The organism is Spirillospora sp. NPDC047418 (assembly GCF_040643275.1).
In the GTDB taxonomy this organism is placed as follows: domain Bacteria; phylum Actinomycetota; class Actinomycetes; order Streptosporangiales; family Streptosporangiaceae; genus Spirillospora.
This window is the reverse complement of the sequence record NZ_JBEYTW010000016.1, coordinates 57,672-114,353: the sequence shown is the minus strand read 5'-3', so window position 1 is coordinate 114,353 and position 56,682 is coordinate 57,672. Positions and strand designations below refer to the sequence as shown.

The 56,682-nt window shown below is 71.9% G+C and carries 54 protein-coding genes (2 of these 54 running past the window's edge); 31 read left to right on the top strand and 23 right to left on the bottom strand.

The genetic code is table 11. From position 1 onward, the window contains the following. Positions 1-435: the 3' portion of a MarP family serine protease gene (locus tag ABZ806_RS13370; RefSeq protein ID WP_500217262.1), read on the top strand. The gene continues 762 nt to the left of window position 1, outside the view; only the last 435 of its 1,197 coding nucleotides appear in the window; the start codon falls outside the window, past its left edge; its stop codon occupies positions 433-435. Here ABZ806_RS13370 and ABZ806_RS13365 read toward each other — a convergent pair whose 3' ends face one another. The 5 genes from ABZ806_RS13365 to acs all read right to left on the bottom strand — a co-directional run bounded on the left by ABZ806_RS13365 (position 436) and on the right by acs (position 4,727). Continuing rightward, positions 436-789: a DUF309 domain-containing protein gene (locus ABZ806_RS13365; RefSeq protein WP_500217261.1), complete on the bottom strand. Its 354-nt coding sequence runs from the start codon at positions 787-789 to the stop codon at positions 436-438. A 208-nt stretch (positions 790-997) separates the two neighbouring features. Continuing rightward, positions 998-1,921 carry an alpha/beta fold hydrolase gene (locus tag ABZ806_RS13360; RefSeq protein WP_500217259.1) on the bottom strand — a complete coding sequence of 308 codons (924 nt, stop codon included), beginning with the start codon at positions 1,919-1,921 and terminating at the stop codon, positions 998-1,000. An 8-nt stretch (positions 1,922-1,929) separates the two neighbouring features. Continuing rightward, a complete protein-coding gene (locus ABZ806_RS13355) occupies positions 1,930-2,388 on the bottom strand; it encodes a phage holin family protein (protein ID WP_500217258.1) in 459 nt (152 codons plus the stop codon). Between the two features lie 13 nt (positions 2,389-2,401). Beyond that, the gene (locus ABZ806_RS13350) at positions 2,402-2,563 is read right to left on the bottom strand and encodes a Na+/H+ antiporter NhaA (protein ID WP_500217303.1); all 162 of its coding nucleotides are present in this window, start codon (positions 2,561-2,563) and stop codon (positions 2,402-2,404) included. Between the two features lie 196 nt (positions 2,564-2,759). Further along, positions 2,760-4,727 carry an acetate--CoA ligase gene (gene acs, locus ABZ806_RS13345; RefSeq protein ID WP_500217256.1) on the bottom strand — a complete coding sequence of 656 codons (1,968 nt, stop codon included), beginning with the start codon at positions 4,725-4,727 and terminating at the stop codon, positions 2,760-2,762. Between the two features lie 245 nt (positions 4,728-4,972). On the opposite strand from acs, the gene ABZ806_RS13340 reads away from it, so the two are divergent. The 11 genes from ABZ806_RS13340 (at position 4,973) to ABZ806_RS13290 (ending at position 15,125) form a co-directional block, all read left to right on the top strand. Continuing rightward, entirely contained in the window at positions 4,973-5,764 is a 792-nt protein-coding gene (locus ABZ806_RS13340; RefSeq protein ID WP_500217254.1) for a Fic family protein, read from the top strand. Positions 5,765-5,795: 31 nt separating this feature from the next. Continuing rightward, a complete protein-coding gene (locus tag ABZ806_RS13335; protein ID WP_500217252.1) occupies positions 5,796-6,413 on the top strand; it encodes a pentapeptide repeat-containing protein in 618 nt (205 codons plus the stop codon). A 998-nt stretch (positions 6,414-7,411) separates the two neighbouring features. After that, positions 7,412-8,488 carry a septum site-determining protein Ssd gene (gene ssd / locus ABZ806_RS13330; protein WP_500217251.1) on the top strand — a complete coding sequence of 359 codons (1,077 nt, stop codon included), beginning with the start codon at positions 7,412-7,414 and terminating at the stop codon, positions 8,486-8,488. 256 nt (positions 8,489-8,744) lie between these two features. After that, positions 8,745-9,896, top strand: a complete 1,152-nt coding sequence (locus ABZ806_RS13325) for a TadA family conjugal transfer-associated ATPase (RefSeq protein ID WP_500217249.1) — start codon at positions 8,745-8,747, stop codon at positions 9,894-9,896. Continuing rightward, positions 9,893-10,588, top strand: coding sequence for a type II secretion system F family protein (locus ABZ806_RS13320; RefSeq protein ID WP_500217247.1), 696 nt, complete (start codon positions 9,893-9,895; stop codon positions 10,586-10,588). Before ABZ806_RS13325 ends, ABZ806_RS13320 begins: the two co-directional genes overlap by 4 nt. A gap of 409 nt (positions 10,589-10,997) precedes the next feature. Beyond that, positions 10,998-11,534, top strand: a complete 537-nt coding sequence (locus tag ABZ806_RS13315; RefSeq protein ID WP_500217245.1) for a type II secretion system F family protein — start codon at positions 10,998-11,000, stop codon at positions 11,532-11,534. 97 nt (positions 11,535-11,631) lie between these two features. Continuing rightward, entirely contained in the window at positions 11,632-11,817 is a 186-nt protein-coding gene (locus tag ABZ806_RS13310) for a DUF4244 domain-containing protein (protein ID WP_500217301.1), read from the top strand. Next, positions 11,814-12,206 (top strand): TadE family type IV pilus minor pilin, encoded by a 393-nt coding sequence (locus tag ABZ806_RS13305; RefSeq protein WP_500217300.1) that lies wholly within the window; start codon positions 11,814-11,816, stop codon positions 12,204-12,206. The genes ABZ806_RS13310 and ABZ806_RS13305 overlap by 4 nt, the downstream gene beginning before the upstream one ends. Before the next feature lie 113 nt (positions 12,207-12,319). After that, positions 12,320-12,685, top strand: coding sequence for an Rv3654c family TadE-like protein (locus ABZ806_RS13300; protein WP_500217243.1), 366 nt, complete (start codon positions 12,320-12,322; stop codon positions 12,683-12,685). Positions 12,686-12,956: 271 nt separating this feature from the next. Further along, complete coding sequence (locus ABZ806_RS13295; RefSeq protein ID WP_500217241.1) at positions 12,957-14,135, top strand: hypothetical protein; 1,179 nt, start codon at positions 12,957-12,959, stop codon at positions 14,133-14,135. Between the two features lie 618 nt (positions 14,136-14,753). Further along, the gene (locus tag ABZ806_RS13290) at positions 14,754-15,125 is read left to right on the top strand and encodes a hypothetical protein (protein ID WP_500217239.1); all 372 of its coding nucleotides are present in this window, start codon (positions 14,754-14,756) and stop codon (positions 15,123-15,125) included. A gap of 192 nt (positions 15,126-15,317) precedes the next feature. Here the strand turns inward: ABZ806_RS13290 and ABZ806_RS13285 are convergent, their stop codons facing one another. Beyond that, positions 15,318-17,636 carry a DEAD/DEAH box helicase gene (locus ABZ806_RS13285; protein ID WP_500217237.1) on the bottom strand — a complete coding sequence of 773 codons (2,319 nt, stop codon included), beginning with the start codon at positions 17,634-17,636 and terminating at the stop codon, positions 15,318-15,320. A gap of 248 nt (positions 17,637-17,884) precedes the next feature. Between ABZ806_RS13285 and ABZ806_RS13280 the strand changes: the two genes are divergently transcribed. The 4 genes from ABZ806_RS13280 to ABZ806_RS13265 all read left to right on the top strand — a co-directional run bounded on the left by ABZ806_RS13280 (position 17,885) and on the right by ABZ806_RS13265 (position 22,531). After that, positions 17,885-18,238: an STAS domain-containing protein gene (locus ABZ806_RS13280; protein ID WP_067628471.1), complete on the top strand. Its 354-nt coding sequence runs from the start codon at positions 17,885-17,887 to the stop codon at positions 18,236-18,238. A 16-nt stretch (positions 18,239-18,254) separates the two neighbouring features. Further along, positions 18,255-18,695, top strand: coding sequence for an ATP-binding protein (locus tag ABZ806_RS13275; RefSeq protein WP_500217235.1), 441 nt, complete (start codon positions 18,255-18,257; stop codon positions 18,693-18,695). A 594-nt stretch (positions 18,696-19,289) separates the two neighbouring features. Then, positions 19,290-21,743 (top strand): sodium-translocating pyrophosphatase, encoded by a 2,454-nt coding sequence (locus tag ABZ806_RS13270; RefSeq protein ID WP_500217233.1) that lies wholly within the window; start codon positions 19,290-19,292, stop codon positions 21,741-21,743. Positions 21,744-22,063: 320 nt separating this feature from the next. Further along, complete coding sequence (locus ABZ806_RS13265) at positions 22,064-22,531, top strand: SixA phosphatase family protein (RefSeq protein WP_500217231.1); 468 nt, start codon at positions 22,064-22,066, stop codon at positions 22,529-22,531. 4 nt (positions 22,532-22,535) lie between these two features. Here the strand turns inward: ABZ806_RS13265 and ABZ806_RS13260 are convergent, their stop codons facing one another. The 6 genes from ABZ806_RS13260 to ABZ806_RS13235 all read right to left on the bottom strand — a co-directional run bounded on the left by ABZ806_RS13260 (position 22,536) and on the right by ABZ806_RS13235 (position 31,383). Further along, positions 22,536-24,776, bottom strand: a complete 2,241-nt coding sequence (locus ABZ806_RS13260) for an FUSC family protein (RefSeq protein WP_500217230.1) — start codon at positions 24,774-24,776, stop codon at positions 22,536-22,538. 124 nt (positions 24,777-24,900) lie between these two features. Continuing rightward, positions 24,901-27,033, bottom strand: a complete 2,133-nt coding sequence (locus ABZ806_RS13255; RefSeq protein ID WP_500217228.1) for a hypothetical protein — start codon at positions 27,031-27,033, stop codon at positions 24,901-24,903. 28 nt (positions 27,034-27,061) lie between these two features. Further along, positions 27,062-28,273: a phosphoserine phosphatase SerB gene (serB, locus tag ABZ806_RS13250; RefSeq protein WP_500217226.1), complete on the bottom strand. Its 1,212-nt coding sequence runs from the start codon at positions 28,271-28,273 to the stop codon at positions 27,062-27,064. Between the two features lie 64 nt (positions 28,274-28,337). Continuing rightward, a complete protein-coding gene (locus ABZ806_RS13245) occupies positions 28,338-29,354 on the bottom strand; it encodes an S-adenosylmethionine:tRNA ribosyltransferase-isomerase (protein ID WP_500217224.1) in 1,017 nt (338 codons plus the stop codon). Further along, positions 29,351-30,631, bottom strand: a complete 1,281-nt coding sequence (locus ABZ806_RS13240; protein ID WP_500217222.1) for an MFS transporter — start codon at positions 30,629-30,631, stop codon at positions 29,351-29,353. The genes ABZ806_RS13245 and ABZ806_RS13240 overlap by 4 nt, the downstream gene beginning before the upstream one ends. Before the next feature lie 83 nt (positions 30,632-30,714). Further along, complete coding sequence (locus ABZ806_RS13235) at positions 30,715-31,383, bottom strand: SDR family NAD(P)-dependent oxidoreductase (protein WP_500217220.1); 669 nt, start codon at positions 31,381-31,383, stop codon at positions 30,715-30,717. A 158-nt stretch (positions 31,384-31,541) separates the two neighbouring features. On the opposite strand from ABZ806_RS13235, the gene ABZ806_RS13230 reads away from it, so the two are divergent. From ABZ806_RS13230 to ABZ806_RS13210, 5 genes are all read left to right on the top strand, one after another. Beyond that, positions 31,542-32,699, top strand: a complete 1,158-nt coding sequence (locus ABZ806_RS13230) for a GAF domain-containing sensor histidine kinase (RefSeq protein ID WP_500217218.1) — start codon at positions 31,542-31,544, stop codon at positions 32,697-32,699. Next, on the top strand, positions 32,696-33,382 hold the full coding sequence (locus tag ABZ806_RS13225) for a response regulator (RefSeq protein ID WP_500217216.1): 687 nt from the start codon (positions 32,696-32,698) through the stop codon (positions 33,380-33,382). The genes ABZ806_RS13230 and ABZ806_RS13225 overlap by 4 nt, the downstream gene beginning before the upstream one ends. Before the next feature lie 36 nt (positions 33,383-33,418). Further along, a complete protein-coding gene (locus ABZ806_RS13220) occupies positions 33,419-34,204 on the top strand; it encodes a PP2C family protein-serine/threonine phosphatase (protein ID WP_500217215.1) in 786 nt (261 codons plus the stop codon). A 304-nt stretch (positions 34,205-34,508) separates the two neighbouring features. Next, on the top strand, positions 34,509-34,958 hold the full coding sequence (locus ABZ806_RS13215) for a DUF2752 domain-containing protein (RefSeq protein WP_500217213.1): 450 nt from the start codon (positions 34,509-34,511) through the stop codon (positions 34,956-34,958). Positions 34,959-35,046: 88 nt separating this feature from the next. After that, positions 35,047-35,742 (top strand): RDD family protein, encoded by a 696-nt coding sequence (locus tag ABZ806_RS13210; protein ID WP_500217211.1) that lies wholly within the window; start codon positions 35,047-35,049, stop codon positions 35,740-35,742. 53 nt (positions 35,743-35,795) lie between these two features. On the opposite strand, the gene ABZ806_RS13205 is transcribed toward ABZ806_RS13210, so the two are convergent. Continuing rightward, a complete protein-coding gene (locus ABZ806_RS13205) occupies positions 35,796-36,563 on the bottom strand; it encodes an Rv1486c family protein (RefSeq protein ID WP_500217210.1) in 768 nt (255 codons plus the stop codon). A 223-nt stretch (positions 36,564-36,786) separates the two neighbouring features. Between ABZ806_RS13205 and ABZ806_RS13200 the strand changes: the two genes are divergently transcribed. The 3 genes from ABZ806_RS13200 (at position 36,787) to ABZ806_RS13190 (ending at position 38,811) form a co-directional block, all read left to right on the top strand. Further along, positions 36,787-37,575, top strand: coding sequence for an ABC transporter ATP-binding protein (locus ABZ806_RS13200; protein ID WP_500217208.1), 789 nt, complete (start codon positions 36,787-36,789; stop codon positions 37,573-37,575). 120 nt (positions 37,576-37,695) lie between these two features. Continuing rightward, positions 37,696-38,469, top strand: a complete 774-nt coding sequence (locus ABZ806_RS13195) for a sulfite exporter TauE/SafE family protein (protein WP_500217206.1) — start codon at positions 37,696-37,698, stop codon at positions 38,467-38,469. 105 nt (positions 38,470-38,574) lie between these two features. Then, the gene (locus ABZ806_RS13190) at positions 38,575-38,811 is read left to right on the top strand and encodes a DUF8836 family protein (RefSeq protein WP_131938772.1); all 237 of its coding nucleotides are present in this window, start codon (positions 38,575-38,577) and stop codon (positions 38,809-38,811) included. 35 nt (positions 38,812-38,846) lie between these two features. On the opposite strand, the gene ABZ806_RS13185 is transcribed toward ABZ806_RS13190, so the two are convergent. Then, positions 38,847-39,761, bottom strand: coding sequence for a Rieske (2Fe-2S) protein (locus ABZ806_RS13185; RefSeq protein WP_500217204.1), 915 nt, complete (start codon positions 39,759-39,761; stop codon positions 38,847-38,849). A gap of 105 nt (positions 39,762-39,866) precedes the next feature. Next, positions 39,867-42,149, bottom strand: coding sequence for a molybdopterin-dependent oxidoreductase (locus ABZ806_RS13180; RefSeq protein WP_500217202.1), 2,283 nt, complete (start codon positions 42,147-42,149; stop codon positions 39,867-39,869). A gap of 150 nt (positions 42,150-42,299) precedes the next feature. On the opposite strand from ABZ806_RS13180, the gene ABZ806_RS13175 reads away from it, so the two are divergent. Then, positions 42,300-42,746 carry an NfeD family protein gene (locus ABZ806_RS13175; protein WP_500217200.1) on the top strand — a complete coding sequence of 149 codons (447 nt, stop codon included), beginning with the start codon at positions 42,300-42,302 and terminating at the stop codon, positions 42,744-42,746. Beyond that, on the top strand, positions 42,743-43,684 hold the full coding sequence (locus tag ABZ806_RS13170; protein WP_500217197.1) for an SPFH domain-containing protein: 942 nt from the start codon (positions 42,743-42,745) through the stop codon (positions 43,682-43,684). The genes ABZ806_RS13175 and ABZ806_RS13170 overlap by 4 nt, the downstream gene beginning before the upstream one ends. Here the strand turns inward: ABZ806_RS13170 and ABZ806_RS13165 are convergent. Further along, the gene (locus tag ABZ806_RS13165; RefSeq protein ID WP_500217195.1) at positions 43,670-44,287 is read right to left on the bottom strand and encodes a Uma2 family endonuclease; all 618 of its coding nucleotides are present in this window, start codon (positions 44,285-44,287) and stop codon (positions 43,670-43,672) included. The genes ABZ806_RS13170 and ABZ806_RS13165 overlap by 15 nt on opposite strands. A 197-nt stretch (positions 44,288-44,484) precedes the next feature. Here ABZ806_RS13165 and ABZ806_RS13160 point away from each other — a divergent pair, with 197 nt between their 5' ends. Genes ABZ806_RS13160 through ABZ806_RS13145 form a run of 4 tightly spaced genes read left to right on the top strand, consistent with a single transcriptional unit; the run spans position 44,485 to position 48,726 of the window. Continuing rightward, positions 44,485-45,579 carry a CapA family protein gene (locus ABZ806_RS13160; RefSeq protein ID WP_500217193.1) on the top strand — a complete coding sequence of 365 codons (1,095 nt, stop codon included), beginning with the start codon at positions 44,485-44,487 and terminating at the stop codon, positions 45,577-45,579. A 40-nt stretch (positions 45,580-45,619) separates the two neighbouring features. Beyond that, complete coding sequence (locus ABZ806_RS13155; RefSeq protein ID WP_500217191.1) at positions 45,620-46,378, top strand: MerR family transcriptional regulator; 759 nt, start codon at positions 45,620-45,622, stop codon at positions 46,376-46,378. Beyond that, complete coding sequence (locus tag ABZ806_RS13150) at positions 46,375-46,905, top strand: GyrI-like domain-containing protein (RefSeq protein ID WP_500217188.1); 531 nt, start codon at positions 46,375-46,377, stop codon at positions 46,903-46,905. Before ABZ806_RS13155 ends, ABZ806_RS13150 begins: the two co-directional genes overlap by 4 nt. A gap of 48 nt (positions 46,906-46,953) precedes the next feature. After that, positions 46,954-48,726, top strand: a complete 1,773-nt coding sequence (locus tag ABZ806_RS13145) for an SDR family oxidoreductase (protein ID WP_500217186.1) — start codon at positions 46,954-46,956, stop codon at positions 48,724-48,726. Here ABZ806_RS13145 and ABZ806_RS13140 read toward each other — a convergent pair. The 3 genes from ABZ806_RS13140 to ABZ806_RS13130 form a co-directional block, all read right to left on the bottom strand. Then, the gene (locus ABZ806_RS13140) at positions 48,704-49,705 is read right to left on the bottom strand and encodes a helix-turn-helix transcriptional regulator (RefSeq protein ID WP_500217184.1); all 1,002 of its coding nucleotides are present in this window, start codon (positions 49,703-49,705) and stop codon (positions 48,704-48,706) included. The two genes, ABZ806_RS13145 and ABZ806_RS13140, sit on opposite strands and share 23 nt — an antisense overlap. Further along, a complete protein-coding gene (locus ABZ806_RS13135) occupies positions 49,702-50,808 on the bottom strand; it encodes an LLM class flavin-dependent oxidoreductase (RefSeq protein ID WP_500217182.1) in 1,107 nt (368 codons plus the stop codon). Before ABZ806_RS13135 ends, ABZ806_RS13140 begins: the two co-directional genes overlap by 4 nt. 107 nt (positions 50,809-50,915) lie before the next feature. Then, on the bottom strand, positions 50,916-51,119 hold the full coding sequence (locus ABZ806_RS13130; RefSeq protein ID WP_500217180.1) for a hypothetical protein: 204 nt from the start codon (positions 51,117-51,119) through the stop codon (positions 50,916-50,918). Positions 51,120-51,370: 251 nt separating this feature from the next. On the opposite strand from ABZ806_RS13130, the gene ABZ806_RS13125 reads away from it, so the two are divergent. After that, positions 51,371-52,129, top strand: a complete 759-nt coding sequence (locus tag ABZ806_RS13125; RefSeq protein ID WP_500217177.1) for an endonuclease/exonuclease/phosphatase family protein — start codon at positions 51,371-51,373, stop codon at positions 52,127-52,129. A gap of 21 nt (positions 52,130-52,150) precedes the next feature. Here ABZ806_RS13125 and ABZ806_RS13120 read toward each other — a convergent pair whose 3' ends face one another. The 4 genes from ABZ806_RS13120 to ABZ806_RS13105 form a co-directional block, all read right to left on the bottom strand. Beyond that, positions 52,151-53,617, bottom strand: a complete 1,467-nt coding sequence (locus ABZ806_RS13120; RefSeq protein WP_500217175.1) for an MFS transporter — start codon at positions 53,615-53,617, stop codon at positions 52,151-52,153. Between the two features lie 194 nt (positions 53,618-53,811). Next, complete coding sequence (arfA, locus tag ABZ806_RS13115) at positions 53,812-55,332, bottom strand: arabinosylfuranosidase ArfA (RefSeq protein WP_500217173.1); 1,521 nt, start codon at positions 55,330-55,332, stop codon at positions 53,812-53,814. Positions 55,333-55,364: 32 nt separating this feature from the next. Further along, entirely contained in the window at positions 55,365-56,282 is a 918-nt protein-coding gene (locus ABZ806_RS13110; RefSeq protein WP_500217171.1) for a carbohydrate ABC transporter permease, read from the bottom strand. Beyond that, positions 56,279-56,682: the 3' end of a carbohydrate ABC transporter permease gene (locus ABZ806_RS13105; protein ID WP_500217169.1), read on the bottom strand. 469 nt of this gene lie beyond the right edge of the window; 404 of the gene's 873 nt are visible here — the last part of the coding sequence; the start codon falls outside the window, past its right edge; the stop codon is at positions 56,279-56,281. The genes ABZ806_RS13110 and ABZ806_RS13105 overlap by 4 nt, the downstream gene beginning before the upstream one ends.

Here is a 56,682-nt window from a genome sequence, read left to right as displayed (position 1 = left end):
CGGGGACGGGTCGTCCTGTACGACCCCAAGCGCGACGTCGCCGTGCTGTACGTGCCGGGGCTGCGGGCACCGGCGCTGGAGTTCGCCACGGAGGCCCGCGTCCGCGACGACGCGATCATCGCCGGGTTCCCGAAGAACCAGCCGTTCACAGCGGGCGCCGCCCGGATCCGCGCCCGGCAGACGGCGCGCGGCCCGGACATCTACCACTCCGGGCAGGTCACCCGCGAGATCTACGCCATCCGCGGCAAGGTCGAGCCGGGCAACTCGGGCGGGCCGCTGCTGTCCACGGACGGACGCGTCTACGGCGTCATCTTCGCGGCGGCGCTCGACACCGCGTCCACCGGCTACGCGCTCACCGCCGGGGAGGTCGCCCCCGACGCGCGCACCGGCGCCCAGGCCACCACCCCGGTCTCCACCCAAACCTGCTCCGACTGACTAGAGCGTGAGGCGGAGGGTGACGGGGCCGTTCTCGGGGCTTGCGGCCAGGTCTCGGGCGCGCTGGACGACTCCGCGTACGTTGATGCCGTGCGGAGGACCGGCCTCGTACGCGGCGAGGCGTTCGGCGGCGCGGGTCAGGAGCGCCTCAGCTCCGCCGGCGTTCCCCCGGCGGAGATGGGTTATCCCCACGGCGACCTGTGCCAGGCCACGCCAGAGTTCTCGTTCGGGCTCCGGGGCAGCTTTCCACACCGCCTCCAGGACTTCGTGGGCATGGAACGGACGGTCTGCGTCCAGGAGCCTTTGCGCCTCTTGCAACGCCTCACCGGGAGGCATGTCGAGGTCGTCCGGCATGGTGGGTATGCCGGTGGCACCGTGGGGCAATGGACGTCCGTAAGCGTCCCGTGGGCGTGCGTTGCGTGGGCGTCCAGACTGGTCCCGATCCCGCATGGCTCCACCGTACGCCCGGGGATGAGCGGTCAGGCTCCGGGTCGACGCTCGGGCTCCGGAGGCGGCGGTCAGACGCCGGGGTAGGGCCCGGGATGAGCGGTCGGGCTCGGGGTCAGCGGTCGGGCTCTGGGTCGGCGAGCCAGCCGAGGAGCTGTGCGTCGAACGCGCGCGGACGCTCCTGATGCGGGAAATGACCGGCGCCCTCGATGAGCTTCCAGCGGTAAGGGGCCGACACGTACCGGCCGGAGCCCTGGGCACTCGCCGGAAGTGAGCACGTGTCGAGCGCACCGTGCAACTGGAGCGTCGGTGCCTGGATGGGGGCGCGCATACGGTGCGCGTAGCGAATACCGTCCGGACGGGCCTGCGACCGGATCAACCAGCGGTGGTACTCGAGCGCGCTGTGGGCCGCCCCGGGGATCTGCACCGCCCTCCGCATGAGCTGCTCGGTGCGCTCGTCCGGCCAGCCCGGCCCGGACCAGTCGTGCAGGAGCCTGCCCACCAGCGCGGCATCGTCGCGGACGAGCCACCGTTCGGGCCACAGCGGCACCTGGAAGCCGAACGTGTGCCGCGCCGCCCACCCCTGGCCGCGCGGGTCGCCGGCGATGGCCTGCCGCAGCCGCAGCGGATGCGGGGCGCTCACCACCGCCAGCCGCTGGACGATCTTCGGATGGTAGACGGCCGTCGTCCAGGCGAGCAGCCCGCCCCAGTCGTGCCCGACGACGATCGCGTTCGCCTCGCCCAGCGCGCGGACGAGCCCGGCGGCGTCCCCGGCCAGCGTGACCAGGTCGTAGCCGCGCGGCGGCTTGTCGCTGCCGCCGTATCCGCGCAGGTCGACGGCCACCGCCCGGTAGCCGGCCGCGGGCAGCGACACCAGTTGGTCGTGCCATGACCACCAGAACCCCGGGAAGCCGTGCAGCAGCAGGACGAGCGGCCCCTCGCCGGCCTCGGCGACGTGGAAGCGCGTCCCGCCGGCGCTGACCTGCCGGTGGATCCACGGCCCGTCGACCTCGATCAGCGACCCGTCGTGCCCGGACATGGCGTCGGTCAGTCCGTCGGCTCGGTCTTGCGGGAGCCGCCCTTGGCGTCGATCGCCTTCGAGTCGCCGCGGCGCCGCAGGGCGGTGAAGTCGTCCTTCAGCGTCTTGCGGGTCCGCTTCGCGCCCTCGATCCGCTGGAGGATCTTCTTGGCGAGCCACATCAGGAGGGCGGCGAGCCCCGCGTAGACGCCCGCGACGATCAGGAACGCGGCCCACGGCCAGATGCCCAGCTCGGCGAGCCCCAGCGCGAACGCGATGGACAGCAGGATGACGATGAGCCCGCCCATCACCGCGGCGATGGTGAGCATCACGCTGCTGAGCGCGGCCTTCTTGGCGTCGGCCTTCAGTTCCATCTTGGCCAGGCTCATCTCGGCCCTGACCAGGTCGGAAATGCTGCTGGACGCCATCGCGACCAGTTCGCCGACGGACTTGTCCTCGATGCGCTCGCCCGGTAGTGCCTCGGACATATCGCTTTACTCCTTAGTGCGGGCGGGCGCGCACACGCACCCTTCTCGGGAAGACGGCCGCCGCGGCCGCCGCGGCGAGAACGCTCGCGATCAGGACCGCAGTGGTCACTCTCTCGAATTGTGACGGGTCGGTATAGGCCAAACCGCCGATCAGCAGCGAAACGGTGAAACCCACCCCGGCGAGGAACACGACGCCCGCGATCCCATGCCGGTGCAGGTCCTCCCGAGCGTCGCCAGGCCGAGCCGTACCGCCGCCCGGGCGCCGCCCAAGACTCCCACGAACCTACCGATCACCAGGCCGGCGCCCACGCCGAGCCCCGCGCAGGGGAACGGCCCGCGTCCCTGGGGCGCGGGCCGTTCTCGCGGGTCGGTCAGCCGTCGGACTTGGCGGACGGGAGCTTCTCGGAGATCAGGTCCATGACCGTGCTGTCGGCCAGCGTCGTGACGTCGCCGATGCTGCGGTTCTCGGCCACGTCCCGGAGCAGCCGGCGCATGATCTTGCCGGAGCGGGTCTTCGGCAGCTCCGGCACCATCATGATCTGCCGCGGCTTGGCGATCGGGCCGAGCGCCTTGGAGACGTGGTCGCGCAGCTCCTTGGCGAACTCCGGGCCCTCGACCTCCTCGCCGGCGCTGCCGCGCGGGATGACGAACGCGACGATGGCCTGCCCGGTCACCGGGTCGGTCGCGCCGACGACCGCCGACTCGGCGACCTTCGGGTGCGACACCAGCGCCGACTCCACCTCCGTGGTGGAGATGTTGTGCCCGGACACGAGCATGACGTCGTCCACGCGGCCGAGCAGCCACATGTCGCCGTCCTCGTCCTTCTTGGCGCCGTCACCGGCGAAGTACAGGCCCTCGAAGCGGGACCAGTACGTCTTGATGTAGCGCTCGTCGTCGCCCCAGATCGTCCGGAGCATGGCCGGCCACGGCTCCCGGAGCACCATGAACCCGCCGCCGCCGTTCGGCACCGACTGGCCCTGGTCGTCCACGACGTCCGCGGCGATCCCCGGCAGCGGGCGCATCGCCGCGCCCGGCTTCGCCGCCGTGACACCGGGCAGCGGGCTGATCATGATGGCGCCGGTCTCCGTCTGCCACCACGTGTCGACCACCGGCGTCTTGTCGGCGCCGATGTGCTTGCGGTACCAGATGTACGCCTCGGGGTTGATCGGCTCACCGACGGACCCGAGCACGCGCAGGGACGACAGGTCGTACTGCGCGGGGATGTCGTCGCCCCACTTCATGAACGTGCGGATCGCCGTGGGCGCGGTGTAGAAGATGGACACCTTGTACTTCTGGATGATGTCCCACCAGCGTCCCTTGTCGGGCGTGTCCGGCGTGCCCTCGTAGATGACGCTGGTCGACCCGTTGGCGAGCGGCCCGTACACGATGTAGGAGTGCCCGGTCACCCAGCCGATGTCGGCCGAGCACCAGTAGACGTCCGTTTCGGGCTTGAGGTCGAACACGGCCCAGTGCGTGTAGGCGCACTGGGTCAGGTAGCCGCCGGTCGTGTGCAGGATGCCCTTGGGGTTACCCGTCGTCCCGGACGTGTACAGGATGTAGAGCGGGTGCTCCGCGTCCATGGGCTCGGCGGCGTGCTCCTCGCTCTGCCGGTCGACGACGTCGTGCCACCACAGGTCGCGGTCGTGCTCGGCCACGTCCTCGCCGGTGCGGCGCACCACGAGGACGTGCTCGATCGTCGGCGTCTGCGCGACGGCCTCGTCCACGATGCCCTTGAGGTCGGACGGCTTGCCGCGGCGGAACCCGCCGTCCGCCGTGATAACGAGCTTGGCCTGCGCGTCGTCGATGCGGGTCCGCAGGGCCGCGGACGAGAAGCCGCCGAACACGACCGAGTGCGTCGCGCCGATGCGCGCGCACGCGAGCATCGAGATCGGCAGCTCGGGAATCATCGGCAGGTAGATCGCGACCCGGTCGCCCTTGCGGACGCCCAGTTCGAGCAGGGCGTTGGCGGCCCTGTTCACCTCGCGCTGGAGGTCGGCATAGGTGATCGTGCGGGTGTCGCCGGGCTCGCCCTCCCAGTGGAACGCGACCTTGGCTCCGCGTCCGGCCTCCACGTGCCGGTCCACGCAGTTGTAGGCGACGTTCAACTCGCCGCCCACGTACCACTTGGCGAACGGCGGGTTGCTCCAGTCGAGCACGTCGTCCCACCGCTTGGTCCAGGTGAGCCGGTCCGCCTGCTCCGCCCAGAAGGCAAGGCTGTCCTCGGACGCCTGCTCGTAGGCGTCGGCCTTGACGTTGGCTTCGGCGGCGAGATCGGCGGGCGGGGCGAAACGGCGCGTCTCCTGCAGAAGGTTCGACAGTGTCTCTTGGCTCTGGCTCAACGCGAAACTCCTTGCTAGGTGATGCGGGGTCGCCCGGTATCCCCACTTCACCAGGAAGGTCCCGGTCTTCACAAGGCCGGGATCCCTGATGTGGAAGACGAACTCGACCGGCCTCCACGCTGCGGACGGTGTTGTGATCCCCGACACAGCTGGCCTTCCCAGGTTCGCTATCCGGGAACCGCCTCCGTTCTACGCTTCTGCGGGGCGTTTCGCGAGTGCTTGTGCGGACCGCATAGGGTCGGGCCGTGACCGATGCCCTTGCTGATGTAGCGAAACTGCCCGGCGTGGACGGCGCCGTGGACGACGCGCGCAAAGCCGTCGACCGGCTGCTCGGCCATCGCATCCTGCGGCGGCGCAGTGCCGAGGTGTCGACGGAGTCCGCGCTGCGCGGCGCCCGTGCGTCCGCCGTCCTGGGCGGTGCGTCGGTCACGCTGGACGAACTCCGCACCACCGACCACCCGTCCGACCCCGTCGTGCAGGGCGCACTGCGCGTGTCGGCCGAACTGGGGACGTTGACGGAGACGTGGCGGAAGGCGCCCCGGCAGGCGCTCGCCCGTCTGCACGTCCTCGCGGCGGCGGATGCGGTCGACGGCGACGATCTGGGACGTCCGCGCTCGGCCGACACCGTCGTGCAGGACGTTCTCGCCCTCGGCGAACCGGCGTCGCCGTCGGAGGTGCCGGCACGCCTCGATGCGCTCAGCGGGCTCCTGACCTCCCCGACGAAAGCGCCGGCGCTGGTGGTCTCGGCCATCGTGCACGGCGAGTTGCTGACGCTGCGTCCGTTCGGGTGGGGGGACGGGCTGGTCGCCCGTGCGGCTCAGCGGCTCACCTTGGTGTCGCGTGGGCTCGACCCCAAGTCGCTGGTCGCTCCCGAGGTCGGGCACCTCGAACTGCAGGACGAGTACGCATCGGCGCTGCGGGACTACTCGTCCGGCACGTCCGAGGGTGTCGCGCGGTGGATCGTGCACTGCTCGTCCGCCATCGCCGCCGCCGCACGGGACTCGCAGGCGATCTGCGAAGCCTTCATGCGGGGCTGATCCTGTCGGTGGGTGCGGTCATGCTGGTCGGATGGCCGAACGCATGTATGGACGTCCTGCGCCACCCACGGAGACGACGATCTCGTCGGCGAACTGGGACTCGCGTGATCTGACGGGTGAGAACCACGAGAGCGTCCTGTTCGTGGATGTCGACATGACCGAGGCCAGCGGCGTCGGTGCCGCCTTCACCGACTGCACCTTCCGCGGAGTGCGTTTCAACGCGTCCACCCACACGGATGCGGCGTTCGTGAACTGCACGTTCGTTCGCTGCGGTTTCTTCGACGCCGCCTTCACCGGATGCAAGCTCGTGGGCAGCATGTTCGACGGCTGTACCTACGACCTGGTGAAGGTGAAGGGCGGCGACTGGTCGTTCACGGGTCTGCCAGGAGCCGACCTGCGCCGGGCATCGTTCACGGACGTGCGCATGCGCGAGGTCGACCTGACCGGCGCGCGTTGCGCGGGAGCGGAGATCCGTGGAGTCGACCTGTCGGGCGCGTTCCTTCACCAGGCGGACTTCTCCGGCTGTGATCTGCGCGGCACCGACATCTCCGCGATGGACCCGGTCACCACCGGGCTGAGGGGCGCGGTGATCGACCCGTATCAGGCGATCGTCCTGGCGACGTCCCTGGGCCTGGACGTCCGCGAGTAGGGATCCACGGGCGTTCGCGGGAGGGGGCCACAGGCGTCCGGTGGGAGGGGTCCACGGGCGTCCGCGGGCCCCAAGCGAACGGCGCCCCGCGCGGGGACGCCGTCGCCAGTCACGTCAGACCGGGTTACCAAGCGTGCACCTCAAATCCGTCGGATCGGGTCAAGCCCGTCTCGACGCGCCTCCCGCGGCTGGTCGCGCGTGGGTGCCCGGCTGCCGTGCTCGGACACATGGTCCGTAGATCCTGTCTACGCCCCATTCTCCCTGTTGACAAGCCCCTCTTCGGAAAGGCCGGCCCACTGTCGGAGCGCCGCGCCGGACGGGACACGGGTGCCTGATGGGGGCTTCGGGGGATATTCCGGACTATCCGTAACTCCCATCGCGGACCTGGAATTGATCACTCACTGTGATCGTTTCTTTTTGGCCGCCGATCGCGGATGCGGCCGGAAGGATCTTTAGATCTGCTGTACGCTCCCACTTCCGTCCCGATGCACTTCGTGTGCTCGGGCTCGGGACGCCCTGCCGTGGAGGGCATGGCGCCGTACGGCGCCCCGACGGGTGCATCCTGCCTGCCAGCGGAGAAAAATCACCATCTGGCGGGCGAGTTTGCGCCTCGACGGAACTCTCGGCGATCGGGCAGCATATGTTGTAACTGCCTAGACTGGAGTCAGCGAGTTTGCCTCTGCCATAGGGCTCACTTACGCACGGCATACCCTGAACTCCAACTGAGACTTTCCTGGAAACGGATCGGCTCTACCCCCCCGGAGCCGGCCCGTCCGGCGACCCCCGCTCTCCCCCCCGGCGGGGGTCGCCCTATCTTCGGCGGCGGGCGGCGGCGGCACCCCCGCCACCGCCCGCCCCCGACACCCACCGTCGGCGGTCCGCCGCCCGCCCCCGCTTGCCCTCGGCCTGCCGAAGTTATCCACAGTTCGTGGAACCGCGTCGCCCGTTGCGTCCCGGCACGCAAGGTGGATGTCTCCGAACGTCGAAGGAGCATCCGAATGAACCTCGCGGCATTGATCGTCACCGGCGACCCCGCCCTCGCCGACGGCCTGCTCCGGCTCGCGGCCGCCGCCGACGCCCACGCGGAGGTCGCCTACGGTCCAGACGAGGCCAGACCCGCCTGGACGTGGCCCGCCCTGATCCTCGTGGGCGCCGACATGGCCGCCGACGTGGCGTCCGCCGGCCTCCAGCGCCGTCCCGGCGTCGTCCTCGTCACCTCCGAGGGCGCCACCTCAGAGGCGTACCGCCTCGCGGTCGAGGCCGGCGCGCAGGACGTCGCCGTCCTGCCCGACCACGAGGACTGGCTGATCAACGCGTTCGCCGCCGCCTGCGAACCCGAGGGCGGCTGGGCCACCACCCTCTGCGTCGTCGGCTCGCGCGGCGGCGCCGGCGCCAGCGTCCTCGCCACCGCGCTCGGCCTCGCCGCCGCCGGCCAGGGCCTGCGCACCCTCCTCATCGACGCCGACCCGTTCGGCGGCGGCATCGACCTCATGCTGGGGCTGGAGGAGCACGAGGGCGTCCGCTGGCACGACCTGGCCGAACGCCGCGGCCGCCTGAACACCGCGACACTCCGCGAGACGCTGCCCCGCGCGGGCGACCTCTCCGTCCTGTCCTGGCGGCGGGGCGAACCCGTCCCCGTCTCCGACGAGGCCGTCCGCACCCTCCTCGACGCCGCCGCCCGCGGCTTCGACCTGGTCATCGCGGACGTCCCCCGCTACCCGGGTGACGTCGGCCGCGCCGCGCTTCGCGCCGCCGACGTCACGTTCCTGCTCGTCCCCGCCGAGGTCCGCGCGACGGTCGCCGCGGACGGCCTGGCCACCGCCCTCCGCCGCGACACCGCCGACCTGCGCCTCGTCGTCCAGGGCCCGTCCCCGGGCGGCCTCACCCCCGACGCGGTGGCTCAGGCCCTGAACCTGCCATCCGCCGGCACCTTCGACCGAGACCGGCGCCTCCCCACCGCCACCGACGAGGGCGCCCTGGAACGAGCCTGCCGCCGCGGCCCCCTGACGGACTTCTGCACCAAGACCTTGGCCGACCTGGCCCTCCAGCCCTACGCCTACCGAGAAGCAGCATGACCCACACCCCACGACACAGCGCCCCCACAATGCCGCGCCGCACAGCACGACAACGACGCGGCGCCCCACGACGCAGCGCTCCCAGCGCAACTCCTCCACGCCGCGGGGCCCCATGGCGCGGTGCTCCCAACGCAGCTCCCCCACGCCGCGGCGCCCCACGGTGTCGGCGCCACACGGCACGGCGCCTCATGATGCGGGCCCATGCTGCGGTGCCTCACGGCACGGCGTCGCCACGTCGCGGCTGGAAGGGGGCTGCATGAACAGGTTGTCGGACGCGGTGCGGGATCGGCTCGCCGGAAGTGGCGGGGAGGCGACAACAGGCCGGGTCGCCGCGGCATTACGCGCGGAGGAGCGGCTGCTCGGCGACCGTGAGGTGCTGGCGCTGGCGGACGAGTTATGCGCCGAGTTCGTCGGTGCCGGGCCACTGGAGCCGTTGCTGCGCGCCCCCGATGTCACCGATGTGCTGGTGAACGGGCCGGACGAGGTCTGGGCCGACACAGGCGCCGGCCTCGTCCGCACCCCGGTGCGCTTCACCGACGAGGCGACGCTGCGGCGCCTGGCTCAGCGCCTCACCGCCGCCGCCGGCCGCCGGCTCGATGACGCGGCCCCGTACGCCGACGCCCGGCTGCCGGGCGGGGTCCGGCTCCACGCTGTCCTGCCGCCGGTGGCCGCGGGCGGCACCTGCCTGTCCCTCCGGCTGCCCCGACGCCGCGCCTTCACACTGGACGAGCTGGTCACGGCCCAGACCGTCCCGCCCGAGGGAGCCGAACTCCTCGCCGCACTCGTCGAGTCCCGCGCCGCCTTCCTGATCACGGGCGGCACTGGTTCGGGCAAGACAACCCTTCTGAGCGGTTTGCTGTCCTTGGCGAATCCCGCTGAACGGCTGCTCCTCGTCGAAGACTCCGCGGAGCTGAAACCCGACCATCCGCACGTCGTGCGGCTTGAGGCTCGCCCGCCCAACATGGAGGGCGCCGGAGGCGTGACGCTGAACGACCTCGTCCGCCAGGCACTCCGCATGCGCCCGGACCGCCTCGTGGTGGGCGAGGTACGCGGCCGCGAGGTCGTGGTTCTGCTGCAGGCGCTCAACACGGGACACGAAGGCGGCTGCGGAACCCTCCACGCCAACACGGCCGCGGACGTTCCGGCCCGGCTCGAAGCGCTGGCCTGTGCGGCGGGCCTGAGCCGGGAGGCGGTCCACAGCCAGTTGGCCGCCGCACTGGACATCGTCGTCCACCTGGTGCGCGACCCGGGCGGAGGCCGCCGCCGCGTGGCCGAGATCTGCCTCCTGCACCGCGCGCCGGACGGTCTGGTCGGCGTTGTGCCGGCGATCTCCTTCACGGCATCCGGACAAGTCGTTCCAGCCCACGGCGCCGACGCCCTGCATGCTCGCCTGCGAGGGAACCGATGATCACCACACTCGCCGCGCTCTGCTCGGCGGCCGCCGTCTGGATGCTCCTGACCCCCGCCCCCGCCCTCCGCCGCATCGACCGCCTCGTGCCCCCTCCATCCAGCGACCTCTTGAGCGTCTTCAAAACCCGGATAGAGGCACTGCGGGAACGGAGAACCCTGCCGCGGCGCCGACGGACATCCGTCATCGAACTGTGCGACGCCATGGCCGCCGAACTGTCCGCCGGCCGGACCCCCGACGAGGCGTTCACAGCGGCCGCCGTCGTCCTGGACCCGCACATATCTCGAGAACTCCTCCACACCCCTCGCCCGCCGCCCGACCATCTGGACGAACTGGCGACCCGGCCGGGAGCGGAAGGGCTGCGCCTCCTGGCGGCCTGCTGGCGCATCGGCGCGGAACGCGGCGGCACCCTCGCCACCGTCCTGGACGGCCTTGCGGGCGCGCTCCGCGACGAAGAGGCCCAGCGCCAGGACGTGGCCGTCCAGCTGGCCGGCCCCAGAGCCACGGCCCGGCTGCTGGCCCTGCTCCCCCTCCTCGGCCTGGCGATGGCCGCGGCCCTGGGTGCCCATCCGATCCCGTTCCTCTGCACCACCCTCCCGGGCCTGGCATGCCTGATCACGGGCACCACCCTCAACCTGCTCGGCCTCCACTGGACCCGTCGCCTGGCCAAATCCGCCGAATCCCCCTACTAGCCACCCACACAACCCTTCCAAGCCCAAGCTCACCCCGAGTGGTGTTCGGGGTGCCGATCTTGCGTGGTGGCGAGACGTGGACAAACGGAGAGGCGGGTGAGTGATGACAGCGTTGGCGGCCGTGCTCTGCGCGGCAACTGCGGCGTTTCTTCTCCCTCGGAGGAAGTACGCCGCGGCGAAGAGATTGAGCGGCCAGTTCCGGGGGCGCTCACCAAGCTCCGAGGAGCCGAGCGGGCGGGACCCGCAGCGCTCCAGCCGGTGCGGAGCGGCTCCTGTCGCGCGGATGGACGACGTCGCGGGGATGGACGACAGGGAGGGAGGTCCGGAGAAATGGCGCGGGCGTGACGTCCTCCTTCGGCGTGCGGCTGCGGGTGCGGCAGGGGTGCTCTGCCTGGTGACGCTGGGCGGTGTGACGGGTGGCGTTGTCGGAGTCGTCGCCGCCGTGGCCGTCTGGTTCTCGTTCGGCCGCGTTGGGGGCGCGGAGCGCCGCCGCAGGAGGGCGCGGCTTGTCGCGGACCTTCCCGTCGCTGTCGACCTCCTGGCCGCATGCCTGCGCGGCGGCGCCCCATGGCATGACGCGGTGGCCGCGGTCGCGGACGCGGTCGGAGGCCCCCTCGGGGACGAGTTGCGCGCCGTCTCCGTCCAGATCCGGCTGGGTGCCGACTTGGCGGAGGCGTGGCTCGCGCTCACGCGGGAGCCGATGCTCGCGCCGCTCGCCCGTGCGGCGGTCCGTGCGGGGTCCACCGGGTCGGCCCTGGCGCCGTCCCTCGGCCGGCTCGCGCGCGACCAGCGCCGTACGGCGCGGGCGGCGGCCGCCGCGAGAGCCCGTGCCGCGGGCATCCGGGCGCTGGCCCCGCTCGGGCTCTGCTTCCTGCCCGCGTTCGTCCTCCTCGGCGTCGTCCCGGCCGTCGCGGGGATCGCCGCGACGATCCTCCTGCCCTGGTGAGCCGAGGTTTTCCACAGAATCGCGTTCGAGTGTCGTCCGGAGCCGCGGCACAGCAGCCTTGAGAAGAACCACGAGCGAAAGGAGCCCCATGCGGGCGATGAAGATGGTGGTGCAGCGGTGTTCCAGAATGTGCGGGGACCACGGGATGTCCACCGCGGAGTACGCGGTGGGCACCATCGCCGCGGCGGCCTTCGCCGGTCTGCTGTTCAAGATCCTGACGAGCTCACAGGTGAAGTCCCTGCTCTTACAGATCATCGAGAAGGCCCTCAAGATCGCGGGCTGAGGGATCGCGGGACCGTCACGGCGGAGATCGCCGTGGCGCTCCCCGCCCTCGTGCTGATCACCGCCGTCGCGCTGTGGGGCCTGTCCGCCGTGTCCACGCAGCTCACCTGCACGGACGCCGCCCGGACCGGTGCCCGCGCGGCGGCGCGCGGCGAGTCCCTCACCGCGGTCCGCGACCTCGTGGTGAGGGCGGTTCCGAAGGGGGCGACGGTGCGCGTCCGCCGCGACGAGACGACCGTCCTGGTGGACGTGTCCGTCCCTGTCGCGCCCCCTGCGGCCGTCGGCCTTCCGCCCCTGATCGTCCATGCCCACGTGGCCGCCGCGACAGAACCCGGCGGCGTCACGTTTCCGTCCGGAGACCAGGCAGGAGGTGGAGACCCAGGGCACTGAGACGTCCCGGCGGTGGAGAAGGCCAGTTCCCGCCTCTGAGCTGGGCTGCGGCCGGGTGTTGGGGAGCGTCCAGATGGCGGCTAGAAAGGGGTGACGTCGTGCCGTGGCCACAGTTGCGCGACACGGATCGGGGGTCGGGGACGATCTGGGTGCTGGCGTTCGCGGCCGTCGTATGGGTGTCCGGGGTGGCGGCGATCGCGGTGGGCGGAGTGCGGGCGGCGAGGCACCGGGGAGATGCCGCGGCCGACATGGCGGCGCTGGCGGCAGCCGCGCACGTCGCGCACGGCGATGAGGCCGCATGCCGGCGGGCCGCGGCCATCGCGGTCGAGTCCGGTGCCCGGCTGTCCGGCTGCCGGGTGAGCGGAGACATCGCCGCGGTCTCGGTGACCGTCCCTCTGGAGGTGCCGATGGGGATCGGGAACCTGCGAGTCGTTTCCCGGGCCAGGGCTGGCCCTGTGGGGCGGGACGGCGTACCCTGACGCGACACGGCTCGTTGCACTGGATGTCAATAGAGTGGGAGGAGTCGCGGAGGATGCGAACACGTTTCTCTTCGTCATCGTCCTGTGACTTCTGCTACCCGGTGGTACGTTACGCTGCCGTAAGCCCATAGTTACCACCGGACGCGTATGCCCCCCGCAGGCCCTCGGCGGGATGAGACGAGCAGGACGCTGTCGAAGGGATTGAGGCGTGACCATCATTCGCAGGATCGGTGCAGTCGCGCTCGCGGCGCCCCTTGCGATGAGCTTTCCCGTGCTTGCCGCCGTGCCCGCGCAGGCGGCCTCGACGAGTGTGATCACCCCGGCGGACGGGGCGGTCATCACCAGCGGGTCTCAGCTGACGGCCAAGGCGCACTTCGACTTCGCTGTCACCATGCAATTGCGGGTGGACGGCCCCGGAATCGGCGACACGTTCCTCGCGGAGAAGGGCCTCTCCGGTGACATGGCGGGCACCTTCCCGATCACCCGGAACGGCAGCTACAAGGTCTTCCTGAAGGGGAAGCAGACCGGGCACATCTACGACTCCAACACGTTCACCGTGCGGATCGCGCCGGCAGCTCCCACTGGAGTGGCCGCGAACGTGTCCGGCAAAAAGCTCGTAGTGAAGTGGAACCGAGGCCTAGAGGACGACCTCATCGGTTACGCGCTCTCCGGTTCCGGCGTGAAATCCAAGTCGGGCTCGGTCGGTTCCCTGTGCCAGGGGACCAGTTGCTCCGCCACGCTGTCGCTGACCCGGTCCCTCGGCGCCGTCTCGGTGGGCGTCCGCGCGAGTCGCTCCAACGGGACGGGCGGGTCGCTGTACTCGTCCACCGCCTCGGCCACCGCCACCGTGGGCGGCACTTCCGGAACGCTTCCCGGTGGTGGCACCGCACCGTCCCTGCCGTCCAACTCCAGCGTCCCCAGCGCCAACACGCCACTGACGCCGTTCAACAACGAGTCGCCGGTCACACTCCCGTCCGTCCAGCCGGACGGCGCGACGCCCGGCTTCGCCTACCCCGCGCCGCAGATCGCCACCGACTCGCCGAAGGCCCAGAACGTCGCTGCCACCGACCGGCTCCAATGGGGCAAGAGCGTCGGCATCGCGCTGATCCTGCTGATCGTCGCCGCCCACCTGGGAACCTGGACGCGCCGCCTGCGCGTCGCTCAGGCGGGCACCAGCAGCAACGGCATGGCGGCCCGGATCGCGCGGAGCGGCACCGGCCGCAAGCGGGTCAGGAAGTCCCAGCAGCAGATCGCTCGCGCCGAGGCCATCGCCAAGACGGCCCCCGTCCTGTCCGACATGAAGCACGCGAAGCCCGCCGGCAAGTCGTCATCCAAGACCAAGCCCGCCCGCCGCCCCGCGACTCTCGGCAAGGGCTCCAGCGGAGTGAACGTCCGCCTCGCCACACCCACCCCCGAGAACAAGCCCAAGCGCAACCACCGCCGCAAGTAACCACACGCCCCGGCGCCCGAGCCCGCTGCAGCCGCGTGCCTTGGTGTTCGGGGCGCCGCGGGTAACCGCACGGTCCGGCATTCGGTTTGCCGCGAGTGACCGCGCGCTCCGGCGTCTGGGCCGCTGCGGGTGGCCGGGTGCCCTGGTGTTTGCGACGCCGTGGGTGGGTGCATGTCTGGGCGCCCGGGACGCTGCTTGTCGCGCGTGCTCTGGTGTTCGGTTTGCTGCGGGTGGCCGCGTGTGCGGGTGTTCGGGCGTCGCTGCGGGTGGTTGTTTGCCCGGCGACGCTGTGGGTGGCCGCGTGGGGTGGGGTCTGGGGTGTTGTGAGTTGGCGTGTGCGCTGGTTTTCGGGGTGTTGTGCGTCGTGGTCTTTCGGCTTTCGGGGGGCTGCGGGTGGTTGCGTGGCTTGGTGGTCGGGGCGTGGGTTTGGAAGGTGTGCGGCCGACTGGTGCGATGCGGCGTGTGTTTGCTTGCGGTGGTGTGGGAGGGCTGGCGGGGGTTTGGGTAGGGGTCTAGGCTGCGTTGCCAGTTGGCTTGCCCGGATCGTCCGGCTATGCGTCCTGTCGTCCGAGACCTCGGCCCTGTTCTGTTCGGGCCGGATGGAGAGGAGACCTCCGCATGATCTTCCTGGGGCTGATCGTTGCGCTCGCCGCCGGTGCGGTGGGTGTCGCCGTGGTGCTGGACAACTCGGGCGGCGCCCAGATGTCCGTGTTCGGCGACGGGATTCCAGGGGTCACGCAGGAGTGGCACGTCTTCATGGCCGGTGCCGTGGTGGCGATCGTGTTCATGGCCGGTGTGATGGTGGCGACGCTGGGGCTCCGGCGGGCGATCGACATGCGGCGTGAGCTGCGGGACCTGCGGGAAGAGCACGAGGAGTCCCTGCAGACGCTGGAGATGGAGCGGCGCAAGCTGCAGCAGGCGCTCGCCCAGGCACGCCGCGGGATGGACGACCGGCCTTCGGTGCCGGCCCAGCGCGTCGCGCCGAACTGACGGCAGGGCCCGGCGGGGCCCGGCGGGGCGGTGGTCGTGGGCCGGTGGCTCTGGCCGTGCCCGGGGCGATGACCTGCACTGTGGTCGGAGTGGCGGCCTGCGCGCTCTTGGAATCTGTCCGTGGTGGCGCCGCGAGTGGGCTTGCCAGTGTGCGGTGGGGGCGTGGCTGGGGTCCGCTGCAGCGCGTGCCGGTCAGGTGGTTTCGGGGGCGTGGGACAGGAGGACGGCGAGGAGGGTCAGCGCGCCCTGCTTGTCCAAGGGGTCGTTGCCGTTGCCGCATTTCGGTGACTGGATGCAGGACGGGCAGCCCGTGTCGCACTCGCAGGACTCGATGGCGTCTCGTGTCGCGTGCAGCCAGGAGGAGGCGTCCGCGTAGCCCCGTTCGGCGAAACCGGCGCCGCCCTCGTGTCCGTCGTACACGAACACGGTGAGGAGACCCGTGTCGGGGTGGACGGCCGTGGACACACCGCCGATGTCCCAGCGGTCGCATGTGGCGAACAGGGGCAGCAGGCCGATCGAGGCGTGTTCGGCGGCGTGGGCGGCGCCCGCCAGGTCGAGATCGTCGTCCAAGGAGGAGATCTGCGATTCGGAGAGCGTCCACCACACGGCGCGGGTGCGGAGGGTACGGGGAGGTAGGTCGAGGGGTTTCTCGCCCAGCATCTCGCCTGTTTGCAGGCGGCGCATCTGGTAGGCGACGACTTGGCGGGTGACTTCGACGGTTCCGAAGCAGAGTGTGGCCTCGCCCCAGGCGATCGACCGGAGCCGTTCGACGATGCTGATGTCGGTCACATCGCGAGCGGTCGTCGAGTAGTCGGGGTCGGCCGCTTCTACGAGCGCGACGGAATCGTCCAGGTCGAGTGTCTGGACGATGTAGGACTCGCCCTGGTGGATGTAGACGGCGCCCTCGTGGACGGTCGTGTGCGCTGACGCCTCGTCCACGGTGCCGAGGAGGCGTCCCGTCGACATCTCGACCACCTGGATGGGGGCCCCGCCCGCCCCGCGGATGTCGGCCAGGTCGGCGGCCTTGTCGCGGCGCGTCCAGTACCAGCCGGCCGGGCGCCGCCGGAGGAAACCGCGCCGGACGAGGTCGGGCAGGAGGTCGGCGGTCGCCGGGCCGAACAGCGGGAGGTCGTCCTCGGTGAGCGGGAGTTCGGACGCGGCGGAGCAGAGGTGCGGTTCCAGGACGTAAGGGTTGTCCGGATCGAGGACGGTCGCCTCGACCGGCGTCCCAAAGATCGCCTCGGGGTGGTGGACGAGGAACGTGTCGAGCGGGTCGTCCCGGGCCACGAGGATGGCGAGGGCGGGCTGCCCGGAGCGTCCGGCACGTCCGGCCTGCTGCCAGAGGGACGCGCGGGTGCCGGGCCAGCCGCAGACGAGGACGGCGTCGAGCCCGGAGACGTCCACGCCGAGTTCAAGGGCGTTCGTGCTCGCCAGGCCGACGATGGAGCGGGAACGCAGGGCTGCTTCGAGTGCGCGCCGTTCCTCGGGCAGATAGCCCGCGCGGTAGGCGGCGACCTGGTCGGCCAAGGCAGGAGTGACCTCGTGCAACGCGCGCTTGGCGCTGAGTGCCACCGACTCTGCCCCGCGTCTGGAACGAACGAACGCGAGCGTCTGGACGCCCTCCACGACGAGGTCCGCGAGAAGGTCGCCCGCCTCCGCCGTGGCGGAGCGACGGACGGGTGCGCCGCGCTCACCGCGCAGCTCCGTCAACGGCGGCTCCCATAGCGCGAACGTCGCGGGGCCGCGCGGCGAGGCGTCGTCGTCGACCGCGACGACGTCCAGTCCGGTGAGGCGGGACGCGGCGGACGCGGGCGAGGACGTCGTCGCCGACGCCAGGATGAACGTGGGGGACGCGTGATACCGCTTGCACACCCGGCGCAGCCGACGCAGCACCTGCGCGACGTGGGACCCGAACACGCCCCGGTATCCGTGGGCCTCGTCGATGACGACGTAGCGGAGGCGGCGCAGGAACGAGGACCACCGGGCGTGTCCGGGAAGGATCGACCGATGCAGCATGTCCGGATTCGTCATCACATAGTTCGCGTGCTGCCGGACCCACGTCCGCTCGTCATGCGGCGTGTCGCCGTCGTAGGTGGCCGCGCGCACCCGCGTGAGGTGCAGGGAGCGGAGCGCCCGGAGCTGGTCGGCCGCCAGCGCCTTGGTCGGCGACAGGTAGAGGACCGTCCCCTCCCGGTGCGGATTCTCCTCGCCGGCATAGATCGCCTCGATGCAGGGCAGCAGGTAGGCGAGGGACTTACCGGACGCGGTCCCTGTGGCGATGATCACAGACCGTCCGGCGCGGGCGTGCTCGGCGGCGGTGGCCTGGTGCTCCCACGGCGCATCGATGCCGGCCGCCGCGAGCCGCTCGATCAGCAGCGGTGGTGCCCAGGCCGGCCACCCGGCCTGGCGGCCCTGACGTGCGGGAACGCTCTCCACATGGGTGATGCGGTCGCGCCGCGACGGGTCGGCGAGGAGCCGGTCGAGGGGAGTTGAAGATCTTTGGACGCCCATCAGGTTTTCAGTTTGCCAGCCTGGGCAAAACTACGGGAACGCCCCGGCGCCGGTGGCCCGTCCTCCCCTGCCCTGTCCGGTAGATCAGCAGGTCAGACGGGACGGCGCGAACTTTCGCCCGAGTGGGCGATTACGTGCGTGTACGACGCCGGAGCGTGGTTGAATCACGGCGAAGTCTCGATGACGGGCCGCCGTCCGGCGGCCCGGGTATCGGGATCAGATAGTGCTGCACGGCGCGTGGAGGATCTGTGGACCTGAAGGTGAACGACTACACCACCGACGATGGCCTCACCGTCATCAACGTGGAGGGCGAGATCGACGTCTACACGGCGCCGAAGCTTCGCGAGAAGCTCATCGACCTGGTCAACAAGGGCAAGTTCCACCTGCTCGTGGACATGGAGAAGGTGGAGTTCCTCGACTCCACCGGCCTCGGCGTCCTCGTCGGCGGGCTCAAGCGGGTGCGCGCGCACGACGGCTCGCTGGAACTGGTGTGCACCCAGGAGCGCATCCTCAAGATCTTCCGGATCACGGGGCTGACCAAGGTCTTCGGCATCCACGACTCGATCGCCGATGCCGAGGCGAAGCGCAAGGACGCCAAGTAGGCGGCCCGTAGCTGAAATGTCGACCGTTGAACTGTCCTTCAGCGCGCTGCCCGTCCACGTACGGACCGCCCGCCTGATCGTGACCGCCGTGGCCCGCCGCAGTGGTGTCGCCGAACCGCTGCTGGACGAGGTCAGGCTCGCGGTCGGCGAGGCCTGCTCGCGCGCCGTGGAGGCACATCGCCGGCACTGCCCGGACGAGCCCGTCCGCCTCGAGCTGAGCGGCGCCGACCGCCGCTTCGAGGTGACCGTCAGCGACACCGTCCCCGGCGACGACACGCCGGGCGACCTCCAGGCGGCCGTGGACGCGGACGAGTTCGAGTACGGCTGGGGCGAGGGCGCCTCCGAGCTGGGGCTCGCCGTCATCGCCGGGCTCGCCGACGACGTGGAGATCGCCGCCACGCCCAAGGGGGTCCAGATCAGGATGAGCTGGCCGGCCGAGGCGGAGGCGACCATCTAGACGCGCGCCCGCCCCCACCACGACCCAAGGCCCCGCCACCCCCGGCGGGGCCTTAGTCGTGCGCCGCGTGCCGGTCGCAGGGGGGCTTGTCTGCTGCCCGGCGGGGCCCTGGCTGCCCGCTTGCCGGGAGCCGGGGCTCCCGGCCCCCAGGCATGGGGGTGGTGGGGGTGGTGGGGGTGATGGGGTGGGGGTTGTGAGATTCTCTTCGCGTTGATCTCGGTTCGGGCCAATTTGGGTCTGGACATATTCCGTGTTAATGCCTAGCTTGAATAGGACGCCGGTCGCCGGGCCGATGCGCCCATGGTGGTATGCGCTCGGCGGGGTAGCGGCGAGGTAAGGGTTGTCTAACCCGGGCTGACCTGGGGCGATGACGGCTGGACCGGCTTATAGGTCAATTTCCGGCGTATCGCTCGTTGCATTTCGGCGACATCTTCTTCAAGGGCCGGGCGGCCTTAACATTCGACTTGCGCGTGCGTAGACTCCCGGCACCCGCGTTGCCGTGCGAGGTGTTCGAAATCATGACTCGCGGGGTACGCGGTAAAGATCGTCTTCTTTGTGACGATCGAGTCGCAATGCCCCTGTCGAGGAGGACGGATGTCCGGGTTTTCCCTGTCAAGCCCGGCCAGCGCAGAAGTGGATCTCGGCGGCGGCGACCTCTCCCTGGTCGTCGTCGTCGCTGTGATCGCACTGTTGGCACTGGCCGTCGCCGCGGGTCTCGTCCGCGATGTCCTGGCCGCGGGCCAGGGCACCGCCAAGATGCAGGAGATCGCGCGAGCCGTGCAGGTGGGCGCCAGCGCCTACCTGAAACGCCAGTTCCGAACGGTCGCGGTCTTCGTCGTACTGATCCCGCTCGTTCTGCTGCTGCTCCCCGCCGACTCGACGAGTGAGCGGATCGGACGGTCGGTCTTCTTCGTCATCGGCGCGCTGTTCTCCGCCGTCACCGGGTTCACCGGGATGTGGCTGGCGGTGCGCGGCAACGTCCGGGTCGCCGCCGCCGCCCGCGAGGAGGGCGGCGAGAAGACGGCGATGCGGATCGCGTTCCGCACCGGCGGCGTCGCCGGCATGTTCACCGTCGGGCTCGGCCTGTTCGGCGCCGCGGTCGTCGTCCTGGCCTACCAGGGCGACGCACCGAAGGTGCTGGAGGGCTTCGGGTTCGGCGCCGCGCTGCTCGCCATGTTCATGCGTGTCGGCGGCGGCATCTTCACCAAGGCCGCGGACGTCGGCGCCGACCTCGTCGGCAAGGTCGAGCAGGGCATCCCGGAGGACGACCCGCGCAACGCGGCGACGATCGCCGACAACGTGGGCGACAACGTCGGCGACTGCGCCGGCATGGCCGCCGACCTGTTCGAGTCGTACGCGGTGATGCTGGTCGCCGCGCTCATCCTGGGGACGGCGGCGTTCGGCACCGAGGGCCTGGTGTTCCCGCTGCTCGTCCCGATGATCGGCGTGATCACCGCGGTGATCGGCATCTTCGCGGTGGCGCCCCGCGCCGGGGACCGCTCCGGCATGACGGCGATCAACCGCGGGTTCTTCATCTCGGCGGGCATCTCGGCGATCCTCGTCGCGATCGCCGCGTTCGTGTACCTGCCGTCGTCGTTCGCCGACCTGAAGGGCGTCACCGACGAGGCGATCCGCGGCCTGGACGCCGACCCGCGCTGGGTCGCGCTCGGCTCCGTGCTCATCGGCATCGTGCTGGCGAGCCTCATCCAGCTGCTCACCGGCTACTTCACCGAGACCAACCGCAAGCCGGTCAAGGAGGTCACCGACAGCGCCCGGACGGGCCCGGCGACCGTCATCCTGTCCGGCATCTCGCTCGGCCTGGAGTCGGCCGTCTACACCGCGCTGGTGATCGCCGGCGCCGTGTACGGGGCGTTCCTGCTCGGCTTCGGCAACACCACCGTCGCGCTGTTCGCGGTGGCGATGGCCGGTACCGGGCTGCTGACCACGGTCGGCGTGATCGTGTCGATGGACACCTTCGGTCCCGTCTCCGACAACGCCCAGGGCATCGCCGAGATGTCCGGGGACGTGAAGGGCGAGGCCGCGGCCGTCCTGGAGCGGCTGGACGCCGTCGGCAACACCACCAAGGCGATCACCAAGGGCATCGCGATCGCGACGGCGGTGCTCGCCGCGACCGCGCTGTTCGGCTCGTTCCGGACGACGGTGATCGCGGCGCTCGGCGACGCGTCCAGCAGCGCCAAGGACGCGATCGGCGCCGAGTTCCTCGACTTCAACCTGTCGATCGCCAGCCCGAACGTGCTGATCGGGATGATCATCGGTGCGGCCGTCGTGTTCCTGTTCTCCGGCCTGGCGATCATGGCGGTGGGCCGGGCGGCGGGCCGGGTCGTGGAGGAGGTGCGCAACCAGTTCCGCACCAAGCCCGGGATCATGGACTACACCGAGCAGCCCGACTACGACCGGGTCGTGGACATCTGCACCCGGGACGCGCAGCGCGAGCTGGCCACCCCCGGACTGCTGGCGATCATGGCTCCGATCGCGGTCGGTTTCGCGTTCGGGTACGCGCCGCTCGGCGCCTACCTGGGCGGCGCGATCGCCGCGGGCGTGCTGATGGCGGTGTTCCTGTCCAACTCCGGCGGCGCCTGGGACAACGCCAAGAAGCTCGTCGAGGAGGGGCACCTCGGCGGCAAGGGCAGCGACGCCCACGAGGCGACGATCATCGGCGACACGGTCGGCGACCCGTTCAAGGACACCGCCGGCCCGTCCATCAACCCGCTGATCAAGGTGATGAACCTGGTCGCGCTGCTGATCGCGGACGCGGTGGTGACGTACGCGGGCAACACGCTGCTGCGGGTCGTGGTGACCGTGCTGTCCGTCGGCGTCATCGTCGCGGCGATCGTGATCTCCAAGCGGCGCGCCGACCCGATCGCCGAGCCGGCCTCCGACCCGGCGTCCGGCGGCGGCAAGCCCGAGCCGGCGGCGGTGCAGGACGGCGGCGACGCCAAGGCCGTCGAGGCCCCGGAGGAGGCGGCCGTCGGCGCCGACGCCAACGGCGCCGCGACCGCCGAGGAGGAGTCCGCCAAGAACAGCTGACGGATCACGCGCAGAGGGCCGGCGGCACGGGTGCCGCCGGCCCTTCCGCATGTCCGGGGTCACGTCGTGACCATGGGGCACCGGCCGTACCCTTGAGGAGCGGGCCGGACGTTCCCGGCCCCGGACGGAGATCGGGAGGCGCTGTGGCGAGCAGCGGCGAAGGCAAGCCGGCGATGTCGGGCCCGAAGGGTTTCGCCCTCGTGATCTGCGGCATGCTCGGCATCATGCTCGTGCTGTGGGGCCTCGCGGCCCTCGTCGCCCCCTAACCGCCCGTCGAGCCCGCGGGGACCTCGGGGGTGTTGCGGCCTAGGGTGGCGGGCATGCCCACGCTCATCGTGCTCCGGCACGCCAAGGCCGTTGCCGGGTTCGGCACGGCGGACATCGACCGCGTCCTCAGCGACCGCGGGCGCGGCGACGCCGCGGCGGCCGGGGAGTGGCTGCGCGCGACCGGCCTCGTCCCCGACCACGCGCTGTGCTCACCGGCGGCCCGCACCCGCGAGACGCTCGGCCTCCTCGCGCTGGACGCCGCCGTGGACTACGAGCCGGCGATCTACGCCAACGACCCCGACGGGCTCCTCACGCTCGTCACCGAGGCACCGGACGACGCCGGGACGCTGCTGCTCGTCGGGCACAACCCGTCCGTGCACCAGCTCGTCCACGACCTGACCGGGCAGGCCCCGGACGCGTTCCCCACCTGCGCGCTCGCGGTGGTCGACCTGCCGGGCGAGTGGACGGGCGTCCGCCCCGGGCTCGGCACGCTCCGCACCGTCCGCACCCCGAAGGACTGAGCGTTCAGGAGCGCGGGGCGGCGGCGATGAGGGACGAGTCGACGACCGTCCCGGCGTCGCGGCGCAGCGACCTGATCGTGTAGCGGGTGGTCGACACCTGCAGCAGCGCCTGCCGCAGCGGGGTGACCTCGTCCCGGCCGACGCCCGACTTGATCTCGGCGCGGCGCCGCCGGGTGATCGTGGACAGGTGCGAGTCGAGGTCGGCGAGTTCCTCGTCCAGCTCCCCGACGGGCACGGCGTCCTCCGGATCGAGGTCCTCCGGGTCCTCTTCCAGCAGCGTGCCGGCCTCTTCGAACCGGTCGGCGAGCCGGTCGAGGATCTCCGGGACGGGCCCGGTGTCGACGGCCTCCGCGCGCGACAGCCGCGCGACCGCGATGAGGTGGTCGCGGGTGCGGTGCGCGGCGTCCACGGCGGTCCCCAGTTCGGCGATCAGGCCGGTGTCGGGCAGCCGCTCGTGGCCGAGCCGGGTCCGGGTCTCGGCGACGGCCTCCGCCGCCCGCTCGGCCGCGACGATCGTGTCGTGCGGCAGCCGGGTCTGCTCGCCCGCGAGGACGTCGGCCGTCGCCCGGACGAGGGCGGCGTGGGTGCCGAGCAGCCGCCCGAGCTGGCGGGGCAGCCGCTCCACGTGCCCGGCGGGCCACAGCAGCCGGACGGCGAGGTAGGACAGCGCCGTCCCGGCGATCGTGAGCGCGATCCGCTCCCCGGCGGTGGTCCAGCCGGCGGGGGTGGAGAAGTCGAGCAGCATCATCGCGAGCGGCGTCCCGAACAGCGCCCAGTAGGCGAAGTTCACCGACCGCATCGCGAACCCGGCGAGCGCGAACACGAAGGCGATCACGCCGACGGTGACCTGCCCGGGCGCGAGCGTGAGGATGACGGCGGCGGCGGCGGACCCGGCCGCGGTGCCGCCGACGCGCTGGACGAGCCGGTCGACGGTCTCGCCGTAGGTGGCGCGCAGGCTCAGCATCGCGGTGATCGTCAGCCAGTGCCCGTGCGACAGGCCGATGGCGGCGGTCCCCGCCATCGACACGACCGCCGTCACGTACACCCGCGACACCTGCCGGAACACCGGGGACCGGGTGCGGACGGCGCGCCGCATCCGCTCCAGCACCGGCATCGGGTCGAGGGTGCCGGGCATCCGCGGCGGCCCGAACCCCATCCGGACGCCGCCCGCGACGATGCGGCGGTTGGCGGCGACCTCGCCGGCGATGCGGTCGATGGAGCGGCGCACCTGGCCGATCAGCGCGACCGCGACGAGGTCCTCGTCGCCGGCCAGCCCGGCGCGGCGGATGTGCTCGGCGGCCCGTCCCATCCGCCGGACGGCCGCGGACTCCTCCCGGCCGAGCGGCGCGTCGCCCGCCGTCGCGATCGCCCCGGCGAGCAGCCGCAGCCGGGCGGCCAGCGCCGAGATGGCGGTCTGCGTCTCCAGCCGCCACTCGCGGTCGGGCGGGTAGTTCTTCGCCGCCTCCAGGACGGCCTGCAGCGTCACCGTCTCGTGCAGGACGCGCCCGAGCCCGTCGATGAGCCGTTCGGGCCGGGTGGGGTCGCTCTTGCCGCGTCCCGTCCGGTACAGGCGGTAGGTGGCGCGCGCGGCCGTCAGCGCCTCGGACGCGGCGCGCCGCTTCTTCTCCCAGTCGGGCACCCGCGTGACGGCGAGGAGATCGGGGTCGGTGAGCTCGACGGCCTCCAGGGGTTCGGGGTCGTGCGCGCCGACGTCCTCGGCGACCGCGTCGAGCGCCTCGGCGACCGCGTCCGCGCAGTCGCCGAGCGACGCCCGCAGCGGGAGCAGCCGCCGCGCGGGCCACGGCGCGAGCAGCAGCCCGGCGGTGAGCAGCCCGCCGATCAGCTCCAGCAGCCCGATGGCGAGCACGTCCGCGGACGGCGGCCGGACGGCGCTCAGCAGCACCGCGAGCCCGGCGGTGGACCCGATCCGCGGCACCGCGACGCCGAGCGCGATCAGCGGCGGCACCACGATCACGGTCGGCCATAGGTGCCCGCTGAGCAGCCCGCCGAGCGCGGACCCGACCGCGACGAACAGGACTCCGACCGTGAGGCTCCGCGCCTGCGCCCCGTACGGGCCCTCGGGGGCGCGCAGCGCCACCAGGTACGCGCCGAGCGCGATCATCGACCCCTGGGCGGCGTGCCCGGTCAGCGAGCCGGCGAGCAGCGGGACGGCCACCGCGACGGCCGCGGCCATCCCGTACATCGGCGACGCCTGCCCCTGCACCTGGGCAAACGCGTCCCGCATGCGCCGCAGCACGTCCCGCCGTTCCGCCGCCGTCACCTCGTCCGCCCGCGAAGATCGTTCCCCTGCCCCCCCACCCCCGTACCCAAACGATCACCGTCTCAGCCCACCCCGGGAGCCGGGGGGATCAGGCCGGGGGCTCCGAGGGGTCGCGGTGGTCCCGGGCGTTCAGGACCTCGGCGATGGCGGCCCGCTGCTCCCGGTCTTCGGAGATCAGCGAGCTGTAGGGGGCGAACGGGACGATGGTCCAGTCCGAGGCGACCTGCCGGCGCAGGGTGGGGATCAGCGGTTCGAGCGCGTCGCCCAGTTCGCCGGCGGCCTCGATCAGCCACCGGCCCGCGCCGTCCTGCAGCATGCGGCGGGCGACGGCCTCCAGCAGCGGACCGGGATCCCCGCTGATCCGCCGGACCGCCAGCGCGCCCTCGTACTGCTCGGACGCGCTGGAGTCCAGGTCCCGCAGCGCCGGCAGCAGCTGCGCCGCCGGCTCGCCGAGCCGCCCGGCGAGCCGGGCGGCGTCGGCCTTGGGGCACCTGCCGTCCGAGAGCACCCGCTCGGCGGCGAGCAGCGCGGTGCCGGCGTCTCCGGTCAGGTCCAGGAGCAGTTCGGCGGCGGCGAGGCGCTCCAGGTGGGCGTCCTCCGCCTCGGTCAGGGCCAGCTCGCGCAGGACGGGCGGGAACGCGTCGCCGGGCAGCCCGTGCGTCCGCGCCAGCCGCGCCGCGAGGACGGCTTCGCCTCCGTCCACGGCGGCCTGGACGAACCTGGCCACATCCTCGGTGCCGCCGGTGATGGCCGCGAGGGCCTCGGCGCACGCCGTCCGGAACTCCCAGGTGCCGTCGCCGGTGACGGACTCGCGCAGGGCGGGCACGGCGGCCGAGGCGTCCGGGCCGATGGCCGCGAGGGCGGTCGCCGCAGCGCGGCTCCCCCGGCGGACGAGGCCGGCCAGTTCGGGTGTCGCCGCGGCCGCCGGTGGCCCCCAGACCGCCAGCAGCGGAGGGATGGCCACGTCCGGCTCATGCCGCAGCAGGGTCTCCATGGCCGCCGACGCCAGGTGCGGGCGCAGGACGTCCAGCAGGGCGGGATCGTAGGGCTCGTTCCGTTCGGTGAGGAGGTCGACGGTGCCGCCGTCGAACCAGCCCGCGCTGAAGGCGCCGAGCAGCGCGGGCCGCCAGGCCGGATGGTCCGCCATGACGAGCAGGCGAAGTCCGGCGGACAGCAGCCGCCCCTCCGCGGTCTCCAGCCCCCGCATCCAGTGCGGACGGTCGCCGAGGGCGGTCTCCGGCGGTGACCGGACGTACTCCGCCAGCGCGCCGACGGCGGCCGGGACCGGCTGCCGGACCTCCACCAGGATCTCGGCGGCGGTCGCCCGCACCTCGGTGTCGGTATGGGCGACGGCCTCGGCGAGGACGTCCGCGAACGCGGTCCGGGCCGACAGCGACAGGTAGCAGCGCCGCCGCACCGAGCTCACGACCCGCCGGGCGCGGAGCCCCTCGCGCAGGAATGCCCGGACCAGCTCGACGGCGTCGCCCTCAGGGGCGCCGACGATGATGTCGCCGAGCGAGTCGTTCGCCCACACGCTGTCCCTCAGCGGGTCGTACCTCGCCCAGCATTCCCGGACGGCCGCCGCGGCCACCGGGCCGAACGACTCGCCGTACACGGCCAGCGACCAGGCGGCGGCGGCCCGCGTCAGGACGGGACGGCCCGCGCCGAGCTCCTCCTCCAGCCAGGCCGCCGCCTCCTTCGGGTGCAGCCGCCCGGCGGCGAGCAGCAGTTCGGACGCGGCCTCGCTGTCGCCCTCGGCGTCCCGCAGCTTCCGCAGCCGCGCGAAGGGCACGCTGCCGGCCGGCAGGTGGCCCACGACGTAGGAGGCCGTCCGCCGCACCTGGACGTCGGGGTCGAAGTGCAGCTTCATGAGTCGTTCGGCCCCCGCCGCGAGCGCGCTCCGCACGTCGTCGAGCACGGCCCGGGGCGCGGCCTCGCTCTCGGCGATGAGCGCGAGCTGCCGCAGCAGTTCGGGCCGCCGCCGGGTCCGCCGGGAGCAGGCCAGCCTGATCAGGGCGGGCACCGCCGCCGCCGTGGCGGAGTACAGCGTCCCCTGATGGGTGATCCGCGCCGCCAGTTCGCCCAGGGCCTGCTCAGCGGCGTCAGCGTCGCGCCCGACGGCGGCGCGCAGCAGCCGGGGCACGTCCGCCGCCGTCCCGTGGGCGTGATCGAGCGACGCCCAGTCGACATCGCCGACCCCGCCCGAACCACGAAATATCATGACCCGCGACCCTAGCGCCGCGGGAGCGCTACCGGTCGCTCGCCTGGGAATCGGCCGCGTCGGCGGCTTCCACTTCTTCTCGGGAGATGCCGAGGAGGAAGACGATCGTGTCCAGGTACGGGACGTTGACCGCCGTGTCGGCGGCCTGCCGGACGACGGGCTTGGCGTTGTAGGCGATGCCCAGGCCGGCGGCCTGGAGCATGTCCAGGTCGTTGGCGCCGTCGCCGATGGCGACGGTCTGGCTGATCGGGATGCCGGCCTCGCGGGCGAAGCGTTCGAGCGCGGCGGCCTTGCCGGCGCGGTCGATGACGCGGCCGGTCACGCGGCCGGTGAGCTTGCCGCCGGAGATCTCCAGCGTGTTGGCGGCGGAGTAGTCGATGCCGAGGTCGTCGACGAGGGCGTCGGTGACCTGGGTGAAGCCGCCGGAGACGATCGCGAACTTGTAGTCGAGGCGCTTGAGGGTGCGGACCATCGTGCGGGCGCCGGCGGCGAGGCGGAGCCTGCCGCGGACGTCGTCGATGGCGGCCGCGTCCAGCCCGGCGAGCAGGGCGACGCGTTCGCGGAGCGAGCCCTCGAAGTCGAGTTCACCGCGCATCGCGGCCTCGGTGACCTTGGCGACCTCGTCGAGGCAGCCGGCGTGCTCGGCGAGCAGCTCGATGACCTCGCCCTGGATGAGGGTGGAGTCGACGTCCATGACGATGAGGCGCTTGGCGCGGCGGCTGAGGCCGCTCTGCTGGACGGCGACGTCGACCTGCTGCCCGGCGGCCTCGGCGGTGAGGGCGGCGCGCAGCGCGTCGGGGTCGGCGCCGGAGACGTCCATCTCGATGCAGGTGACGGGGTTGGACGCGAGCCGCTCGATGCGGTCGATGTTGGCGCCGTGCGCGGAGATGCGTCCGGCGATCCCGGCCATGGCGGCGGGCTTCAGCGGCGCGCCGAGGACGGTGACGTGCAGGCGCCCGCTGCGCTTCGGCATCCGCCGGTTGCGGCCCGTGGAGAGCTCGATCTCCATGTCGAGGTCGTTCGCGACGTGCTCGGCGGCGTTCCAGACGCGGCCGATGTCGGCGCCCTCGGTGTAGTCCAGCAGGACGCCGAGGACGAGCCGGCCGCGGATCACGACCTGCTCCACGTCGGCGACCGTGAGCGGGAACTCCGAGAGCGTCCGGAAGAGACGCGATGTCACGCCGGGGCGGTCGCGTCCGGTGAGTGTGATGAGGAGTGTGCGCTTGGCTGACCCGTCCATAACTGTTTTCCACGGTACCGGCCGTGACGTGCGGCTCGTGCGGCAGGTCCGGCATGCGAGACGGCTACAAGATCAGATTGAGGTCTCCGAACTCGTGCCAGAGGTAGCGCTCGGCCAGCGCGGCGGCGTAGGTGGCGGTGAGCAGGTCGGGGCCCGCGATGGCGGTGAGCATCATCAGGTGGGACGACTTGGGCTCGTGCAGGCCGGTGAGGAGGCCGTCGACGGCCCGTACGCCGTTCTCCGGCGTCACGATGTGCTCCGTCCAGCCGGAGGACGCGGTGACGCGCCCCGAGGCGTCCACGGCGGTCTCCAGGGCGCGGACGGCCGTCGTGCCCACGGCGATCACCCGGCGGCCCTCGGACCGGACGTGCTCGACCAGCGCCGCCGTCGGCGCCGGGACGCGGTAGCGCTCCGCGTAGGGAGGCTCGTGGGCCTCCGGGGACGCGACGCCGGTGTGCAGCGTGATCGGGGCGATCAGCACGCCGTGCGACACGAGGCTCGTGACGAGTTCGGGCGTGAACGGCCGGGCGGCGCTCGGCATCTCCGCGCCGCCCGTGGACGGGTCGTGGGCGAAGGCGGTCTGGTAGGCGGCGGCCGGCCAGTCGCGGCGGACGTACCCGTACCTGATCGGCACGCCGCGGGTCAGCAGGTACGGGACGACGTCGGTGCTCAGCCGGGCCTCCCAAAGCCGCCGGGTACGCCGTCCGACGAGGGTGAGGGTGGCGCCGCCGGGCAGCGGGATCCACTCGCCGGGGGAGCCGCCCCGGTACGGCCGGCTTGCCTTTCCGGCGAGGCAGCGCAGCTCGACGAGCCAGAGCCGGTCGTCGCCGCCGGGCACCGGGGTGGAGAAGTGCACGCTGATCCGGTCGAGCCGGACGGCGGCCGGCAGCGTGGCGGAGGTGTTGACGACGAGCAGGTCGCCCGGGTCGAGCAGCGCCGGCAGGTCGCCGAACGCGTGGTGGGAGACCGTCCCGGACGCGCGCCGGGAGACCAGGAGGCGGACGCCGTCCCGGCCGCGGCCGCGCGCCTCGGGCGGCTCGTGGGCCTCCAGCGAGGCGGGCAGCGTGAACTCGACGGTCATTTGGAGACCTCCAGCCGGAGAGCGGCGATCACCCCGAGGAGGGCGACCGCGGCGAACAGCGCACCGGAGACGGCGAGGCCGGTGCCGATGCGGGCGGCCCCGAAACCGGTGACGAGCGCGCCCGCGACGCCGACCACGAGGGACGAGCCGAGCGTGTCGCTGATCTGGAGCGCGGACGAGTTGACGCCCTGCTCGTCCTCCGGGGACAGGTCGAGGAGCAGGACGGACAGGCTGCCGATCGAGAAGCCCATCCCGGCGCCGCCGATGATCCACGCCGGCGCGGCGAGCCAGCCGCCGGGCAGCTGGAGGGCGACGGCGGCGAGGGCGATCCCGGCGGTGACGAGCACGGCGCCGAGCAGCGCGTAGAACTCGCGGGGACGCTTGGACCGGCCCTGGATCTGCGACGCCGCCGACCAGCCCAGCGCGCCGACCGTGAGGACGATGCCCGCCTTGGTGGCGCTGAAGTCGTGCAGCCGCGTCAGCGCCAGCGGGATGAACACCTCGGTCCCGAAGAACGCGCCCGACAGCAGGCCGCGGACGAGGACGACGCTGGGCAGCCCGCGCCGCAGCCGCAGCGTCCCGGCGGGCACGAGCCGCGGCAGCCCGAACGCCAGGCCGGCGAGCCCCACCAGGGCGGCGGGCAGCATCGTCCAGCCGCTGCCGTCCAGGCCGTAGAGGAGGACGGCGGCGCCCGCCGCGACGGCGACCGCGGCGACGTACCGCGACCGGCCGGAACCGGCCGGGCCGCCGTCCACCGGCTTGATGCCGCGCAGCGCCGGCACCAGCATCATCGTCGGCGGGATCACCAGCGGGATCAGCCCGAGGAACACCCACCGCCAGCCGATGTGCTCGGCCACCGCGCCGCCGACCGCGGGCCCGATCAGCGACGGCAGCACCCACGCCGCCGACAGCGCCGCGAACACCCGCGACCGCAGCTCCTCCGGGTACACGCGGGCGATCACGACGTACATCGCGACGAGCGACACGCCCGTGCCGAGGCCCTGCACGGCTCGTCCGGCGACGAACATCCACATGGACGGCGCCGCGCCCGCGACCACCAGCCCGGCGACGAACGTGCCGAGCCCGAGCATGAACGGGCGGGTGGGGCCCGACCGGTCGATCCAGCCGCCCGCCAGCACCGTCGACAGCAGGCTCGTGATCAGCGTGGCGCTGAAGCCCCACGCGTAGAGCGCCAGGCCGTCCAGGTCGCTCGCGACCGCCGGCATGACGGTGCCGACGGCCATGCTCTCGAACGCCAGCAGCGTGACGACGAGCACGATCCCGAACGTTGTACCTCGAAAACCCGCAGTAAGGACCCCACGCCCCGAAACAGACACCCGCTCATGATCGAGGATCGCGGTCATCGCCCGTCCACCAGGTCGGACGCCCGGTACCGCCCGCTCGGCGGCCGGGTCTCGACGAGCCGGTGGAGCGCGGCCGCGGCCTCCGCCGGCGGCGGCGCGGCATCGGCGTCCTCCCCGGCCGCGCGGAGCATCGCGGTGTTCATCTCGCCCGGATCCGCCCACCAGACGGCGACCTCGGGCTCCTCGGCCGCCAGGACGTTCGACAGCTGCTCCAGCGCCGCCTTGGACGTCCCGTAGCCGCCCCACGTCTCGTAGTTCTCCACGGCCGCGTCCGAGGTGATGTTGAGGATCGCGCCGCGCCGCTCCCGCAGGCCGGGCAGGACGGCCTGGACGAGTGCCAGCGGTGCCAGGACGTTGGTCGCGAACGTGTCCGCGAGGTCGGCGACCGGCAGCGAGGCCAGCCGGGGCATCGGCGTCGGCCCGAGGGTGCTCGCGTTGTTGACGAGCAGGTCGAGCCCGCCGGACACGGCCGCGGCGAGCTCGGCCCGGTGCGCGGGGTCGGCGACGTCCCCGGCGATCCCCCGCACGCCGAGTTCAGAGGCCGCCGCCGCGAGCGCGACCGGGTCGCGGCCGTCGATGACGAGGTTCCAGCCGGCTGCCGCGAGTTCCCCGGCGAGCGCTCGTCCGAGCCCCCGGGAACCGCCTGTGATCAGTGCCGTTCTCATGGTTCCGACGCTAGGAACCGGGACGGTCCGCGGGCATCGGCCGACCGTTCCGCGACCGATGGGCAGATGGTCCTAGGACCCCGGTCCCGTAAGCACGGGCACCGATAGTCGTCCAGGCTGATTCGGGAAGACCCGCCCACAGAGTACGGTCTTCACCAGTGGGACGACGAGAGGCCGGGATGGAGACCGACGACGGGTGCCGCGATCAGGGCGCGACCCTGCACGCCGTCAGTTCCGCCGTGCTCGCGGTGACCCGGCACCTGTCCGTCCACGAGGTGCTCCAGGTGATCGTCCGGGCGGCGGCGCAGCTGCTGGACGCCCGGTACGCGGCTCTCGGCGTCCCCGACGACGAGGGCTCGTTCGCCGAGTTCGTCGTGGCGGGCGTCTCGGACGAGGAGTGGGAGCGGATCGGCCCGCTGCCCCGCCAGCACGGCATGCTGGCCGCGATGCTCAAGGGCGACGTGCCGAAGCGGCTCGGCGACATCCGCAGGGAGCCCGAGTTCGAGGGCTGGCCGGTCGCGCATCCCGTCCTGAAGGACTTCCTCGGCGTGCCGATCCGCGACGGCGAGGACGTGCTCGGCATCATCTTCCTCGCCAACAAGCAGACCCCCGGCGGCTTCACCCAGGACGACGAGGACCTCCTCACCCTGTTCGCCGCGCACGCCGCGATCGCGATGACGAACGCCCGCCTCTACGAGGACAACCGCGAGCTGACGGTCGTCGCCGAGCGCAACCGGATGGCCCGCGAGCTGCACGACGCCGTCGCGCAGAAGCTGTTCTCGCTGCGGCTCACCGCGCGCACCGCGGCCGCGCTGGCCGACCGCGACCCGGCGCGGACCGTCCGGGAGCTGGCGCAGGTCGAGCGGCTCGCCGCCGACGCCCTCGCCGAGCTGCGCGCGGTGATCTTCGAGCTGCGTCCCGCCGACCTCGCGGACGGCCTGGTCGCGTCGCTGCGCAAGCACGTCGAGGTCCTCGACCGGGCGCACGAGGCGAGCGTGCGCCTCGCCGCGGACGACACCGTCGTCCTGCCGGAGGAGCACGAGGCCGTCGCGTTCCGGATCACCCAGGAGGCGCTCCACAACGCGCTGCGACACGCCCGCGCCGGCACCGTCGAGGTGCGCCTCGCCACGGCCGACGCGCGGGCCGTGCTGGAGGTCGCCGACGACGGCTCCGGTTTCGACGCCTCCGACACCGAGCCGCACGGCGGGCTCGGGCTCGCCTCCATGCGCGACAGGGCGTACTCCATCGGCGGCGAGCTCACGATCGACGCCGCGCCCGGACGGGGCACGACCGTCCGGCTGGAGGTGCCGCTGTGAGCGACGCGATCAGGGTCCTCATCGCCGACGACCACCCGGTCGTCCGGCAGGGGCTGCGCACGTTCCTCGGCATCCAGGACGACATCGAGGTCGTCGGCGAGGCCGAGGACGGCGCGTCGGCCGTGACACTGGCCGAATCCCTCGATCCCGATATCGTGCTCATGGACCTCAAGATGCCGGGCGCCGACGGTCTGGCCGCGCTGACGGAGCTGCGGGCTCGTGGGGTGAAGGCACGGGTCCTGGTCCTCACCAGCGTCACGGAGGGCGGCCATGTGCTGCCGGCCGTGCGGGCGGGTGCGGCCGGGTACCTGTACAAGGACGTCGACCCGCAGGCGCTCGTCCAGGCGATCAGGGCGGTCAACGACGGGCACGTCCTGTTCGCGCCGGACGCCGCCGAGGCGATGCTGCGGGACGGATCGGCGAAGCGGGACGACGACCGCGGCCTGGCCGCGCTGACCGAACGGGAACGGGAGGTGCTCGTGCACATCGCGCGGGGCAGGTCCAACCGGGAGATCGCGCGCGCCCTCGTGGTGTCCGAGAAGACGGTCAAGACTCACGTCAGTAATCTGCTCATGAAACTGGGAGTCCAGGATCGGACGCAGGCGGCGCTCTACGCGGTCCGGCACGGTGCCGGAACGTCCGGGGCGGCCGGGGAAACCGGGGAATCCGCCGTCCGCCACTGATACAACTCCTCTGACAGGATCGTCATCGAAATTGGTATGAACGTAGCAATCAGGTACGCAGCAGGCAGCGACATCGGGTGCAACCGGGAGAACAACGAGGACTCCGGTTACGCCGGTGCGCGGTTGATCGCGGTCGCGGACGGCATGGGCGGCTATGCGGGCGGCGAGGTCGCGAGCTCGACCGTCATCGACTCGCTGCGCGCGCTGGACACCGCTGCCCCCAAGGACGATCTTGTCGAGGTGCTGGGCCGCGCCGTGGCCGAGGCCAACGAGAAGCTCCGCATCGTCCGCGAGGAACGTCCCGACCTCAGCCGGATGGGCACCACGCTCACCGCGATGCTCTGGTCCGGGGAGTCCGTGGCGTTGGCGCACGTCGGCGACTCGCGCGGCTATCTGCTGCGCGACGGCGAACTGTTCCAGATGACGCAGGACCACACGATGGACGAGTTGCTGAAGGCGGAGGCGGAGCAGGCCGGCCAGCAGGCCGACCCCGCCGAGACGTCCCGGCTCTCGCACGTCCTGTACCGCGTGCTGGACGGCCGCGAGGACCGCGAGCCCGACCTGCGGCTGCGCGAGGCCCGCCTCGGCGACCGGTACCTGCTGTGCTCGGACGGGCTGAGCGGCCCGGTCGACGCGCAGCAGATCTACGAGGTGCTGTCGGCGGAGGCCGATCCGCAGCGCGCCGTGGACCGGCTGATCGAGCTGGCCCGCGCGGGCGGCGGCCCCGACAACATCACCGCGGTCATCGCCGACGTCGTCGAGGCCGAGCACCTCCAGGGCGGCGAGGACCCCGCCGTCGTCGGAGCCGCGGGGCAGGGCTGAGCCCCGTCCCGCACGTCCGGTCGCCGGCCGCGCGGCCATATCCGGCCATATCCAGCCACGTCGGCTCCACCCGGGCTCGGGGGCGGCAGAAGCCCCCGCCAGCCGCGCCCGGGACGATTCATGAAACTCTTAGGCGGAAAGAGTGCCCCCGTAGCTGGCGATTTGTCTTACTCTTGCCCCTGGAGTGATGTCACTGCGCGCTCGGTAACGGTCCCATCGCGGATCGTCGACCGCGCTTGACCCGGCTCCGGGTGTACCCGGTATACGGGTCACTCACTCGTTTGTCATCGAGGCGGAGGATTCGTTGGGGGGAGCGCCCGGGGCGGCGGCCACCGGTGCACCGGACGGTGTGCTGGGCGGGATCGTCAGCCGGACCCTCACCGCAGCGCGGCACGGCCCCACGGGCGTGATGCTGCGCGTTGCGGCGATGGCCGTCGCGGCCATCGGCGCGTCATGGATCCACCGTGTCAACGACCCCGGCGTGCTCTGTCCCCTGCGGGCGCTCACCGGAATCCCGTGTCCCATGTGCGGGGGCACGACCGTGTTCATCGAGTTCGGCTCGGGCCGCCCGGGCCAGGCCGTCCTCGCGAACCCGGTCGCCCTGACCGGCGCGATCGCCGTCGCCGCCGCACCGCTGGGCCTGGGGCGCCGGTGGTGGGCACTCCAGCCGAAGACCCGTGCCTGGATGCTCGGCACCGCCCTCGTGGGGTCGGAACTGTGGCAGCTCGTCCGGTTGGGCATCCTCCGGGTTTGAGCCGGGGTCAATCCTCGGTCAGACTTGCGGAGCCCTCCGGGTCCGGCGGGCGTCACATAACCAAAGGGTCAATCAATAAGGAGCAAGTGTGGGTAACCCCTACGACCCGTACGGTCAGCAGCCGGGCTACGGGCAGCAGCAGCCCGGGTACGGCCAGCAGCCCCCGGCGCAGCCGGGCTACGGTCAGCCCCCGGCCCAGCCCGGCTACGGCCAGCAGCCCCCGGCGCAGCCGGGCTACGGTCAGCCCCCGGCCCAGCCCGGGTACGGCCAGCAGCCTCCCGCCCAGCCCGGCTACGGCCAGCAGCCCCCGGCGCAGCCCGGCTACGGCCAGGAGGTCCACCACCACCACTACGGCTCGACCGGCCAGCTGGCCGAGTGGGGCTCGCGCGCCGGTGGCTACATCATCGACTACCTGATCTTCGCCGGTCCGGTCTTCGTCCTCTACCTGCTCAGCCTGATGCTGACCAGCTCCGGCAGCGGCGGCGCCGCGGTGCTCGGCCTGCTGTTCATGCTGGTCGGCCTGGCCCTGTCCGTCGCGGGCGGCCTGTGGATCTGCTACCAGGAGGGCACCACCGGCCAGTCCATCGGCAAGCGGCAGATGGGCATCCGCCTCGTCAGCGCGCAGACCGGCCAGCCCATCGGCTTCGGCATGGCGTTCGTCCGCAAGATCGCCCACGTCGCCGACAGCTTCCTGTGCTACATCGGCTTCCTCTGGCCGCTGTGGGACGACCGCAAGCAGACCTTCGCCGACAAGATCTGCAACACCATCGTGGTCCGCGCCTGATCCGAGACCACCCGAACGGGGCGTCCCCTCAGGGGGCGCCCCGTTTCGCGCTGTCAGCGCTCTGTTCCGGGAACCGGGTCGAACGCGCTGTTGCACGCCGCGACGAGGGCGCGGCGGACGGCGGCGTCCAGGAGGCGCAGGGCCTCGCCGCGGCGGCTCATCTGGTCGGCGCTGAGGCCGCGGTCGTCCAGCTGCCGGGCCAGGTCCACGACGAGGGACAGCCGGCCGGCGAGCGCGGCGACGCGGTGGGCGCGCTGCGGGTAGCCGGGGGCGAGCGGGTGGCCGCCGCGGTCCGGGTCGCGCAGGTCGACGAGCGCGTCGGCGATCTCGGGCGGTACGCCGGTGAAGTCGTCCACGGTCAGCAGCACCTCGGTGGCGTCCCGCATGGCGAGGGTGAGCCGCCGGTCGGCCTCGGCCAGCGACGGGACGTCGGGCGGCCCCGCCGACGCCTCGTGCGGCGTCCAGCGGACGCCGACGTAGGACGAGCCGCGCCGGTCCACGGACGGGACGAGGCCCATCGCCCGCCCGTCCAGCACCGCGACGACGGCGGCGCCCGCCTCGATCGCCGCGCTGTTGAACGGCGGCGGCCCGGTCAGCCCGAGCGGATCGCCGGGCTCGGGCAGCGCCAGCCGCAGCGCCGACAGCCCGCCGACGCGCAGGTCGCCGAGGCCGCGGCGCAGCGTCACCTCGGCGGGCTCCCCGCCGAGGATCTGCGGCCCGGCGCTCTGCTCGACCGCGTCGACCGCCTCGTCCAGGCCGACGTGCCCCGTCAGCCACGCGTTGCCCCAGGCGACCAGCGACGTCGCTACCGCCCCGCTCATTCTGTCGGGCTCATTCTCGGACTCTCCGCAACGGGCATGCGATCCACGATAAGCGCTCAGATCCCTGGTTCCACCGGACGTAAGGGACCTATCGCGCCGGAGGAGCACCCTGGGGCCGCCGTTTCCCGCGGGGATCCGGGGAGCCGCCGCCGTCCCGGATCGCATAGGTTCTTCTCCTGAGGGCTAGATCACGGGCGACCGGGATTGGAGACGAAGGCACGCGATGGCCGGCGAGGTGCTTCAACTCCGCGGAGTCGGGGTCAGGCGCGGCGGGGCGAACCTGCTGCGCGACGTCACATGGACGGTGGACGAGGGCGACCGGTGGGTGATCGTCGGCCCGAACGGAGCGGGCAAGACGACGCTGCTCCAGATCGCCGCCGCGATGCTGCATCCGACCGAGGGCACGGCCCTGATCCTGGAGGAGGAGATCGGCCGCACCGACGTGTTCGAACTGCGTCCCCGCATCGGCCTCGCCAGCTCGTCGGTCGCGGAGAAGGTCCCGGTCGACGAGACCGTCATCGACCTGGTGCTGACCGCCTCGTACGCGATCATCGGCCGCTGGCGGGAGGAGTACGACTCGACCGACGTCGGCCGCGCCGTCGCGCTGCTGGAGGCGCTCGGCTGCGCCGACCTGATCAAGCGGACGTTCAGCACGCTGTCGGAGGGCGAGCGCAAGCGCGTCCAGATCGCCCGCGCGCTCATGCCCGACCCGGAGCTCCTGCTGCTGGACGAGCCCGCCGCCGGCCTCGACCTCGGCGGCCGCGAGGACCTCGTCGCCCGCCTCGCCGCGCTGGCCGCCGACCCGGCGGCACCGACGATGGCGGTGGTCACGCACCATGTGGAGGAGGTCCCCGAGGGCTTCACGCACGCGCTGCTGCTGCGCTCCGGCGAGATCGTCGCGCAGGGCAAGGTGGACGAGGTCTTCACCCGGGAGCACCTGTCCGACGCGTTCGGCCTCCCGCTGGCGATCGACCGCCAGAACGGCCGCTGGTACGCCCGCTCCGGCCGCTGAGCCGCCCCCGGCGGGGATCGGAGCAAACGCCCCCGAACCACCCCCGAACGGCGGCCGTGGGCCGGTGCTCCCTACGATGTGTGCGCCCCTGAGAACTCGCAGCGCTGGGATGGGACGCACGTGAACCTGCTGGACGCGATCGCGATCTTCGCGGCCGGGGTGGCCGCCGGAAGCATCAACACGGTCGTCGGGTCCGGTTCCCTGATCACCTTCCCCACGCTGCTGGCGCTCGGCTACCCGCCGGTCGTGGCGAACGTCTCCAACAACATCGGGCTCGTCCCGGGCGGCGTGACGGGCGCCTACGGCTACCGGGAGGAACTGAAGGGGCAGCGCGGACGGCTGCTGCGGCTCGCGCCCGCCTCGCTCGCCGGCGCGGTGCTCGGCGGCCTGCTGCTGCTGGGGCTGCCCGCCGAGGCGTTCAACGTCATCGTCATCGCGCTGATCGTCATCGCGCTGGTCCTGGTCGTCGTGCAGCCGCGCCTCCAGCGCCGGATGGCGCTCCGCCGCGAGGGCGAGCACCGGCCGAACGGCGGCGCGGGGCTCTGGGCGGGCGTGTTCGCCGCGGGCATGTACGGCGGCTACTTCGGCGCCGCGCAGGGCATCATCCTCATCGCCCTCCTCGGCATCCTGCTGGACGACGACCTGCAGCGCCTGAACGGGGCCAAGAACGTCCTGTCGGCCGTCGTGAACGGCACGGCCGCGATCCTGTTCACGCTCATGTGGCTGTTCGCCGGCACCGAGATCAGCTGGTGGGCGGTGCTGCTGATCGCGGCGGGCTCCACCTGCGGCGGCGTGATCGGCGCCCGGGTCGGCCGACGCATCCCGCCGCTGGTGCTGCGCGGCGTGATCGTGGTCGTCGGGGTGGCGGCGATCGTGAACCTGGTGTTCTTCTGACCAGCGTTTTCGTCCCTCGCCGGGGGATTGCCGACCGGACATTTCGGGTATAAGTCGAATATACGTTCGACTGCCGGAGGTTCGCGCGGATGAGGGGCGACGCCGATGAAGGGTGACCGGGTCGAGATCGTGGTGGACGCCGGGGGCGACGGGACGCGGACGTACGAGGTGACGGCGAGCCGCGCCGGCCGCCGCGTGGAGGTCGCGACCCGGCGTGGCGTGGTGGAGGTCACCGAGGTCACCCGGACGGGCACCCCCGTCCGGACGGCCCGGTTCATGTCCAGCCGCGTCCTGGCCCTCGTGGAGCACCCCGTCTCCACCGAGGGCGGCGAATCCGGCTAGACGGGTCCGGCCGGACAGGTCCGGCTGGACGCCGGTTAGACGGGCCGGACCTGGAGGATGCCGTCCTCGGTCACGCGGCTCTCGAAGGCCGGCTGGCGGGCCGTGGCGGGGCCGTGGACGACGGAGCCGTCGACGACGCGGAACGTGCTGCCGTGCCAGGGGCAGACGACGCAGATGTCGGCGTGGTCGTCGGTGACGATGCGGCCCTGGTGGAGCGGCCCCGCCAGGTGGCTGCAGCGGTCGGTGAGGACGTGGACGCTGTCGCCCGTCCGCAGCACGAACAGGCTGATGTACCCGAGCCGCCGGGTGACCGGCCAGCCGTCGGGGAGGTCGGCGGCGCTGCACAGGTCGTGCCAGCCCAGCGGGACGAGATGGCCGACCTTGTCGGCATGGCTGGCGCCCGCCGCCTGCCGGAAGGCGAGGTGCCCGCCGAGGTAGGTCCCGGCGAGCAGGGTGGACAGGCCGGCGAAGCCGAACGCGCGGCCGGCGCCGTCCCGTCCCTGGTAGCGGGCGACGAGCGACGCCGAGTACAGCGCGCTCGCCGTGGCCATCCCGGCGGCGTGGATCAGCCCGACGCGCTGCTGCTCGCGGTGCAGCGAGCCCCAGTCGGCGATGCCGGTGAGGACGCTCGGCAGGGCGCCGGCGAGCCCGGCGGCGACCAGGGTCTGCGCGGCGCGGCGCGTCCCCGGCACGAGGTCGAGGACGGCGGCGGACATCCACATCCCGACGGGGACGTCGGTGAGCGGCGGATGGGCGGGGTGGCCCAGCGGGACGCCGTGCAGGGCGTCCTTGACGGGCCCCGGATGCAGCGTCCGCCGCACGGCCGTGGACAGGACCTGGATGGTACGGTCCAAACCGCGCGCCTGCTCCAGCGCGTCCGTGGCGTCCGCGAGCCGTGCCGGGCTCTGGGGCTGTGACCCGCGCCGGAATATGTTCACCCGTCGGGGCATGTCCCCTCCTCCGCGGTCTGTGAGACGCCTGTTGCGACACTAGTCTTCCGCGTTCTCCTGCGGCCAGTCATACGTACCTGTGGCCGGGAGAGGTAAACCACGGCGTCAGCGGGCCCGCGCGGGGGACAGGGCCGCCAAGGTGACGGGCACTCCGTTGAAGACGGCGTTGCCGGACAGGGGGTCGATCTCCTGCTCGTCGGTGATGGCGTTGACGTTGACGCCCGCGTGCTCGCGCGCGACGCCGGTACGGGTTCCGGGACGGTCGTGGCCCCAGCCGTGCGGCAGGCTGACGACGCCGGGCATGACGGTGTCGGTGGGTTCGGCGACGGCGTCGACGGTCCCCGTCCGGGACGTGACGCGGATCAGGCCGCCCGCGGTGACGCCGAGCCGGTCGGCGTCGGCGGGGTTGAGCTGGAGGGTGCAGGTGTTGGAGCCGCGCACCAGCTCGGGGACGTTGTGCAGCCAGCTGTTGTTGGAGCGCAGCTGGCGCCGTCCGATCAGCACCATGCCGTCGTCGCGCGGGGCGCGCAGGGCGGCGTGCAGCCGGTCGACGTCGGCGGCGAACGTGGACGGGCACAGCTCGACGCGGCCGGACGTCGTGCAGAGCACCTCGTCCAGGCGCGGCTTGAGCGCGCCGAGGTCGAGCCCGTGCGGGTGCTCGGTGCGCAGCCGCGCCAGGGTCAGGCCGACATACTCGGCGCCGGAGGTGCCCCGGGGGGTGCGGGGGGTCGCCTCCCCACGAGCGGCGGGGTCGGCGCCGAAGCCGTCGCCGTAGGGGCCGAGGCGCAGCATCATGTCGAGCCGCTGCTCGGTGAGCGTGCCGCCGTCCAGCATCGTGCGCAGCTCGCCGGGGTCGCGGCCGTGCACCGGGGAGCCGGCGAGCGCGGTCGCCTTCGCCAGCGTCGCGGTGATGATCATCTCGTCGAGGGCGGCCGGGTCGCCGTCCGTGCCGGAGGCGATCATCGCGAGCCGGGCGAGGACGACGGCCTCGCTCGGGCGCCCGGCCGGCAACGGGACGACGGGCGGCGAGTAGCGCGCGTAGTCGCGGACGGCGAGCCCGGTCAGCGCGATGTCGTAGTGCGGCGTCTGCGCGGGCCGCGGCGGCGGCAGGACCACGTTCGCGTGCCGCGTCGTCTCGTTCAGGTACGGGTCGACGCTGACCATGAACTCCAGGCCGCCGAGCGCGCGGTCGAGCCGGGCGGCGTTCGGCGCCGACAGCGCCGGGTTCCCGCCGATGGTGATCAGCGCCTTGACCTGGCCCTCGCCGGCGGTCTCGATCTCGTCCACCAGCGTCGCGACCGGGAACTCGCCATTGACCTCGGGCAGTTCGCGGACGCGGCTGCGCCACCGCCCGGTCGTGAACGGCTTCCTGCGCCGGTACACGGGCGCGTGCGCGGGGCGCGGGAACATCGCGCCGCCCTCGCGGTCGAGGTTCCCGGTGAGGACGTTCAGGGCGTCCACGAGCCAGCTGTTGAGCGTCCCGAACGCCTGCGTGCAGGTCCCGATGCGGCCGTAGACGGCGGCGCGTTCGGCGGCGGCCAGTTCGCAGGCCGTCCGCCGGATCACGTCCGCCGGGATGCCCGTGGCGGACGTGACGCGCTCGGGGGCGAAGTCGACGGCGAGGGCGCGCAGGTCGTCCAGGCCGTTGACGCGTCCCGGCAGGCGGTCGGTGACGAGGTCCTCGGCGAACAGGGTGTGGACGAGCGCCATGAGGAAGAACGCGTCCGTCCCGGGACGGATGAACAGGTGCTCGTCGGCGAGGTCGGCCGTCCGCGTCCGCCGCGGGTCGACGACCGTGACCTTGCCGCCGCGCGCCTGGATCGCCTTCAGCCGTCCGGGGAAGTCGGGCGCCGACGCGAGGCTCCCGTTCGACTCCAGCGGATTGGCGCCGAGCATCAGCAGATGCCCCGTCCGGTCGAGGTCGGGCACGGGGATCGCGAGGGGATCACCGAACATGTGCCCGCAGGACACGTGCTTCGGCATCTGGTCGGCGGTGCTGGCCGTGAACAGGTTCCGGGTGCCGAGCGCCTTCACGATCGCGGCCCCGTACAGCGGCCCGGCGATCGAATGCGCGGTCGGGTTCCCGATGTAGACGGCGACCGCGTCCCGCCCGTGCCGCTCGATGACGCCCGCGAGCCCCTCCCGGACGGTGGCGAACGCCTCCTCCCACCCGGCGGCCTCGCCCTTGATCAGCGGCTCCGCCAGCCGGTCGGGATCCCCGTCGAGGCTGCCGAGCGTCGCGCCCTTGGGGCAGATGAAGCCCTTGCTGAACGGATCCTTCGCGTCGCCACGGACGCGGGTCACCGTGCCCGCGTCGTCCAGGGTCAGTTCGAGCCCGCACAGGGCTTCGCAGAGGGGACAGGTGCGGAAAGCCGTGCGGTCGCCCATCGGGACACTCCTTGTGAACGGGACCGTCTGCCTAATGATGACTTGTCGGTCGCGCCCGCACCATGACCGCCCCCCTGGGCATGGCCGTAACGGCGATTTGGGGGCTACTTTGAAGAAGAGGACTTTCGGCAGCCTCTAGGGAGCTGCTATATGGGGCCGTGGGTCGCCTGGTTGCTGGTCGCCGCGCTGCTCGGAATCGCCGAGCTGCTCACGCTCACGTTCGCACTCGGGATCCTCGCCGTCGCCGCCCTCGCCGCCGGGCTGACCGGTGCCCTCGGCCTGCCGCTCGCCGCCCAGGCCGCCGTCTTCGCCGTCGGGTCGATCGCCGGCGTCGCCGTCGTCCGCCCCCTGGCGGCCCGCCACATCAGGCGGCCGCCGCGGCTGCGGTCCGGCACCGCCGCGCTCGTCGGCCGGGAGGCGTACACGCTCACCGAGGTCACCCGCCGCGGCGGCCGCGCCCGGATCGGCGGCGAGGAGTGGACGGCCCGCCCCTACGACCCCGACCTCGTCATCCCGGCCGGCGCCACCGCCGACGTCCTCGCCATCGAAGGGGCCACCGCCCTGCTGTACCCGGTCTCGGCCGAGGAGCCACCATGACCGACATCGCCATCGCCGTCCTGATCATCGTGCTCGCCGGGGCGTTCGTCCTGGCCACCGCGGTGGTGCGGGCCGTCTGGATCATCCCGCAGGCCCGCGCCCGCAACGTCGAGCGGCTCGGCCGCTACCACCGCACCCTCGAACCCGGCATCAGCTTCGTGGTCCCGTTCGTCGACCGGGTGAAACCCCTCCTCGACCTCCGCGAGCAGGTCGTCTCCTTCAAGGCCCAGCCGGTCATCACCGAGGACAACGTGGTCGTCCACATCGACACCGTGCTGTTCTTCCAGGTCACCGACCCGCGCGCCGCCGACTACGAGATCGTGAACTACATCAAGGCGATCGAGCAGCTCACCGCGACGACCCTCCGCAACGTCATCGGCACCCTCGACCTCGAGGCCACCCTGACGTCCCGCGACCGGATCAACACGGCGCTGCGCGGCGTGCTGGACGACGCGTCCGGCAAATGGGGCATCCGCGTCACCCGCGTGGAGATCAAGGCGATCGAGCCGCCGGCGTCCATCAAGGACGCGATGGAGAAGCAGATGCGCGCCGAGCGGGAGAAGCGCGCCGCGATCCTCACCGCCGAGGGCGCCCGCGCCTCCGCCATCCTCACCGCCGAGGGCGAGCGCCAGTCGACGATCCTGAAGGCCGAGGGCGCCCGCCAGGCCGCCATCCTGGAGGCCGAGGGCCAGTCCGCCGCGATCGAGCAGGTCTTCACCGCCATCCACACCGCCGACCCCGACCCGAAACTCCTCGCCTACCAGTACCTGGAGACCCTCCCCAAACTGGCCGAGGGCCAGGGCAACACCTTCTGGGTGATCCCAGGCGAACTGACGAACGCCCTACAGGCCATCACCCAGGCCTTCAACCCCGCTCTCCCCCACCCCAACGGCCGAGACGACTCCACCGACCGGGCCGGACCTTCAGACGGTCTCTAGCTCGGCGAAGCTCACGCTCAGCTTCATGCCTTCCGGAAGCTCGGTGTCCAGCGCGTCGCGGTGGACGGTGGCGAGCTGGTAGCTGCGGCCCGACCAGTCGAGCCGGTGCTCCTCCACCGAGTGGATCGTCTCGTCGGCGTCCAGGACAACGATGAGGTACATGGGGATGCGCTGCCCCGCGTACTCCGCCTTCTTGTCCTGAAAGTCTCGCTGTCTGCTGTCGAATCCCGCGATCTCCACGGCGGTGAAGACGTTCGCACTCGTCAGCTTGGCGTTTCCCTCTAGGCAGTACAGGACACTGACGTCCGGGCGTCGCATGGTGAACCGGTGGCCCTTGTCAGTGACATGGGCGCTGCGCTCGACGTAGTACATGTCGGTGTCCGGAAGCACATCGATGCAAGGGCCGTTGGTCGGCCGCGCGTCCTCCAATGCGCGAGTGAGATTCCGCAGGATGCGCTGATGCCGAGGGGATGGTGATTCACAGAAGACGACAACGCCGTCCACTACTTCGATGGACTTGCAGACCTCTTCTGGCAGAGCCTCGTACTGCTCCTTGGTGATGAGGAGGCTTGAGGGATCCGTCGCCCATGCGGGAAGAGGCATGCTCAGGCTCCTAGAGATCGATCCGGTACCTGGTCAGAGCCTATATGCGGGGGTGCAGGGGCGCCCGGGGGACTGAGAAGCAGCCGGGAGGGGGCGTGGGGTGGGGTGGGGCGGGGGTTCCAGGGGGTCGCCGTCTTGGGCGGACGTGGCATGCTTGGCCGACCCAGGGCCCGGGTGGGCCGGATGGAGGCGAGGCGATGGGCAGGCGGGGGATTGCGGCCGCGGTGGCGGCGATGGCCGCGGTGGCGCTGACCGCGGCGGCGTGCGGGAGTTCGGGCGACTCCGACGCGGAGGGCGCGACGCCGCCGCCCGCGACGTCCGGGGCGGACGGCGGGGAGAAGAAGCCGGCGCCGCCCGCCAAGGAGCCGATCATTCTCGCGTTCGGCGGCGACACGCATTTCGAGGGGCAGTTGCGGGCTCGGCTCGGCAACCCGTCCACGGCGCTCGGACCCGTCGCCAAACAGCTTCGCGCGGCGGATCTCGCCATGATCAACCTGGAGACCGCCATCACGACGGGTGGTACGCCGGCGCCGGGCAAGCAGTTCACGTTCCGGGCGCCGCCGTCCGCGTTCAAGGCGCTGAAGGCCGCCGGGGTCGATGTCGTCTCCATGGCCAACAACCACGGCATGGACTACATGTCGGGCGGCCTGCGCGACTCCCTGGCCGCCATCAAGCAGACGCGGTTCCCGGTTGTCGGCATCGGCAAGAACGCCGATGCCGCCTTCAAGCCGTATCGCGTCACCGTGAAGGGCAACAAGCTCGCCATCGTCGGTGCCACGCAGGTACTGGACGACAACCTGATCCAGGCGTGGACGGCGACCGACACCCAGGGTGGTCTCGCGTCGGCCAAGAACGTCCCGCGGATGGTCCAGGCGGTGAAGGAGGCCCGCAAGGGGTCGGACGTCGTCATCGTCCACCTGCATTGGGGTGCCGAGCTTCAGCCTTGCCCGCTGCCGCGCCAGAAGGAACTCGCGCAGCAGCTCGTCGAGGCGGGTGCCGACATCATCGTGGGGGGCCACGCGCACATCCCGCTGGGCGGCGGCTACATGAACAGCTCGTACGTCCACTACGGCATGGGCAACTTCGTGTTCTACTCCGCCAACGGCCAGACGGCGAAGTCCGGGGTGCTGCTGCTGAAGGTCCAGAACGGCAAGGTCGTGAAGGACAAGTGGAACCCGGCGCTCATCCAGGGCGGCGTCCCCATCCCGATGAAGGGCGCCGCGGCGAAGGCGGAGCTCAAGCGGTGGAACGGGCTGCGCGGATGCACGGGTCTGTCGGCCAGGCCGTCCTGAGCTGGACTCTCCCACGGTGGGAGGGGTCAGGGTGGGGCCTGTGAGCGACGATCTCCTGCCGATCGGGCGGTTCGCGCGGCTGTGCAGGCTCAGCGTCAAGCAGCTGCGGCACTACGACGACCTCGGCGTGCTGCCCCCGGCGTGGACGGACCCGGCGTCCGGCTACCGGTACTACCGGCCCGGCCAGGCCCGGGACGCGCTGATGGCCGGCCTGCTGCGGGCGGCGGGCGTGCCGCTGCCGGTGGTGGCGCGCGTGCTGTCCGGGGACGCGGGCGGCGCGCTGCGGGAGGCGCGGGACGGGATCGAGGCCGACATCGCCCGGCGGCGGCGCGGCCTCCGGCTCCTGGACCGCGTCCTCGCCGAGGGGCTGCCGGAGCACGAGGTGGCGATCGTGCGGGAGCCGGCGCGGCGGGTGTTCGCCGCGCGGGAGACGGCGACGCCGCCGACGATCCCGGACGCGACGGCGGCGTGCGTCCGCCGGCTGCTGCCCCGGATCTCGCCGGACGGCCTGCTCGTCGGCCTCTTCCCGCTGGACATGGCGGACGAGTTCGACGTGCGCGTGGCCGTCCACGCGGCGGACGGCGACGAGGTCCTGCCCGGCGGCACGTTCGCGGCGGCCGTCCATGCCGGCCCCTACGAGGAGATCCCGCTCACTGTCCATGGCGTGCTCGCGTGGTTCGGCGACTACGGGCATACGCCTGCCGGGCCCGTCCGCGAGGTGTACCTCAACGACCCCGCGACCACGCCGCCCGAACACCTGGAGACCCGGGTGATGGTTCGAGTGGGTGATGAGCAGTGAGCTGGTATGAGGCTTCGAGCGAGCCGGAGACGGTCGAGCACGGGCGTGTGTCCGGCCTGGCGGTGACCGGGCGCGGTGAGCCCGGAGGCGCCGCGTACGGGGAGAGCGTGAGTGCGGTCTACGCGGTCCTGGGTGCGCTGGGTGCGCCGATGGTTCCGCTGGAGGGTCGCTGGTGGGTCGAGGACGAGCGCTCACCGTTCGACGTGCCGCGTGACGAGTGGCGGTGGCACATGTTCCTTCGCGTCCCGGACGACATCGCGTCGATCGCCCGCGCGCGCGAGGAGGCGCGTGCCGGAGTGCCCGCGGCTGCGCGCGTCCAGCACGTCACCCACAATGACGGCCTGTGCGTGCAGATGCTGCACAGCGGCCTGTACTCGGACGAGCCCGCGTCCCTCGCGCGCATGGACGCGCTGATGGAGGCGAAGGGGCTCGTGGTCAACGGGCTGCACCACGAGATCTATCTGTCCGACCCCGCCGAGACCGACCCGGAGAAGATGCGCACGATCCTGCGCCAGCCCGTCCGGTAGGGACGGGGCACCTTGGACGGGCCGTCCAAGAGGCGTAGTTTCGGGCTTATGCGTGATCAGCGGGTGAGGTCGGGCGAGATCGAGCTGGCCGTGCGGGTGCGGGGCGAGGCGGCGCGGCCGACGGTCGTCCTCGTCCACGGCTACCCGGACACGGGCGCGATGTGGGACGACGTGGCCGAGCGTCTCGCCGGGCGGTTCCGCGTCGTCGCCTACGACGTCCGGGGCGCCGGCGCGTCCGGCGGCCCGGCCGACCCGCTGGACTACCGGCTGGACGCGCTCATGGGCGATCTGGAGGCCGTCCTGGACGGGGTGGGCGCCGACGAGCCCGTCCACCTGGTCGGGCACGACTGGGGCTCCGTGCAGGGCTGGGAGGCGGTCATCGGCGACCGGCTGCGGGGCCGTATCGCCTCCTTCACCTCGATCTCGGGTCCGGACCGGCGGCATCTCGCGCGGTGGGCGCGCGATGCCGTCCGGTCCGGGCCGCGGGGCGTCGCGGAGGTGCTGGGCCAGGCGCGCCGCAGCGTCTACATGCCGGTGTTCATGGCGCCCCGCGTCGGCGAGGTCGCGGCCCGCGCGCTCGCCGCGGGGTTCGGGCAGATGATGCGGTTGCGCGAGGGCGCCGAGCCGCGCCCCGGCCACCCGGCGGACACGCTGCGCTCGGACGCCCGCAACGGGCTCGGCCTGTACCGCGCCAACATGGGGCGCGGCGGGGGGCCGTCCGGTGATGGGCGGACCGACGTGCCCGTCCAGCTCATCGTGCCGGTGAAGGACCGCTACGGTTCCCAGTCGCTGCTGCTGTCCGCGCGTGGGCTGGTGCCGAACCTGTACGTGCGCCGTGCTCCGGCAGGGCACTGGGTGGCGCGCAGCCATCCGGACCTCATCGCCCGCTGGGTCACGGAGTTCGTCGACCACATTGACGGCGGCGCAGAGACACCTGGTCTCGCCCACGCGCGCGCGGCAGGACAACCCGGCAAGGACTTCGGCGGTGACCTCGTCGTCATCACGGGTGCGGGCAGCGGTATCGGACGAGCCACAGCCCACGCCTTCGCCACCGCGGGTGCCCGTGTGGTCGTCGCGGACATCGACGAGGGCGCCGCCAAGCGAACCAGGGACGAGATCGAATCGGCCGGCGGCGAAGCCCACATCTACGGGGTCGACGTCGCCGACGCCGACGCGATGGAACGGTTCGCCGACCACGTACGCGACACGTTCGGCGTCCCCGACATCGTGGTGAACAACGCGGGCGTCGCCGTGGCGGGTTCCCTGCTCGACATGTCCGAGGACGAGTGGACGCGCATACGCTCCATCAACCTCGACGGCATGTACCGCGGTTCCCGCCTGTTCGGACGCCAGATGGTGGAACGCGGCGAGTGGGGCCACATCGTCAACATCTCGTCGATGGTCGCGTTCCTGCCGAGCCCCGAACTGCCCGCCTACGGCGCCACCAAGGCCGCCGTCCTCCAGATGACCGAATGCCTGCGCCTGGACCTCGACCGCTACGGGATCGGTGTCTCCGCCATCTGCCCCGGCGCCGTCGACACGCCCATCACGGGCAGCACCCGTCTCGTCGGCCTGCCGCCCGGCGTGGACGGCGAACTGCGTGATCGGATGGTCCGCGCGATCGAGCGCCGGGGGTTCCCGCCGGAGAAGGTGGCGCGGGCGATCCTGCGGGCCGTCCGGCGGGATACTCCGGTGGCGCTCGTCGCCGTCGAGGCACGCTTCGGCCGCGCGCTCTCCCGCGTGTCCCCCACCGCCAACAGGACGATCGCTCGTCTCGGGCGGCGCGCCGGAGACCGGGTCAAGGAACGGATGACCTCTTGAGGGTCTGCGTGGGGGTCTCCCCGAAGCGCTGCCTGTAGTGGGCGGCGAAGCGGCTCATGTGGAAGTAGCCGGCGGCTCTGGCGACGTCCGTGACCGCGCCAGGCCCGAGCTGCGTCATGGTGAGTGCCGCGCGCGCGTGGTCGAGCCTCATCCCGCGCAAGAGCCGCGTCGGGGTCAGCCCCCACTGGTCCTGGCAGATCGCTTGTAGCTGGCGAACGCTGATGCCCACCGACACGGCGATGTCGGTGACGCCGATGGGACGGTGGTGGTTCGCCTCCATCCAATCGCGGATCGTGCCCGCGAGATGGTGCGGTGGGTGTGCCGGCTCCTCGGCGAGGCTGTCGGTCGCCGTGTGCGGGAGGCCGAGCAGGATCGCGGTGAGCAGCGACTCCTCCAGGCTGCGCGCCGCCAGCGGATGAAGCCCGCCCTGGGCCGTCGCGTGGTCGAGCACGTGGCACACGTGCCGCCAGGTCTGCTCGACGATCGACGCCGGAAGGACGGCGGGACCGTCCACGCTGTGGAAGCGCAGCGGCGCGGTGTGGTCCCGTCCGAGATGGCCGGAGAGATGGTCGGCCAGGCGTCCGGTGCTCGTCGCGATGACGAGGCAGCCGAGGGCGGGGTGCGGCGTCATCCGCATCGGCTCGTCGTGGGACAGCACGAGGCTCCCCCCGGCCGTGTCACGGTTCCTGGTGCTCCGGTACTCGACGTCCATGGGCGCGATGGGCGCGCACATGGCGAAGTGGCCTTCCGTCGGTGGCGTGTCCACGATGACCCCGCCGCCCCCGTACCGCACCCACACCATGTTGATCGCGCCCACGCCGAGGGCGTTGACCAGACCGTCCAGCGGGATGTCCGGCTGACGGACCTGGAGGTCGTGGCCGATGGCGAAGGGTTCGACGATGTCGTGCAGGACACCGATGTCCGCGCTGGCGACCCGGCGGTAGGCGGACAGTGGCGGCGAGGTTGCGGAGAGAGTCATGTTCGCGTTGGCGGAGCCTTCTCAGGACGGTCGATGGACAGGACACCTCGGGCACGCAGGCGAGGCATGACCTCGTCGGCGAAGTAGCCCAGTTCATCAGCGTAATTGAGGAACGACAGAGCGATACCGTCGAATCCAGCACGCGCGAACTCCGCGAGGCCGTCCGCCACGGTGTCGGGGTCGCCGATCAGCGGGCAGCTGCCGTGGCCGGCGGCGAACCGGTCCCGGTAGATCTGGAGCATCTCCGGAGTGAACGACTGCGCGTGCAGCCCCTGCAGCCGCATCACCTCGTCGACGGCGGGCCAGTCGGCGTGCTCGTCGGCGTAGTAGTGCAGGAACTCCTCCGCCTCGGCCTGGGTCGGACGGCACACGACATGCCCGAGCGTGAAGACGCCGACCGTCCGGCCGTGGGACGCGGCCTCGGCACGGATCGCCTTCACGATCTCGGCACCGTCCTCGGGCCCGGCCACGACGGTGAACGCCCGGTCGGCGTTGCGGGCCGCGAACGAACGCCCCTGGTTGGACGACCCGGCGTTGATGACGGGCACGCTCTGCCCGTTGAACGGCTTGGGGCGTCCCACGACGTGCTGCAACTGGAAGAACCGTCCGTCATGGTCGAACGGCTCATCGGTCGACCAGATGCGCTTGACGACGTCCCACCACTCCTGGGCGAGCGCGTAACGCGTGTCGTGGTCATTGGGCAGCGTGAGACCGAACATCTCGTACTCGGGAGCGTGCCAGCCCGCCACGATGTTCAGCCCGACCCGCCCCCTGCTGAGGTGGTCGGCGGTCGCGAGCTGCTTCGCGGCGACGACGGGATGGTGGAACGCCGTGTGGACGGTGCTGAACACGCGCAGGCGGCTGGTGTGGGCGAGCAGCCCGGACGCCCATACGAGCGGGTCGAGGGCGCTCCTGTGGAAGTCGGTGCCGGGGCCCCAGTCCGTCCAGCGGGCGACGGGGAGCAGGAAGTCGATGCCGGTCTCGTCCGCGAGCCGGGCGAGCCGGAGGTTGTTGTCCCAGGTCGCGTGCCATCGTTCCGGAGCGGTCGTGATCGCGAGTCCCGATTCGGTGTTGGGGGAGAACAAGCCAAGCTGGAAACCCATGCCGACCTCTTTTTCGTCCGGTCGCGTTCGGCATTGCCAGCCCAGTATCGGAAGCCCCCGGACGATCGGCAATGGCCGGCAAGACCCGCGCCGCTACCGGAGGGAGGTCAGACCGGGATGGCGCCGAGCGCGAGCTGGTCGAAAGGCCCCGCCGCAGCCGACCGCCGCTCCGTCATCGCGTACACGACCACCCGCCCGGAACGCTTCCGCTGCTCGCGGGCGCGCGATGCCAATTCATGCACGACTTCGGCCAGATGGGTGCCGCAGGAATCGCGTCCGCGCTCTTTTGGCAGGGGCCCCTCCAGCCGCACGTGAAAGCACGACAGGCGGCCGCAGTGGGGCATTGAGCACGGTTGTTCACCTTGGAGGGGAGAGCTGTGCATCAAGGGGCACTTCCGGGAAGTCGGGCGGCTGAGCCTCCATCATGGCCCACCGCGCGCCTCCCTTCAACGCCGAGGAGACAGACCACCGCGCGAACGGGCTAGTCACAAATAACGCAAAACGCGCATTTATCCGATAAGCCACCCCGCCACGGCGACCGCGCCGACGTAGGGTGGCGGCCATGAGAATCCGCGTTCTCACCTTCAACACGCTCTTCCGAGGCCGGGCCCGGGAGCGCATCGAGGCCCTGGCCGGCGTGCTCGACGACTCCGACCACGACATCGTCTGCCTGCAGGAAGTGATATCGCCGTTCATTCTGGCGAGGCTCCGCTGCCTGACGCCGTCCTACCCGCACCTGGCGCGGGCCCGGGAATTCCCGCTCGTCCGAGGCGGCCTGGTCACCCTTTCCCGATGGCCTATCGTCCGCACCCACTACGAGCCTTTCGCCCTCGCCCGCCCAGCCCGCCCCGAATGGCTCCTGAACAAAGGCGCGCTGTTCACACGAATACAACTTCCGAGCGGCCATCTCACGGTGGTGAACACGCACCTTTCCGCGAACATGGACATGGACTGGTCGCCGTCCAACGTCTACACAAAGGTGGAGCAGGCAGAACTCGGCCGCCTGGCGACCGCCATCGAGCGGATCGATGAAACGGAGCCCCTGGTCGCCATGGGCGACTTCAACGTCCCCCGCGGCTCCCCCTACTTCGCGGCGTTCGCGTCCGCCGCCGGCCTGCACGACGGCCTCGCCGGCAGTACGGAACCGACCTACCGCCCCGAATGCGCCGACATCGGGGCGATAGACCAGCTCCTCCACAGGCCGGGCCTGGCGGCAGAGGCCCGCGTCGTCTTCAAGGACGAGGTCCGCCTACCGGACGGCGACCGCACCCACCTCTCCGACCACTACGGCATAGCCGCCACCCTGCACCTCACCGACTGAACCGGCCCCACCCGCGGCCGCTCACGATGCCGACCGACGTCGTGCGCGCCGCATGGCGATCAGCGGAGTGGTCAGGCACGCGGCAGCCAGCAGGATGACGAAGGCGACCGTCAAGGCCGTGGTGTAGCCGTGCACCGCGGCCGCATCCGGTCGCGGGTGCGGACGGGAGACCAGGTAGGCCGCGGTGGCACTGGCGGCCAGCGTGTTGAGCAGTGCCGTGCCCAGGGCGGCCCCCAACTGCTGGGCGGCGTTGTAGGCCGCGGACGCGGCCCCGATGTCATGCCCGCGCATGCCCTCGGTGGCGAGGCCGGCGGTCGGGGGCAGCACACAGCCGAGGCCGAGCCCGGTGAGCGCGAGCGCGGGAAGCAGGTAGAGGGCGAAGACGTCCGTGTCACCCGCCGGCAGGCGGGTCAGGATCAGCATCCCGGCGGCCGCGGCGAGCAGACCCGGCACGATCAGCACCGCCGGCTGGACGCGCCCGTGCAGTCTCCCGGCGATGAGCACGGACCCGGCCAGTGCCGCCAGTGCGTTGATGATCAGCGTCAGGCCGGCCTCGACCGGCGAGTAGCCCAGCACCGTCTGGGTGTAGTAGCTCATGAACAGGTAGAAGCCGAACATCGCCACGAACATCAGGGTGATGGCACAGAACGCGCCGGCGCGGGCGCGGTGCAGCAGCACCCGCATCGGCAGCAGCGGATGGGCCGCGCGGGACTCGACGGCGGCGAACGCGACCAGCAGCACCAGCCCGCCGGCCAGCGGCACCAGCACCCCGGCCGAGCCCCACCCCAGTGCTTCGGCGCGGTTGAACCCGTACACCACCGCGGCGAATCCGGCGAGGCTGAGCAGCGCGCCGGCGCCGTCCAGCCGCATCCGGCCTGCGACCGGCCGGTCGGCGGGCACCAGCGCCGTTCCGAGCACGGCGAGCAGTGCCACGGGCACGTTGATGTACAGGCACCAGCGCCAGTCGGCGTACTCGGTCAGCAGTCCTCCGGCGATCAGCCCGATCGCCGAGCCCGCGGCACCGACCGCGGCGAAGACCCCGAACGCCCGGCCGCGCTCGCGGGCCTGGACGAACGTGGTCGCCAGCAGCGACAGCCCGGCGGGTGCGAGCGCGGCGGCGAAGCACCCCTGCAGCGCCCGCGCCCCGAACAGCATCAGCGGGTTCACCGCGGCGCCGCCCAGCGCGGACGACGCGGCGAAGCCGACCAGCCCGATCTGGAAGGTGCGCCGGTGGCCGATCGCGCCGCTGACCCTGCCGCCGATCAGCAGCAGCCCGCCGAAGGCCAGCGCGTACGCGGTGATCGCCCACTGCCGGTTCCCGTCCGACATCCCCAGCGCCTGCTGCGCCGACGGCAGTGCGATGTTCACGATCGTCCCGTCCAGGACCACCAGCAGCTGCGCCGCGCTCACCACCGCCAGCGTCCACCACCGCCGCTTGGACGCGTCCCCCTGCCGGTCGCCGGACGCCTCACCGGCACCCTCCGCCACTTGCGTTCTGTTGTCTCCGACATCCATGACTTCCACTGTTTCGTTGAACTCGTCCCGGAGACTTTTCCGCTGCACACGGCTTGTTCAGCAGGGCGAAGGGGCCGACAACTCTCAACCCGCCATCGAACCTCCGGGCCACCGACGCACGCACGGCCCCGGCAGTTGCCTGCCGGGGCCGTGCGGTGAGGCGGTGGTTATCGGTGTGCTGCGCGGGTCAGGCGGAGGGCGGTCCAGGAGACTCGGGGCAGGACGGCCTTGAGGGTGGCGCCGTCGATCGACACCTGGTCGTTGGGGCGGGGGACGACGCGGTCGGGGGCTTCGCGGGTGTTGGTGGCGGTCAGGTCGGTGTCGGTCAGGGTGTAGGTCTCGGCCAGGTGCAGGTGCTCGGGGAACAGGTGCAGGTCCACGGTCAGCTCCACGGGGGCGTCCTGGTCGCGGTTGACCGCGAAGACGACCACGTCGCCGGTCTCCGCGTCGTGGGTGGCGATCGCGTCGACCACCGGGACCTCGCCGTGGCGGGCGGTCTCGTAGGTGGGGGACGTCAGCCGAGTGCGCAGAACGTCGCCCCTGGCCAGGGCGGCGGTCTTCGCGAACGGGTGGAAGATCGTCTGCCGCCAGGCCGGGCCGCCCGGTTCGGTGCGGATCGGGGCGATCACGTTGACCAGCTGCGCCTGGCACGCGGCGGTGACCCGGTCGCTGTGCCGCAGCAGGGAGATCAGCAGGTTGCCGACGACGACCGCGTCCGCGACGTTGTACTCGTCCTCGATGACGCGCGGCGCCACGTCCCAGCCCTCGGGCGGCTCCTGGCCCTGGAAGCGGGACAGGTACCAGACGTTCCACTCGTCGAACGACAGGTTGATCTTCTTCTTGCTGCGCAGCCGCGCGCCGACGCTGTCGGCGGTGGCGACGATGCTGTTCACGAAGTGGTCCATGTCGACGGCGCTCGCCAGGAACGAGCCGAGGTCGCCGTCCAGCTCCTCGTAGTAGGCGTGGCAGGAGACGTAGTCGACGAGGTCGTAGGCGTGCTCCAGGACGGTCGCCTCCCAGGCGCCGAACGTCGGCATGTCCGAGCTGGAACTGCCGCAGACCACCAGCTCCAGGCCCGGTTCCGCCGAGCGCAGCGCGCGGGCGGTGGACGCGGCGAGCAGCCCGTACTCGTGGGCGGTCTTGTGCCCGGTCTGCCACGGTCCGTCCATCTCGTTGCCGAGGCACCAGAGGGTGATGCCGTACGGCTTTGCCGCGCCGTTCGCGCGCCGCAGCTCGGAGAGGGTGGTCCCTTCGGCGTGGTTGACGTACTCGTGGACGTCCAATGCCTCCTGGACGCCCCGCGTCCCGAGGTTCACCGCGTACATGATCTCGACGTCGGCCTTGGCGGCCCACCGGGCGAACTCGTCGATGCCGACCTGGTTCGTCTCGACGCTGTGCCAGGCGAGGTCGCGGCGGCGGGGACGCCGGTCGCGCGGCCCGATGCCGTCCTCCCAGCGGTATCCGGAGACGAAGTTGCCGCCCGGATAGCGCACCATCGTGATGCCCAGTTCGCGGGTCAGCGCGAGGACGTCGGTGCGGAACCCCTCCTCGTCCGCCGCCGGATGGTCCGGTTCGTAGATCCCGGTGTAGACGCAGCGTCCCATGTGCTCGACGAACGAGCCGAACGTGCGGCGGCTGACCGGGGCCACGACCGCGGCGGGGTCGAGGACGGCGGATGCGTGCAGCATGGTTTCCCTTCGGGGGACGGCGTGCGGGGTGGTCACTTGACGGCGCCGATGGTCAGGCCGCCGCGCCAGTACCGCTGGAGCATGAGGAAGGCGATGATCAGCGGAATGATCGCGACGAGCGAGCCGGCCACGATGACGTTGAAGAGGGCCTCTCCGCCGCCGCTGCCGATGGTCGCGGACTGGTACCAGGTGCGCAGGCCCACGGTCAGCGGGAACAGGTCGTCGTTGCTGAGCATCACCAGCGGCAGGAAGAAGTTGTTCCAGGTCGCCACCATCGTGAACAGCAGCACGGTGACCAGCGCGGGACGCATCGCCGGCAGCGCCACGCTGCGGAACACCCGGAACTCGCCGGCGCCGTCGATGCGGGCGGCCTCCAGCATCTCGTCCGGCACCGAGTCGTGCGCGTAGACCCGCAGGAGGTACACGCCGAACGGGTTGAGCAGCGACGGCAGGATGACCGCCCAGATCGAGTCGGTGAGCCCGATCTCGCTCATCAGCAGGTACGTCGGCAGGACGAGCGCCGTCATCGGCACCATGATCAGGCCCAGCAGGGTCGCGAACAGGGCGTTGCGGCCCCGGAACTCCAGCTTGGCGAACGCGTACCCGGCGAGCGCGGCGACCGCGGTGGCTCCGAAGCCGCTGACCACCGAGTACAGCGCCGAGTTCCGCAGCCATTTGAGGTAGATGCCGTCGCTCTGGGTGAAGAGCGCGGACAGGTTGTCGAACAGGCTGAAGTCGCCGCCGAACCAGAGCGGCCGCGAGTCGAACAGCCCGTCGTTGTTCTTGGTCGCCGCCATCAGCAGCCACCAGAACGGCAGCAGGAAGTACACCGCCATGACCGCCATCACCGCGTGCGAGGCGATCCGTCCGGCGCCGAACCGGGCCGTCCGGCGGCGCGGGACCGGCGCGGCGGCCCTCGTGGACGCTCCGTCCATCGTCACCGTGCTCACCGCAGCGCGCTCCTTCGCCTCGTGACGAACAGGAAGATGTACGACCCGATGAAGACCACCGCGCCCAGCAGGAACGAGATCGCGGCCGAGTAGTTGTACTGCTGGTAGGAGAACGCCTGGTGGTAGGCGTACACGTTGGGCGTGTAGCTGTTGGTGATGGCGCCCGGGTTGAGCGGCTGCAGGATCAGCGGCTCGGTGAAGAACTGCAGGGTGCCGATGATCGTGAAGATCGTGACCAGCACGATCGCCGCGGAGATCATCGGTGTCTTGATGCGCAGCGCGATCTGCAGCGGACCGGCGCCGTCGATCCGGGCCGACTCGTAGACCTCGCGCGGCAGCCCCTGCAGGGCCGCGTACAGGACGATCATGTTGTAGCCGGCCCACTGCCAGGTCACGACGT

Coding starts and splice junctions, on each gene's coding strand:
- ABZ806_RS13365 (WP_500217261.1), bottom strand. CDS start 789: ATGCCGGACGACCTCGACATGCCTCCCGGTGAGGCGTTGCAAGAGGCG.
- ABZ806_RS13360 (WP_500217259.1), bottom strand. CDS start 1,921: ATGTCCGGGCACGACGGGTCGCTGATCGAGGTCGACGGGCCGTGGATC.
- ABZ806_RS13355 (WP_500217258.1), bottom strand. CDS start 2,388: ATGTCCGAGGCACTACCGGGCGAGCGCATCGAGGACAAGTCCGTCGGC.
- ABZ806_RS13335 (WP_500217252.1), top strand. CDS start 5,796: ATGGCCGAACGCATGTATGGACGTCCTGCGCCACCCACGGAGACGACG.
- ssd (WP_500217251.1), top strand. CDS start 7,412: ATGAACCTCGCGGCATTGATCGTCACCGGCGACCCCGCCCTCGCCGAC.
- ABZ806_RS13325 (WP_500217249.1), top strand. CDS start 8,745: ATGAACAGGTTGTCGGACGCGGTGCGGGATCGGCTCGCCGGAAGTGGC.
- ABZ806_RS13320 (WP_500217247.1), top strand. CDS start 9,893: ATGATCACCACACTCGCCGCGCTCTGCTCGGCGGCCGCCGTCTGGATG.
- ABZ806_RS13310 (WP_500217301.1), top strand. CDS start 11,632: ATGAAGATGGTGGTGCAGCGGTGTTCCAGAATGTGCGGGGACCACGGG.
- ABZ806_RS13290 (WP_500217239.1), top strand. CDS start 14,754: ATGATCTTCCTGGGGCTGATCGTTGCGCTCGCCGCCGGTGCGGTGGGT.
- ABZ806_RS13285 (WP_500217237.1), bottom strand. CDS start 17,636: ATGGGCGTCCAAAGATCTTCAACTCCCCTCGACCGGCTCCTCGCCGAC.
- ABZ806_RS13275 (WP_500217235.1), top strand. CDS start 18,255: ATGTCGACCGTTGAACTGTCCTTCAGCGCGCTGCCCGTCCACGTACGG.
- ABZ806_RS13270 (WP_500217233.1), top strand. CDS start 19,290: ATGTCCGGGTTTTCCCTGTCAAGCCCGGCCAGCGCAGAAGTGGATCTC.
- ABZ806_RS13265 (WP_500217231.1), top strand. CDS start 22,064: ATGCCCACGCTCATCGTGCTCCGGCACGCCAAGGCCGTTGCCGGGTTC.
- ABZ806_RS13260 (WP_500217230.1), bottom strand. CDS start 24,776: ATGCGGGACGCGTTTGCCCAGGTGCAGGGGCAGGCGTCGCCGATGTAC.
- ABZ806_RS13255 (WP_500217228.1), bottom strand. CDS start 27,033: ATGATATTTCGTGGTTCGGGCGGGGTCGGCGATGTCGACTGGGCGTCG.
- serB (WP_500217226.1), bottom strand. CDS start 28,273: ATGGACGGGTCAGCCAAGCGCACACTCCTCATCACACTCACCGGACGC.
- ABZ806_RS13245 (WP_500217224.1), bottom strand. CDS start 29,354: ATGACCGTCGAGTTCACGCTGCCCGCCTCGCTGGAGGCCCACGAGCCG.
- ABZ806_RS13235 (WP_500217220.1), bottom strand. CDS start 31,383: ATGAGAACGGCACTGATCACAGGCGGTTCCCGGGGGCTCGGACGAGCG.
- ABZ806_RS13220 (WP_500217215.1), top strand. CDS start 33,419: ATGAACGTAGCAATCAGGTACGCAGCAGGCAGCGACATCGGGTGCAAC.
- ABZ806_RS13205 (WP_500217210.1), bottom strand. CDS start 36,563: ATGAGCGGGGCGGTAGCGACGTCGCTGGTCGCCTGGGGCAACGCGTGG.
- ABZ806_RS13200 (WP_500217208.1), top strand. CDS start 36,787: ATGGCCGGCGAGGTGCTTCAACTCCGCGGAGTCGGGGTCAGGCGCGGC.
- ABZ806_RS13190 (WP_131938772.1), top strand. CDS start 38,575: ATGAAGGGTGACCGGGTCGAGATCGTGGTGGACGCCGGGGGCGACGGG.
- ABZ806_RS13185 (WP_500217204.1), bottom strand. CDS start 39,761: ATGCCCCGACGGGTGAACATATTCCGGCGCGGGTCACAGCCCCAGAGC.
- ABZ806_RS13180 (WP_500217202.1), bottom strand. CDS start 42,149: ATGGGCGACCGCACGGCTTTCCGCACCTGTCCCCTCTGCGAAGCCCTG.
- ABZ806_RS13175 (WP_500217200.1), top strand. CDS start 42,300: ATGGGGCCGTGGGTCGCCTGGTTGCTGGTCGCCGCGCTGCTCGGAATC.
- ABZ806_RS13170 (WP_500217197.1), top strand. CDS start 42,743: ATGACCGACATCGCCATCGCCGTCCTGATCATCGTGCTCGCCGGGGCG.
- ABZ806_RS13165 (WP_500217195.1), bottom strand. CDS start 44,287: ATGCCTCTTCCCGCATGGGCGACGGATCCCTCAAGCCTCCTCATCACC.
- ABZ806_RS13160 (WP_500217193.1), top strand. CDS start 44,485: ATGGGCAGGCGGGGGATTGCGGCCGCGGTGGCGGCGATGGCCGCGGTG.
- ABZ806_RS13145 (WP_500217186.1), top strand. CDS start 46,954: ATGCGTGATCAGCGGGTGAGGTCGGGCGAGATCGAGCTGGCCGTGCGG.
- ABZ806_RS13140 (WP_500217184.1), bottom strand. CDS start 49,705: ATGACTCTCTCCGCAACCTCGCCGCCACTGTCCGCCTACCGCCGGGTC.
- ABZ806_RS13135 (WP_500217182.1), bottom strand. CDS start 50,808: ATGGGTTTCCAGCTTGGCTTGTTCTCCCCCAACACCGAATCGGGACTC.
- ABZ806_RS13125 (WP_500217177.1), top strand. CDS start 51,371: ATGAGAATCCGCGTTCTCACCTTCAACACGCTCTTCCGAGGCCGGGCC.
- arfA (WP_500217173.1), bottom strand. CDS start 55,332: ATGCTGCACGCATCCGCCGTCCTCGACCCCGCCGCGGTCGTGGCCCCG.